The sequence below is a fragment of the Alkalispirillum mobile genome (assembly GCF_003664325.1).
Lineage (GTDB): Bacteria > Pseudomonadota > Gammaproteobacteria > Nitrococcales > Halorhodospiraceae > Alkalilimnicola > Alkalilimnicola mobilis.
In genome coordinates this window covers 509,397-567,067 of record NZ_RCDA01000001.1, presented here as the reverse complement: position 1 = coordinate 567,067, position 57,671 = coordinate 509,397, and the positions used below count along the sequence as shown (strand labels likewise).

The following is a 57,671-nucleotide window of genomic DNA, read 5'->3' as shown; positions in this document are numbered from 1 at the left end:
GGTAGGGGTTGAGATCGTGCTGCACCGGGACGGTATCCAACATGAAGTCGAAGGTGTCTGCCGCGGCCTCCATCTGCGCCTCGTCGGTGGAGACGATGACATGATCGGCCCCCTGCTTCTGCGCCTCGCGGACCTTGGCCTCGGAGCGGGTGAAGATGGTCACTTCCGCGCCCAGTGCCTTGGCGAACTTTACGCCCATGTGGCCCAGACCGCCCATACCGATGACGCCCACCTTATGGCCGGGACCGACACCGTGATGGCGTAGCGGGGAGTAGGTGGTGATGCCGGCGCAGAGCAGCGGCGCGGCCTTGGCCGGGTCCAGGGCATCCGGCACCCTGACCACGAACCGGTCGCTGACCACGATGCGGGTGGAGTACCCACCGAACGTGATGCTGCCGTCGTGGCGGTCCTGGCCGTTGTACGTCAGCGTCATACCCTCCAGGCAGTACTGCTCCAGCCCCGACTCGCAGGCCGAACAACTGCGGCAGCTGTCCACCATGCAGCCGACGCCCACGGTATCGCCCTCCTGAAAGCCCTTCACGTCAGGGCCCACGGCGGTGACGCGGCCGATGACCTCGTGGCCGGGCACTACCGGGTATTGGGTCATGCCCCAGTCATTCTCCACGAAGTGAATGTCGGTGTGGCACACCCCGCAGTAATCGATCTCGATGGCTACATCGTCCGCGCGCAGGTCGCGCCGGTCGAACGCGTAGGGGCCCAAGCCGGAATCCGGGCTGGTTGCAGCGTAAGCCTTTGTCGCGTGGTTCATGTGACGCTCCTCAATACGGACAGCGAGGTTGGATCATTGACGGGTGCCGATAGGGCAACGCCGGAGGCCCACTGTAGCACTTCAAGCCCCGCGCCCAATGTGGAGGCGGAGGCGAATGCCGGATGCCGCACGAACAGCGCTCTTGCCGATGCCCGGGCAGCAGCAGGAAGCAGGCCGTGCGGGTCAGCGCCTGCTGCGCCTCGCTCATGGGCAGTACACCGTATATCCTGAGATGATCGACGCCTGGGCAACGGCAACTGTCGGCATGTGCGGTGTGCTGGCGGGGGCCGGAAAAAGGGAGCAGTGCCAGTGAACAAGACGGCGGTTAAAAGCTTGCAGCGGATTCTTCGCGAGGCAGAGGCGTACAGCGGCGAGATAGACGGCTTGCGCGGGCCGCTGACGAATGGGGCCGTGGACAGCATGATCGAGGCCCGCGGCGACGAATTCCCCGATGGCACCGAGCGTTGGTCCGCGCGCCGGCGTGCTGTGGCCTGTCTCCAGCGTGGGGCATTGGATCGGGAAATTGATGCCGGCCCCGTGGACGGGCTTTGGGGGCCGCAAACGGAGTTTGCCGCGGACGCGCTAGCGACGCTGTTCGAGACCGGTGCACCACCGCCCGACTGGCGCGACCAGCCAGTGCTGGATGTCAATCCCAATGACTGGCCTCGGGAGTCAGTGCTCGAGGAGTCCTTCGGCAGCCCCTGCGAGGCGCGCCTGGTGCAGGTCCCCTGCCCATGGACGCTCTCCCTGGCCTGGGACCTGCGCCAGACCACTGAACACATCGGTTGCCATGAGCGGGTCGCGGAGAGCCTGCGCCGGGTACTGCAGCGGGTTTACGATCACTATGGCGAGGAGCGGCTTCGAGAGTTGCGCCTGAACCGGTATGGCGGCTGCTACAACTGCCGGCGCAAGCGCGGAGGCAGTAGCTGGTCCACGCACGCCTGGGGCGTGGCCATTGACTGGGATCCAGATCAGAACAAGCTGCGCTGGGGCCGTGACCGTGCCCGCCTGGCCCGTCCGGAGTATGAGGCGTGGTGGCAGTTCTGGGAGGAGGAGGGCTGGGTGAGCCTCGGCCGCGCCCGGAATTTCGACTGGATGCACGTGCAAGCGGCCAAGCTCTAGATTCAGCGCCACTACGAACTGGCGCAGGGGGTTCCCGGTGCGGGACCAATCGAGGGGAGCACGGGGCACAGGATGAGCAAGGGATGGCAGGCAGATTAATGCATGCTTGCGCCTAATAATTATTCTATTGGCATGGAAATTAATGGGTCAAGTCGCTTGTGCCATTACCCCTCATAACCTTTTAAATGCAATGAAATAGTGTCCGTTGACGGGGGCGGTAATTGTCCTAGACTCGAAACTACAAATCGCATTAATAAAAAGACCCCATGGGCCCGAGGGCAGTGCCGGGCGGGCGTCAGTAAAACGGCGAAAGGAGAAGGTAATATGGCTTCCTATCTACACCCTGGGGTCTATATCGAGGAAATTCCCAGCGGCTCCAGGCCTATTGATGCGGCAGGGACATCCACCGCCGCCTTCATCGGCTACGCCACCCGGGGTCCAGTGGATGAGCCGGTCTTCATCACCAGTTGGGAAGATTACGAGAACACCTTTGGCGGTATCCGCGATGTAGAGGAGTCGGTCAGCGGTGCCCAGTCCGTGAAGGGCGACACCCTCGGTCTGTCGGTATTCGCTTATTTCCAGAATGGGGGCGGTAAGGCCTATGTTATCCGCACCGCCAGCGGGGAAAAGACCGCCAAAGGGGCGCTTGAGGATTCTGGCAATGATCTGGTTGGTTTCCAGGTCGTCAATCCCGGCGCATGGGGAAACCAGCTGCGGCTCCACGTCACGGCCAAGGAGGCGCCGCCCGATACCAGTGACCCCCGTTTCACGGTGGAAATCGGGCGTGGGGATGGTGATGACTTCGTCGCAGACGAGACCTTCACCGATGTCTCTCTGGCGAAGGGAGACAGCGCTTATCTCAAGACGGTGCTGAAAGAGGGGTCCGAGCTGTTAAGGGTCAGTGATGAGAGCGGTATGGCTGACGCGGTGGCGGTTATCAACAGCGCCGGGACGGATGGCGTCACCGTGGAAATGTCTGATGGCGACGACGGGTCGCACGGCGGCTCCGACGAGTACAACGGTATCTTTTCAAAACTGCTGAAATATCGCGATATCAATATCATTCTGTTGCCCGACCAGACCTGGGGCGATTCCGGGCAGGGGATTATCGAAAGCGCCATCAGCCACTGCGAGACCATGAAAAACCGCATGGTCATATTCGATCTCCCCCCCGGAGAGGAATTAAACAAAGAAAAGGATGTGACCGATCTGGGGCTGACCACGTCGACCTATGCGGCCACCTATTATCCCTGGGCGCTGGTCAGTAACCCCCATTACAACCCGGATACCAATCCCGGTGCGGAACGGCTGGTGCTGGCACCAGCGGGCGGGTTTGTGGCGGGCCAATGGGCGCGGACGGATGGCCGCCGCGGCGTCTGGAAGGCGCCCGCTGGCGTCGAGACCAACCTGCTGGGCATCAGCAAGCTGCTTTACACCGTGGAGGACGCCGAGCAGCAGTACCTCAACCCGCTGGGGGTGAACGCCCTGCGCCAGCTGCCCAATTACGGCTCGGTGATCTGGGGTTCGCGCACCCGTGCTACCCGCGCCAACCCGGAATGGCGCTACATCCCGGTACGCCGAACGGCCATCTTTATCGAGGAGAGTATCTTCCACGGCATCCATTGGGCGGTCTTTGAGCCGAACGATCACCGCCTGTGGTCGGCGCTGCGCACGAACATCGAGTCCTTTCTGGGCGGGCTCCACCGCTCGGGCGCCTTCCAGGGTGAGAAGGCCAGCGATGCCTACTTTGTGCGCTGTGGCCTCGGGCAGACCATGCGCCAGGGCGATATCGACCGCGGCCAGGTGATTGTCGAGGTGGGCTTTGCGCCGCTCAAACCGGCGGAGTTCGTCATCGTGCGCATTCAGCAGAAAGTCGGCCAACAGTAAGGGAGCATACTCATGGCAGCCCCGCTTTTCCCGGTGAACACCCACCGCCACGATCCGTACCGCACATTCAAGTTCCAGATCCTCATTGATGGCCAGCCGGTGGCCGGGCTCAAGAAGATGAGCGCGCTGAAGAAATCCACCGAGTCCGTGGCGTGGCGCACGGCCGGCGACCCTTCGCACGAGCGACAGCTACCTGGCGGCACCAGCTACGAGGCGGTGACCCTGGAGCAGGGCCTGACCCACGACCCGGTGTTCGAGAACTGGGCGAACCTGGTCAACAACATCGAGGGTGACGGGGGCATGTCGTTGCGTAACTTCCGCAAGGACATCGTCATCAACGTGCTCAACCTGCAGGGTCAGGTGGCCCTCTCTTACAAGGTCTTCCGGGCCTGGGTCTCCGAGTTCCAGGCCCTGCCGGAGCTGGACGCCGGCACCATGAATGCCGTGGGCATCCAGACCATCACCCTGCAGCACGAGGGCTGGCAGCGCGACACTTCGGTACCGGAACCCGCGGAGACCTGATTTCGCAACCCGCTGACGGGTGGAGGCTTTGAGCTATGGAACGGCTGCCGGGGGGGCTGGTGGTGGCCGGCGAGCGGCGGAGGGATTTTCGCTTCAAGCCGGTGGACGGGGCGCTGGAGATGGCCTTGCTGGAGGCAGCCCGTACCGCAATGACCACCCCCGCCGCGGTCACAGAAGTGCTGTCGAGCGCGCTGGCGGAGCTGGCTGGCGGGCCGGCGAGCTACGAAAGGGTGCGTCGGTTGTGTGTGGCCGACCGGCAGTACCTCATTAGGGCGTTGGCGGTGCACTTCGGAGAGCGGCACGCCTGGATGTCGGCACGCTGCGCCGGCTGCGGAGAGGCGTTCGACTTCCAGTTGGATTTGGTCCGCCTCCCGACCGATCCGGCGGGGCCGACCTTTCCGGAGGTCGCCGTGGACTGGCAGGGGCAGACCTGGCGCTTCCGAGTGCCCGATGGCGGTGACCAGGAGGCGCTGGCCGGTGCGGGCGATGTGGACGCCCTGCTGCAGCGCTGCCTGCTGGCACCCGACGGCGCCGACGTCGCCACGCTCGGCGAGGCGGGGCACGAGGCCGTCGACCAGGCCATGGATGAGGTCTCCCCCGGGGTGGTCAGTGAGGCACAGGCCCGGTGCCCGCACTGCGACCATGAGAATCGGGTGGTGCTCAACCCCTACAGCCTGTTGGCGCGCACTCCGGACAGCCTGCTGGCGCAGGTGCATATTCTGGCCACGCATTATCACTGGAGTGAGCGGGAGATCCTGGACCTCCCGCGGGAACGGCGCGAGGCCTACCTGAGGCTGATCGACCGTGCCAGGGGGATGACGCAATAGGGCCGTCGAAAGGAGGCCGAATGCGCTTTTTACACGATGTCCTCAGAGACGCGCGCCGGCCCCTCCGTCCGGGGGGCGCCACGGTGTGGCGCAGCCACGCCGGAGAGGCGGAGCCGGACGAGAGCCCGGCACCGCCACCGGAGGAGGAGGACGAGGGCGCGAACACCGTGTACCGGTTTCAGAAGGCCGGGGAGGGCCCCCCTCCCCAGGTGGTGGAGCGCGGTAAGCCGGCCGGGAGAACGCCCGCCGGTGACGCCGTCCTCCCTTTGCCCGGCGCCCCTCGCAGGGCAGATGCCGGGCCCCCCGTCGCCGCAGAGCAGTATGTTGAACGTCGAACTACGGCAGATGGAAAGACTGAGTCGATGAACAAACCGGCGACTGCCGGACGTGGCCGCGATGGGATCGCAGGTGAAAGAGGGACTGTTGATCGGTCTGCAACGGTTGACGACAACGCACGGTCCGTAGACGTACACAGTGCTTCAACGACTTTGGAAAAGGAAAGACTGAGCGTGAAGGCTGAAGTCACGGAAACCGGCAATGAAAGGGAAACTCCTTCAACCGCGAGACGACTGAAGACAGCGGACTCAAACGCCAGTGTGAGCAAGCGGTCAGCGAGAGGGAATCCGGGAGCCGCCACCCCTTCTGAAACCTATCCCGCCTCCCGGCGTGGTGCCGACGACCCGGTGCCCGGGACCGGCCAGGCCGAATCGGCAGTGGCCCCGGCTGGTGAGGCGGCCCCGCCCCCGCTGGCGGCCGGCCAGCGGGTGCCCCCGCCGGACGGACCCATTTCGGATGTAGCGCCGTCTGCACCGCACGCGGAACCCGAGCCGGTCCCGGCGGTGCCCCGGACGACACCCGCCGGGGACCCGTCGGGAGACGGCAGCGCCGCCCGGCCCGGCCCGGCACCGGAGCCGGCCTCCGAGACGGCACCTGCAGCCGGTGCCCGTCCCTCGGTCCGAATCGGGCAAGTGGACGTCGTGGTGGTCAACGCCGCTGCACCGGCCCGGGAAGGGGGGCGCCGGTCGGAGTCGGGCCGTGCCGCGCTCTCCCGCAACTACCTGCGGAGGTTTTAGCCATGGCCCTGGTGGCCTCGTCCGTCGCACAGGTCTGCAAGGGGCTGGCGCAGTACCTGGGCGGTGAGTTCGACGGGTTGGATACCAAGGTCCATGTGCTCCTCGGCAGCCCGGGGGACGCGGCCACGGCCGAACAGGACGGCGAGCACAACCTCAACCTCTTCTTTTTCCGCTTCGAGCCCTCCGGCTTTGAGGGTGACACCCTGCCGGGTGAGACCCAGTACCTGCGGATGTACTGCCTGGCCACGCCCTTTGCCGTGGCCGAGGAGGCGGTGAGCAGCGGCGAGAACGATCTGCGCATCATCGGGGAGGTGCTGCGGGTCTTCCAGGAGACCCCGGTCTTCCAACTGGAGGCGGCCGGCGAGCCCTTCCACCTGCAGGTGGTCTTCCAGACCCTGGGCGTGGAGCAGATCAACCAGCTCTGGGCCACCCAGGGCGACACCATCTACCGGCCCTCGGTGCTGTTCGAGGTCTCGCTGGCGCCGGTGGTCCCCCGCCAGCCTCATGTGGAGGCGCCCCGGGTCGGCACCCTGGGTCTGGGTGTGGGGGGCATGGCCGGCGGTGCGGCTTCCACCACTTCCGGTGCAGCCGTCACCCGCATGCGGCCCGAGACCGGTCGCGAGGACTGGGCCCCGGCCGCCAGTCTGGTGCATCTGGGCGAGCTGGTGCAGTCGCTCGCCTTTGCCGTGGGCGGCGATGAGCTGGCGGGCTTCACCCCCCAGGTCTGGGTGGTGGGGGAGCCCGGCACCGAGGTCACCCTGCGCTGGGAGCTCTGGGACGATGAGCAGGGCTGGCAGCCCCACCCCGGGGGCACCGCGGTCACCCTGACGGAGGCGGCCATCAGCCCCGAGGGCCTGGTGGATGCCAGCCTGCACCCGGCGCCACTGCCTTTCGACGACCGCCCGGGCCAGCTCCTGCTCTACGCCGAGCGCAGCCACTCGAGGGCCGGTGACGGCCATACGCTGGTGCGCCGGTCCAACCCGCTGTTGATCACGCTTTACGAGGGGGGCGCATGAACGCTGCGGCTGCCGACGAGGCGCTGACTACCGCGGAGCAACTTCAGCCGGAGTGGGATCGGCTGCAGTATCTGGGCTATTGCCTGTCGCAAAGCCGGCAGGGTCGGGACCCGGACCGTCCGGCGCTGAAGGAGCTGCAACAGCTGCAACACCAGGTGGAGCGCCTGCGCGCCGCCGGTGGCGCCTGGGAGCGGGCCCTGGGGCTGCACCTTGAGCCCGTCGAGTGGGACCTGCTGGCCTGTGTCCTGGGGCCCGAGATGGAACCCCGGGTGGGCTGGATGTTCCAGAACCTGCAGCCGGGCAGCGCGCAGCCCTATCCCTCGCGGGCCCTGGTCCAGGAGCTACTGGCGCTCGCCCCGCACCAGGCCCGGTTGCTGGAACAGGCCCTGGAGGCCGGTGCCTCGCTGCGCCGCGGCGGCCTGCTGCGCGCGCGGGACGGCGATCCCTATGAGCCGCTTACCCCGGAGCCTGGCCTCGGGGCGCGCTTGCGCGGGGTCCGGCAGGCCCCGCCGGCACCGCCCGGGGCAGTGCCGGTGGACAATCCCGCCGGCTGGGACGACCTGGTGCTGCCTGCGCCGCACCGGGCGCAGTTGCGCGAGTTCCTGATGTGGCTGCAGCACCGGGAGACCGTGGTGGAACGCTGGGGCGGCCAGTCGGTGGGCGGGCCGATCGCACTGTTCAACGGGCCTTCCGGGACCGGCAAGACCCTGGCCGCCAGTGTCATCGCCAACAGCCTGGACTGGCCGCTCTACCGGGTGGATCTGGGCCGGCTGGTGAGCAAGTACATCGGTGAGACGGAGAAAAACCTAAACCAACTGTTCGACGCCGCCCACCGCCAACCCATGGTGCTGCAGTTCGACGAGGCGGATGCCCTGTTCGCCAAGCGGGGCGAGGTCAAGGAGGCGCGCGACCGGTACGCCAACATGGAGGTCAGCCACCTGCTGGCCCGCATCGAGGCCCACCGCGGCCCCTGCATCCTCACCACCAATATGCGCAAGCAGATGGACAGCGCCTTCGCCCGCCGCTTCCAGATGGTGGTGACCTTTCCCCGGCCCGGGGTGGCCGGGCGGGCCGCCCTCTGGGACCGGTTGCTGCCGCCCCGTGCGCCGCGGGCCCCCGACCTGGACCTGGAGCGGCTGGCCCGTTCGGTCAATCTCACCGGCGGCGGTATCCGCAACGCCGCGCTGCACGCCGCCTACCTGGCCGCCGGGCGCGGTGGCGCCATCGGCCTGGCCGAGGTGGCCCTGGCGGTCTGGCGCGAGCTGGGCAAGGACGGCCGGGAGCAAACCCCCCGGGAGCTGGGCGATCTGGCTCCTCACCTGCCCGACGAGGTGCTGCATGATTGATATCCAACACCTGCGCCTGCAACTGCCCGAGGGCTATGCCGGACGCGCCCCGCGCATCGTCCGCCTGCTCGCCCGGGCATTGGCCGACGCCCCGGTGGCCGGTCCGGCGGATCTGGCCCGGCTGCAGGTCGGTCCGGTGGCGCTGCCCGCCGGGGCCAGCGACCGGCAGGCCGCCGAGTCCATCGCCCGCGCCATCCGGGCGCGGCTGCCGGGGGCGGAGTGATCATGGGGCGGCATGTACGCGGCGCACTGGTGGAGTACGCGCAGAGCGCCTCCCCGCTGACCCTGGTCTTCGAGTTCAACCCGGAGACCCTCTCGCGCAGCCGCAGCGTGGAGATCACCCTGGCGGACACCCCGGCCACCCGCGGCGGCTACGACTTTCAGTCACCCGCCGAGACCCCGCGGGTCTCCCAGGGGGTGAGCGTGGAGCCGGAGGCCTTCGACGTGGAGATCCTGCTGGATGCCACCGATCGCATGGGGCAGGGCGACCCGGTGGCCAGCGCCTCCGGGGTGGAGCCGGAGCTGGACACCTTGCGCTCCATGGTCGAGCCCAAGGTCCAGGGGCCGGACGGGATGCAGACCCTGGCCAGCCTGGGCATGGGCGGGCAGCGCGCCTTTCAGCGCGACGAGAGCGCCTCGGTGCTGTTGTTCCTCTGGGGCAGCCACGTGCTGCCGGTGTTTCTCAAGGGGATCGACGTGCAGGAGACCGCGCACCTGCCCAGTCTGGTGCCCTATCGGGCGACCGTGACCCTGAGCCTGCAGGTCATCGAGGGTAACAACCCCTTCTATCGGGAGGAGAAGATCCGCCAGGCCGCCAGCGCCGCGCTGCACAGTTCGACCGCGCCCGGTCATTTCCCCGGAGGGTTGAGCTGATGCTGTTGCGCCAGTCCCGCTACCACAAACCCCGCACCGCCCGTCGCTTCAGCGATGAGGCCGGGGGCGGGCCTGCGTTCCCGGGCATCCGCCCGCGCACCATTGGGCCGGCCAGCGGGGTCATCGAGCACACCATCGCCAAAGGCGAGCGGCTCGATGCCCTGGCCCACTATTACTACCGCGACAGCCGCCTGTGGTGGCGGATTGTCGATGCCAACCCGGATCTGCTTTTCGCCGGCGTCATCCTGCTTGATGAGTACGCCGGCGAGACGCTGCTGATCCCCCGGGCGAGGGAATAGCCATGGGGCTCGACCTGCTCAGCGGTGAACAGCGCGCACCGGCCGAATGCCGGATCTACCTCCATGACCAGGAGGTACCGGAGTACTACCCCTTCCTCCGCGAGCTGGAGGTGGACACCAGCCGGGAGGAGGCCTGGAGCGCCACCCTGCGCCTGGCCACTGTGCGCGACGAGCATGGCAGTTGGAGCGTCCAGGACGAGGCGCTGCTGCGGCCCTGGGCCGAGATCACCCTGGCCATTGTTTTCGGCGACGACGAGCAGCGCCTGTTCAAGGGCTACATCCGCGAGGTCAACGCCGACTTTCCCGAGAGCGCCGGTGAGGCGGAGATCGTGGTCGAGTGCCAGGACCAGTCCCTGCGTCTGGACCGCACCCACCAGCGCACGCCCTGGGGGGAGGAGGAGGCGCCGGTCAGCGACCGGGTGATCATCGAGGAGATCCTCAGCCACTACGGCCTGGCCCTCAGCCCGGACAGCAAGGACGGCCAGCGCGGTCTGGTGGAGTTGCCCCAGGACAGCTCCGACATCCAGTTCCTGCGCAAGCGCGCCGAGGAGAACAACTACGAGCTGATCTTTTACCCGGACCAGGTCTACTTCGGGCCCTACCGGCTGGACGGCGGCGGGGCCCAGGCGACCATCCAGGTCTATGCCGGTCAGGCCACCAACTGCCTGCGGCTCAATGTCAGTGCCGACGGCCACCTGCCGGATCTGCTCGAGGTGGAGGTGCCGGCGGCGCGGGAGGGTGAGGACTCCCGCACCCTGCAGGTCTATTCCACGCTGCCGCCGATGGGCCCGGAGCGGGCCGACAGCCGGGGCAGCGGGCTGGAGCCCAACCTGGACACCCTGAGCGGGGAGGGTGGTGATGCCGGCGACCAGCTTGAGGCCCGAGCCCAGGCCCGCATCAACGAATACGACCTGCACCGGTTGCAGGCCGACGGCGAGCTGGACGGCAGCCTCTACGGCCACGTGCTGCGACCGGGCCGACCGGTGCCGGTAGACGGGCTGGGCGAACGACTGAGTGGGCTCTACTACGTGGACCGGGTGGCCCACCACTTCAGCCCCGACGGCTACTACCAGCGCTTTCAACTGCTGCGTAACGCCTACGGCGACAACGTGGATACCGCCGCCCCGGTGTCCCCGCGCCTGGCGGGGGTGCTCTGAGCAGTTCAGGCGGCGCAAGCGGCAACGCGAAGGAGGACGACGGTGGAAGATGTCATCAAGCAACTGGTGCGACAGGCCCAGGAGCGCCGCTACGGCAAGTACCGCGGGGTGGTGGTGGATAACGCCGACAGTCAGCGGCGCGGGCGGGTCCGGGTACAGGTGCCGTCGGTCTGGGGCGACCGCATCAGCCACTGGGCGCTGCCCTGCCTGCCCTTCGGTGGCAAGTCGGGCCAGGGGTTCTTCTCCGTGCCCGAGGTGGGCGCCCAGGTCTGGGTGGAGTTCGAGGGCGGCGATACCGAGTACCCCATCTGGACCGGCACCTTCTGGCGCAGCGCCGACGAGGTGCCGGAGGAGGTGGTGCGCGAGTCCGATGCCGCACCCAGCACCCGGGTCTTCCGCACACCCAAGGGTCACCGGCTGGTCTTCGAGGAGCAGGACGACGCCGAGCAGGTACGCCTGGAGCACGGCGGTGGCGCCCATGTGGACATGGGCCCGGAGGGTGGCCTGAGCCTCACCGACGCCGGTGGCGCCACCGTGGTACTGGATGCCGAGAACAACCAGCTACGGGTGGAGGATGCCAACGGCAACACCCTGGTGCTCACCGCCACCGGCACCACGGTGGAGGATGCCAATGGCAACAAGATCGAGATGGCGCCCAGCGGCGTCACGGTGAAGGGCGCCCAGATCGTGCTCGACGGCAATCAGGTGATGCTCGGCGGGGCGGGCGGCGAGCCGCTGATCAAGGGGCAGAGCTTTCTCAGCCTGTTCGCCACCCACGTGCACACCTCCTCGCCCTCCGGCGGGCCCACCTCGCCCCCGTTGCCCCAGGGCGAGATGAGCACCCTGTCGATGAAAGTGCTGACCGGTTGAGGTGATCATGGAACGACGGCTCAGTAACCCGCCTTACCTGGCCTTCCCGCTGCGCATCGGGGCCGATGGCCCGCGCCTGGCCGATCGCGCCGGGCACATCCGCGGCCAGATCGAGCAGGTGCTCTTCACCCTGGCCGGGGAGCGGGTCTTCCGGCCCGAATTCGGTGCCGGTGTAAAGGCCCTGGTGTTCGAGCCCAACGACTCCCCCCTGTGGGCGCTGACCCGACGCCGCCTGATCGCGTCGTTGGCCGATGCCCTGGCCGGCGAGGTGGACCCGAAATCCATCGAGGTCCATGTCACCGGTGAGGACGCCCGACTGCTGATCACCGTGGTCTACACCCTGGCGGCGGTCGGCCACCGTGAGCGCCACCAGTTTGCCGTGGGAGAGTCCTGATGGCCGACAGCCCCGAGATTGAACTGCACTTCGAGGCCGGCTGCGACGACTGTGGCCGGCGCCACGCCCGGCTGCCGCCGCCGCTGCCGGCGCTGGGCGATGACTTCGACTGGGACCTGCGCGACTACGACGGCTTTCGTCTGTTCATGCTCGAGGAGCTGGCCGCGCGCTTCCCGGAGCGCAAGCGCTGGACCCCGGCCGATCTGGAGGTGGTGCTGGTGGAGGCACTGGCCGCGGTGCTCGACCAGCTCTCCGACACCCTGGACCGGGTGGCCGGAGAGGCCTACCTGGAGACGGCGCGACGGCCGGAATCGGTGCGCCGGCTGCTGCTGATGATCGGCTACGACGCCCTGGGGCTGCGCCGGCGCCAGGGCCTGCCGCCCTTCGACCGCGCCCCCGACGACGAGAGCCCGGAGGCGGCCATCGAACGGCTGGAGCAGTACTGGCTGGACCATCCGGAGGCCATGGACCGCGATCGCCAGGAGGGCCCACGCCAGATCCACCGCCAGCACCGCATCGTCACCACCGGGGACTTTGTCACCCGGCTCGAGGCGCACCCGGTGGTGGAGCGCGCCCAGGCGGCCGAGGCCTGGAACGGCAGTTGGTCGCTCATCCAGGTGGCGATTATCCCCTGGACCCGGGTGGGCCTGGATGATCCGGCGGATTACGACGATGCACTCTGGGCGCGGATCGCGCAGTTCCACGCCGAGCGCGACCTCTATCTGCCCGAACCCGACACCCGCCCGCCGGTGCGCAGTCTGCTGCGCCACTACCTGGATGACTACCGCATGCTCGGCCAGGAGGTTCACCTGGTGCCCGCCGAGGAGGTGGGGTTGTTGCTCTCCCTCTCCATCCAGGTCTCTCCCCACTACTTCCAGTCGGAGGTTCGCCGGGCGGTGGGGCAGGCCCTGGGGCGGGGCCCGGGGGCGTTCTTCGAGCCGGGCCGGCTGCGTTTCGGCGAGGATGTCTGGGCCGGTGACCTGTTCCAGTACCTGATGGCGCTGGACGGCGTGGACAACCTCTGCCTTAACCGCTTCAAGCGCATCGGTACCCGCTTCCCGGACATGAGCGGGCGCGGGCGGATTGCCCTCAGCGGACTGGAGGTGGCCGTCTGCGATAACGAGCCCGATCACCCGGAGCGGGGGTACTTCTACCTGCGGTTGCATGGCGGGAGGAGGGGCTGAGATGGCCAATGACCTGACCCGCTGGAACCGTGCCGGCCTGAGCCGTTTCCGCTACCTGGATGGCAACGCCGCCACCTTTCTCGAGGCGCTGCGTGTTGACTGGCAGGCGCGTTTCCCGCGCTGGCCGGCGGTGGCCGGGGAGGTGCCCCCGGAAGAGTCCGATCGCGCCTGGCAGGCGCGGCTGGAGCGCGGCTACCAGGCCGACCAGGACGACCTGCTGTGGCAGATCGGGCGCGGTTTTGCCCGCGCCAGCCATGTGTTGGGCGAGCATCTGGATGCCTACGCCAACGAGGCCACGGTGGGTACCGCCACCGAGTGGGAGAACCTGCGCCGGCTGGTGGCCATGCTCGACTACCACCCGCGGCCGCCTGCGTCAGCGCAGACCACGCTGGCGGTGCTGGCGAAAAGGCCCGGGCCGCTGGCCGCCGGCTTTGCCGTCAAGCACAACCCCGAGGAGGGTGCGCCGGTGGTCTTCGAGACGCTGGAGGATCTGGCGCTGGACCCCCGGTTGAACACCCTGCGTCCGGCCGGCCACGACCGCAACCCGGCGTCGCTGCAGGGGCAGTACCTGGAAATATCCGGGGAGCACGACAAGCTCACCCGGGGCACCCCGCTGGTGGTGGAAGACACCCGGCGCGGCCGCAGCCACGCCCACCTGATCCAGTCGGTGGCGCTGGACGAGGGGCGCGGGGTCACCCGGGTCCGGATCACCCCGCGGCTCTCGCCCAAGTCGCGGATCGGCGATGTGCGGCTTCATGTGCTACCCAAGGAACGGTTGGCGGTCACCGGGCCGGTGCTCCAGGGGGCGGAGCTGGGGCATAGCCTGCGGCTCGCGGACGAGACCGGCGACCTCAAGCCCGGCGAGACCCTGGTGCTGACCAACCCGGGACACAAGCCGCGCTTTCTGCGGGTGAGCCGGGTCCGGCCCCGGCTGGTCAGCTTCAAGGCGCCTCTGGGCCCGACCTATCTGGCGGGCGCCCGGCTGTCCCGCCCGGTGGAGGTGCCGGTGATCCGGCGCGCCGGCGCCCCCTGGCGACGGCGCATCGGTCGTGGCGACCATGCGGGAGGAAACCTCTATGTGCTGTTCGTTGCCGGGGACTGGCGCCGCCTGCAGAACCAGTGGGTTGCCCGCCGCCCGGCCGACGTGGATGGCGCCCTGGCGGCGTTCAGGGTAGTGCGTGCCCACTACCAGCCGGTGGATGTGTCTCCGGAGGCCGGCGACACCCCGGCCTGGGAGGGACACACCGCGTTGAGCCTGGCGGGCGGTGAGCTGGACGCCAATCCCCAGTACCTGCTGGCCCCGCCCGAGTCGCCCGGCCCCTGGGTGCCGGATCCGCTGATCGAACGGGTGGCCGGCGGGCTTGCCGACCCGCTGATCAGTGAGCACAGCAAACACGCCGCACCCGGTGACTTCGCAGTGCTGGTCTGCGGCGGGTCGGTGGCGTGGTCCCGGCTGGCGGCGGTGGCCCAGGACCAGGCGGGCGAGCATACCGCTCACCACGCCGACGGCGGTACCTGGCAGGACAGGGGCGGTGGGCCGGTCCACGCAGATGCCTCAGGGACCGGCGAGGGCGGGCCCTTCTATCGGGACGCCTCGCAGCTTTACGTGCACTTTACCGAGACCCTGCGGCTGCATGATGCCCGGCGCAACCCCACGCCCCTGAGCGGGCGGACGGTGGCGCTGTCGGACCCGGACGGGCAGCTGTCCGAGCGACTGACCCGGGGCCACCGCCTGGTGCTGGATAATGGCAGCGAGGTGGTCGCCGCCCGGGTGGAGAAACTGGCGGGCGGCGACCCGTTGCAACTGACCCTGTCCGAATCGGTGCCGGGCGACAGCCGCTACGACAACCTGGTGCTCTACGGCAATGCCGTGGCGGCCGGCCATGGCAGCGGCAAGCCGGAGCAGGCCCTGGGTAGCGGCGATGCCACCGAGCGCCATGCGGGCTTCGAACTGGCCGTGCAGGAGGTCAGTTTCGTTGCTGACCCCGGGCAGGCGAGCGGGGTGCGGGCGGCGGTCGAGGTCACCGTGGACGGTCGGCGCTGGACGCAACTCGCCAATCTCCGGGACGCCGGGCAGGAGGACGCCGTCTATACCGTGCGTCTGACCGAGGACGGCACCCTGTCGGTGCGCTTCGGCGACGGCCGGCACGGGCGCCGGCTGCCGACCGGGGTCAACAACGTGCGTATCCACTACCGCCAGGGTGTGGGTACCCGGGGCAACCTGCCGCCCGGGTCGCTCACCGAGCCCCAGCGGCCCCATCCGCGGGTGGACGCGGTGCGCCAGCCGCTGCCGGCCGGTGGTGGCGCCGACCGCGAGCCCGAGACCGACCTGCGCGAGAGTGCCCCGGCCACCGTACTGACTTTGTCCCGGGCCGTCTCGCTGCGCGACTTCGCCCGTCTGGCCCGGGCCCACGCCAGCATCTGGCAGGCCAATGCCTTCGCCCGACCCACCCGGCGCGGCCGTCGCGAGAGCGTGGAGGTGGTGGTGGTGCCCGCCGAGGGCGCCCGCCTGACCAGCGCGCTGGGTGACCAGCTGACCCGCCACCTGCGCGCCCATGGGGTGCCGGGCGTCGATCTGCAGGTGGCCGGCTACGAGCCGGTGCGGATCGGGCTCGATATCACCCTGCGCATCGATCTCGACGCCTTCGACCCCGAGCCGGTGGTCGACGCGGTGCACGCGGCCCTGGCGGAGGCCTTCTCACTGCGGCACCGGCGTCTGGGGCAGCCGCTCTACCGCGGCGAGGTGTTCCAGGTGGTGGAGGGGGTGCGCGGGGTGGCCAGCTCCAGTTGCGAGGTCCGGGTGGTGTCCGTGGGCGCTGGGGGCCCATTGCCTGACGAGGACGAGGCGAACGAAGCAGGCCCGACGGGCGCGCACGACACCGGCAGGGCGGTCCTGCGCGAGGTGCGGACCTCTGGCGGGGTCGTCCGCGTGCTGCAACCCGGGCCGCGTCAGTGCCTGTACCTGGCCCCCGGCCGGCCCGACATCAGCATCGAGACGGAGGCCTACCGACCATGAGCCGCAGCAGCCTCGCGGAACAGCTCTACCAACTGCTGCCCGCCGTCTACCGTGAGCGCGACCGGCCCGGCGGGGCCAGTCGTGGCGCGCCGCCCGGGGAGGGCGATCCGCCGGAGGCGGGCACCGAACCGGGAGCGGTGGGCGACCTGGAGGCCTTGCTCCAGGTCTACGGCCGCTTCCTGGACCGCTGGCGTAACACCCTGGATCAGCGCTATTACGACAACTTCCCTGACCGCGACCCGCGCCGCGATGCCCTGGGCCGGGAGCGTAACTGTCAGCCCTGGCTGCTGCCCTATCTCGCCCGCTTGGTGGATGTGGACCTGGTCTCCCCGGACACCGAGGGGCAACGCGAGGAGGTCACTCACGCGGTGGCCTGGCGCCAGCGCAAGGGCACCCGGGCGGCCACCGAGGCCATCGCCGAGGCGGTGGGGCGCATGGAGACCGAGGTCCAGGAGGGCTGGCAGCGGGTGGCACGCACCCCGCGCATCGGCGATCCGCTGCTGCCCGAGGCCCATTATGGCGTGGCCGAACCGATCCCCGGAGCGGCCTCGCCCGCGCTGCGCGCCCGCCATCCGGGCCTGCCCACGGCCACCCCGGATCTGCGCTACGCCTCCCGGCCACTGCGCACCCGCCCCGGTGACCCGGCCGCCCGTCGCACCCACTACGCCGGCGAGCCGCAGCACTGGGTGCAGGCCAACCCCGGCGGCGTGCCCTGTTTTCCCGGCAGCCACCAGGACGTTTCCCGCCGCACCCCCGACCTGCGCACCCCCGACGAGCGGCGCGGTCACTACCACCCGCGTCGGGCATTGCTCTACCTGGCCCCGCCGGAGGGGCTGTGCCACCCGGATGCCCCGGGCCTGCACTGGGAGACGGTATGGGAACGGGTGGGCAGCCGGGACCATTACCGGGACGAGGAGATCGAGTGCCACCGCCGGCCGGTCAACTGGCGCGGCGAGACCTGGACCTGCCTGCACCTGCGCGCCCGCACCGCCCGACCGTTGAGGCTGGTGGGCCGCGAGCAGTTGGGCGCGCAACTGGACGGCGAGCGGGTGCTCTTCCGCTTCGAGCATCTGTGGTTCGACAACCGGTTGACGCTCGAGCGGGGGCGTCTGGTGCTGCAAGGCTGCGCGCTGCGTCACCTGGAAGTGGCGACCGTCGGCGACGAGGGCCCGGCGGTGGTGGCGCGCGGGTGTCTCTTCAACCGGCTGGCGGCCCCGGGGGCGTCGGCAGAGCTGGAGTACTGCACGGTGCTCGACCAGCTCCTGGCCACACGCCTGTGGATGAGCGACAGCATCAGTGTGCCGGTCCCGCGCGGGCGGCCGGGCGGAGCAGACCTGCCGGCCACCGGCTGCATCCGCTACAGCCGCCTGCCCCATGTCCCCGAGGCGCAATGGCAGTACCAGGGCGAGCCTTCGGCACTGCGCCTGGCCTACAGCACCCACCGCCAGGCGGTCTTCCTCGACCACCGCTTCGGCGAGCCCGGTGCCGGGGTGTTGCACTGGCATTGCCCCGAGGCCATCACCCGGGGGGCCGAGGATGGCGGCGAGATGGGGGCCTACCATGACGCCCGCCACCAACTGCGCTGGCAGGCAGTACGGGACAAGCTCAGCCACTACCTGCCGTTGGGCATCGAGGCGGTGCTGATCCCCGACCCCCGGTTGCAGTGTCCGCCGCCCTACCGGGCTTAACCCACCACGGAAAGCAAAAAACGAAAGGGACCACTATGAAGACGCAGACCTCGCAACCGTCCCACCGCGACCACGGCCAGTACAGCGGCGTCTATCTGCAGCAGGGCCGCATGATCACCGACGCCGACTGGAACGCGCTCGACGAGATCGGCCAGCGCCGGCTGGTGGGCGCCCTGTGGGACGCCATTGCCAGCGGCGCACCGCGCCAGGGTGGCCTGCGGCTCTCGGACGGCGCGGGTGTGCGCCTGCACCCCGGGGTGCTTTACGTGGGCGGCGTCCCCGCCCGACTGGTCGGTGACGGGCCGATGGCGCCCGATGAACAGCCCCGTTACCCCGATCCGCCGCCCTTCGAGGGTCGTGACCTGACGCTCTACGCTGATGTCTGGGAGCGCAGCGTGACCGCCCTGGAGGATCCCGCGCTGATGGACCCGGCGCTGCACGGCGCCGATACCAGCAGCCGCGGTGAGACGGTGCTGCAGGTCAAGTGGTGCCCCCGCGGGGTGGACCCGACGGATCCAGCGGTCAACCCGCCGCTGGGCGATGCCCCGCTGGCGCTGCGGCTGCGCCATATCTTTGTTGGTGACGATCCCTGCGACCCCTGCGCCAGTGAGATGAATCTGGATGAGCGCATCGGTAACTACCTGTTCCGGGTGGAGGTGCACGATCTCTTCCGGGACGAGGCGGGCGACCGCCAACTGGTGCTCAAGTGGTCCCGCGACAACGGTGCCGAGGCCCATGAGGCGGACAACGTCCCGGAGGGGTTCGACCGCGGCGACTGGGTCTGGGAGTTCTACGATGACGCCAGCGAACAGACCCTGGGCCGACACCTCCCGGAGGGCTACCGTCCCCGGCGCGGCCGCCTGAGCACCACGTTCGAGCGGCCCCCGGAGGGAGAGCCGCGGGCTTTTGTGCGCCAGTGGGACGGCTTCCTACAGCTCAACCTGGACGCGGCCATCCTGGTCACCGGTGTGGACCGGGGCGCCGAACTGGACCCGGAACTCGACCCGGACGCTCACGGCTGGGTGGATATCGACGCCGGCGTGCTGCAGGTCAACGGCGAGCGCCTGGAACTGCGGCTGGCCTTTGCCGATCGCGCCTTTCTGCCCGGCGATTACTGGCAAGCGGCCGTGCGCGAGGCGGTGCAGGGCCCCGGGGACTACGTGCTCGGTGATGAAAGTGTCGGTGAACCGCCCCGCGGGGTGCGCCACCGCTACCTGCGGCTGGGCGAGCTGGATGGCGACGGCGCGCTGGTGCCCCACAGTGACGCCGAACGGCGCCGGTTCAACTTCCCGCCGCTCACCGACCTGGCGGCCGCCGACGTTGGCTTCAACGAGCGCTGCAACGCTCTCTTTCAAGGGGCCGAGAATGTCCAGCAGGCGCTGGATGCACTCTGCGACATCGCCGCCGAGCACATTGCCTACCGGTTGCCCGACTGCAGGGGCGGCATGGAGGTGACGGTCAAGCGGCTGTTGGCCGAGGCCCTTGCCGAGCGCTGGCCCGATATCGACGGCGACGGCCGGCTGAGCGTGCGGGACATGCTCGACGGCCTGCTCTGTCACCTGGACAGCGCGGCGCTGCCGCACGACGTGCCCGAGTGCCGCGATGGCCGCCGCAGCCTGCGCGAGCGGCTGCGAATCCCCGTAGGGCGGACCACCACCGCGGAACCGCTCAACCGGTTGCTGTGCGACACGACCGCCGATCACCTCCCCCTGGGCCGCGAGACCGAACTCTGTCCGGACCTGGATCGGGAAGGGGTGGAGACGGTGCAGGACGCCCTCAATACCCTCTGCGGGCGTAGCGCCGGTGGCGGCTGTGCCCGCGTAGTGGTGCCCGGCGACCTGACCCGGACCCTGAAGGAGTTGATCGATCAGGAAGCAGAGAGTATATGGCTCTGCCTCAAGCCGGGGGAGCACGAATTGCCGCCGGGGCTGGATCTGGAGGCCGGTCGTCATATCCGCATTTCGGGTGCCGGCTACCGGGCCTGCCGCATCCTCGTTCGGGCCCCGCTCTGGCAATTGGAAGCACCGGAGATCCAGCTCACCGATCTGGGGATCTATTTCGAGGGCGACGAATCCGCCGGGCTGCGGCTCACCGGCGAGGATATCAGCGTGACCGGGGTGCATTTTCAGGACGCCCATGCGCAGGAAGACGAGCCCATGGTGCATATCCGGGGTCCGCAGCCGTCCCGCAAAGGGGTGACCGCATTACGCCTGGAAGACAGCCGATTCTTCCCTTGGGGCCGGAAGCTTGCACTGCTACTCGAGCAGGTCAGCTATGTCGGCCACGTCCGCCACAACTGGATCGAGGGTGAGGTGCATTACAACCCCATGATCGACAAGCCCGTCGATCCCGATCGGCAGGGTATCGCGAGGACGTCCATCGACGGGGACCGCGTGGTGCTTGGTCGGGTTGCAGTCGTGGTAGGCGGCGAGGACAGGGATGAGCGGGACCCCGCGCCGGAGCGAAGAGCAACGACGCGGCCGCTCCTGGGTGCCGCGCCGATCCCCGGCATACGCGGGCAACCGGGGAACGCGGGAGGGGACGCCCCCCGTCGCGGACGGGAGGGCGAGGATATTGAGGTCAGTCCCGGCGGTGGGGGGGTGTACATCGAAAACAACGTGATCGAGCGCTGGGTGAGCCTGATGGAATCCGGGCTGGTGAGGCGCAATATCCTGGAGGGGCAGGTGGCCGGGCCCGTGCTGCTGAACGTGCAGCACAACGCCTTTGCCGTTGGGTCCAGCTTTATCGGGGGCCAGCTGGTGGCGACGGGGAACCATGTGTTCAGCGACCGTAGCCACGACTCTAGCGAGGTATGGTTCATCGCGAACCAGTTGATCGCCCAGGGGAACCTGGCCGAGGACCGGGAAAGCGAGGCCCGTTATTCCGCCGAGTCCCACGCCGTTGCCAATAATCTCCTGAATTTCAGGGCGTTCTGAGGGCACCGGCGTGGTGGCCTTCGCCCAGCAACAGCGCGCGCAAACGGCACCGGCCCGGCGCCCGCAACCGGTGGCGAGGCCCCATAGCCAGCGTGCGGCCGTTGCCGCGGCGATCGGCCAGGCGGGGGCCCAGCCCCGGCTCAAGCTCGGTGCCCGCGATGACCCGCTGGAGCGGGAGGCCGAACGCACTGCCGAGCAGGTAACCCGCACCCCGGGGCCGCTTACGGACGACCCCCCGGCCTTCGGCACCCCGGCGAGCGCGGCCGCCCAACGCGCGCCGCCTGCCGCCACCGCACCCGCGACGACCAGCACGACAGAGGGTTGGGCGCCTGGCGACGCGCCGGCGGATGCGCCCGTGCCGCTGCCGGAGGAGGCGGAAGAGCCCGGCGCAGCCGGCACCCTGCCGGAGCCACTGGCCCGGCGGATCGGGCGTTTGCACCGGGGAGGGCGCCCGCTCCCGGAGGACCTGCGCGCCTTCATGGAGCCGCGCTTCGGGCAGGACTTCTCCACGGTGCGCATCCATACCGATGACGAGGCTGCCCACCTCTCCGAGACCATCCACGCCCACGCCTTCACCCTGGGCGAGCACATCGCCTTCAACCGCGGCGCCTTTCGCCCCGACAGTCGCGACGGCCGGCGGCTGATCGCCCACGAGCTGACGCATGTGGTGCAACAGCGCGAGGCCGGTGCCGATCGCCCCGATGCGGAGGCGGCCCCGGTGCGACGCTCACTTATTGGTGGCCTGCGTCGGGTCGGTAGCCGGTTGGTGGGGGCCGGGATCGACATGGCCAAGGGGGCGTATGACCGTCTCACCGGGGCCGTGGGCGAGATCTTCGACAAGGCGGGCAACTTTATCGCCTCGAAGGGCATGGCGGTGGTGGAGAAGCTCGCGCCCAACCTGGCGCCCGTGCTTCAGGAGATTATCGACAACGGGCCGGTGGGGTGGCTGAAGGACCGGGTGGCGGCCGTTTTTGACCGGCTGGTGGATGCGGTCACCCGGCTCACGCCCCAGGGGTCTGTGGAACGCCTGAGCGAGCTCTTCTCCGGCATGCTCGAGCGGGCCGGCAGCATCCTGGAGGCGCTGGCCTCGGGGGACTGCGGGCCGCTGTTCGATGCCATCCGGCGGCTGCGCACCCTGGTGACCGATGCCGCCGGGGCGGCCTGGGACCGGCTTACGGACTTTCTCAGTCCGATCGGGGACTTCTTCGCTCATCTGTGGGAGAGCACTGGCGCCCCCGCCCTCGATTTCATCACCGGGGTGGCCGGTGACCTCTGGGACGGCATCAAGGCGCTCGGCCGCCGGATCTGGAACTGGACGAGGCCCATTCGCGACACCCTGGGGGCGGCCTGGGATTGGGTCAAGCGCAGGCTTTTCGGGTCGAGTAACGACAGCAGCGGGGATAACCAGGGCGGCCTTGTGGGTTGGGTGCAGGACAAGGCCGGGGAGGCCTGGGACTGGATCAAGGCACGGACCCGACCGCTCTGGCAGCCCATACAGCAGGGCGTGGAGTGGCTGCGGGAGCTGGTGCCGCCGACCTTCGTCAAGCGCCTGGGCGAGGACATGCAGGCGCTCAGCAACGACCTGGGTACGGCCGAGCAGCAGATGGCCGGGGCCGGCGAGGAGGGCGGGCCGGGTGCCGGCGTGGCCGAGAACCGGGCGGCGCTCGCCGACGCATTGCCCACCGTCGAATCGGTGCTCGAGCGGGTACGGGGCTTTCTGGTCGAATCCGGCGACTGGATGGTGAAAACCCTCGGCGGGGTGGGAGACAAGGTGGCGGCCTTCTTCGCCGGCCTGCGCCAAATGGACATCACCCGGCCGTTGGCGCGGGCACTGGGCTGGCTGGAGCGGGGCATCGCCGGGCTCAGCCGCTGGGCGAAGCGGGGGGTGCAGGGGTTGTTCGACGTTCTGGTCGGTGCCTTCGACCGGCTGACGCCTTTCATCGAGCGGATGATCGGGGTGGTGCGCCGGCTACTCTCAGTAGTGGCCGATCTGTACCAGTTGCCCCAACTCGTGGTGTCGTCGGTATGGGGGCTGATCCCGGAGTGTATCCGCAAGCCGGTACAGGACTTCGTCGTCAACCAGATCCTGGCGCGCATCCCGGTCTTCGGTCAGCTTTTGGCCCTCCCGGACCTGTGGGAAAAGGTCAAGGCCAAGGCCCTGGAGATACTCCGCAAGCTGTTCGTGGATGGCGACCTGGCCGCCGCGGCCTGGGCCTTCTTCAAGGCGGCGCTGCGGCTGATCGGTTTGCCGCCGGAACTGGTGGTCAGCCTCCTGGCCAACGCCGCGGCGGCCATCGGGCATATCCTGCAGGATCCCATCGGCTTCCTGCTCAACCTGGTGCGGGCGGCCGGACGCGGCTTCGCCCAGTTCTTCAGCAACATCTTCGGTCACCTCAAGGCGGGCATTGCCGGCTGGCTGTTCGGCACCTTGCGCAAGGGGGGTATCGAACCGCCGGAGGATTTCTCCCTGCGCTCGATCCTCGGCGTGGTGCTGCAGATCCTGGATATCACCACCGATCGGATCTTCGACCGCATAGGCCGCCGGGTGGGCTCCGGCGTGGCGCTGCGCATGCGGCGCATGCTGGAGCACGCCACCGGTGCCTGGCAGTTCCTGCGCACGCTGATGGAGGAGGGCCCGGGCGCGCTGTGGACGGCGCTGCGCGAGCGGTTGAGCGATCTCGGCGGCCAGGTGCTCGACAGTGTCATCAACTGGGTGAGCGTCACCATCATCAAGCAGGCCAGTATCCGGCTCACACCGCTGCTTGCGCCCTCCGGGGTCTCCAACGTCATCGCCCTGCTGATGGAGATCTATCGGGTGATCACCGCGTTGGCCGCCCAGCTTCGGGCGCTTTTCGAGGTGGCCAACCGCTTCCTGGCCGGGGTGGCCGAGATCGCCTCCGGGGCACTGGGCAAGGCCGCCGACTTCCTCGAGGACGCCCTGGGCCAGGCGGTGCCGCCGGCGCTGGCATTCCTGGCCCACTATGCGGGTCTGGGCGATGTCAGCAGCCGTATCCGCGAGATGGTGGAGGGGATCCGCGAGCGCGTGGATGCCGCCCTGGACTGGCTCATCGAGCGCGCCCTGCGTCTGGGCGAGGGCTTCGTCGAGCTGGCCCGACGCGGGGGGCGGGCGGTAAGGCGCGGGGCCCGCGCCCTGGTCAACTGGTGGCAGACCGAACGTGAGCTGGAGACCGAGGGCGGGGAGCGGCACACCCTGTCTGTCGATGCTGAGAAGGAGCGCCAGGCGCTGACCATTGAGTCGCGTCCAACGCCCTACCACGCGTTTATCGCTGATCTGAAGCTGCCAGACAGCGCGGCCGACGACCGGCGTCGGGCGTTGGCCGCGGCGGAGACAGTAGAGGCCTGTATCCAGGAGTCGCGCGAGTTGGAAGGGCAGCTGGAGGCCTCGACCATCGACGAGCAGACCTACTCGGAGAGGCGCAAGGCGCTGGAGCGACAGTTGGGGGAGGCAATGGACCGCCTCTCGACCCTGACCCGTGAAATGCTGGAGCAGTCCACCGGGGACTCAGTGACCGATCTGCCGTCCACTCCGGCGATCTACGGCCCCAGAACCAGTGCCGGTTTCGGCAGCTCGGTGCGGGTGGAGCTACTGACCCGTGATCATCCCCCAGGCAGCACGCCGCGGAATGCGCCCGAGAATGCGACTTGGAATCGGTTGCGACGCCGCATGGACGGCGGGGGTACGTACTACGTTCGGGGCCATCTGCTGAACGAACATCTGGGGGGGCCGGGGGATACTTGGAATAATCTGACGCCGCTAACCCAGGGTGCTAACAACCGAGACGCGGAATCCATGCTCCACCGGTTCGAGGATCCCGTGAAGGACGCCGTGGAGGATGGCCGGGCGGTCAACTATATCGTCACCGCCAATTACGGTGTCTCTCACCCTCTGGCGGCGGAGGCCGAGGCCCATCGCACCGAAGAGGGCGACACAGACTCGGATGTGATCGCCGACATCATCCAGGCAGAATCGCGTATCCCAGGTACGCTCGATTGCCGGTCCGAGGAGCTGAAACCCGATGGCACGGCCGGCGGTACAGTGGCGGTGCATCAGGTGGATAACAGCTTCAAGGCAAACACTTTGGATGACTACAGCATCCGGGCCCGGCCCAAGACCCGGTTCTACATCGACAACGAGGCCCGGGCGGGCAACATCGGTCGGCTAGCTCAGTTGGACGGGGTGGATCGCGACCTGGCCCAGGCGATCATCGATGAGCGACCGGATGGCGGCTACCGGCGCAGTGCCACCCTCAAGCAGGCGAGCGGCATGACCGATGCCCAATGGGAATCGGCGCGGAAAACCGATGCCTTTTACGTCCATATATTTCAACGCAGTTAGGGATCCCAATGGATAACACGCACCTGGAACGCCGACTCGCCGACCCTTACGCCTTCGCCCTGCTGCAGTGGCCAGCCACCCTGGGCCTGCTGGCCCTGTCCCACCAGGGTTGGTGGCTCGCGCTCAATATCCTCCTGGGCCTGTGGCTGGCTCTGATGCTGTTGGCCGCCTACGCCGGTGACCGCCCCGGCCGCATCGCCTTCGGTAACGCCATGCTGCTCAGCAACCTGACCGTGGCCGGTGCCTACTGGGCACACCCCGGCCCCTGGGTGCTGGCCTGGCTGGCCGCCACCCTGTTGCTGCTCTACGTGGCGCAGCGGGCCCTGTTCCGCGCCCCGGAGAGCGCGCACGAGGCCTCCCAGACGGCCGGGGAGGTAGGCGAATAGGTCGCGCGCCCCGCCGGTTCAATCGTAAGCGATCCACGAAGTGCAAGGGGAGGGGAGGGTGATGTCGGATCCAGAACGCCGTGCCGTCGTGCTGATTCCAGGACTCGAGCGGGTTGAGCGCTTCGAGCGCCGTGATCTGCTGGCGGAGAATTTGGCCAATACGGTTGCGCAACCGACGTACCCCGCAGAGCCCGTAATGGCGGCTGGGGAGGCGGGGTTGCGCCTTAGGCCGCGTGCCTTGCGTGGGGACGAACGACCGGGGCGGACGCTTGACCTGTTCGAAGCCTACTGGGCGGACATGGTGCCTTCATCAGCCGAGATGAGCCCCTGGCGACGGTTTGTCAGTGGATTCGAGTTGGTAGCCTACTGGTTGTTCTCCTGGGGCAACCTTAAAGCGCTTCGCCTCTCCCGCGCGATTGCGATCGGTCTTGTGGCGGGCGGTGTCTTGCTCGTGCTTTGGTACGTGTCTATCGCGGTGATTGTGGTGGCGGCACTGCGCGCTGCGCCGGAACAAGAAATGTTGCTCGCTTCTTTGCCGGCACTGCGGTCTCTGTTCGACTGGTTATTGGATGTCACAGCGTGGGTTCAGACCAGCGCGCCCTATTTCATCTTGACGCTGCTGCTGTCCGCATTCCGCGCGGACGAATTGGCCCAGATGGCCATGTTTTCGAAGGAATACCTGGAGAATCGGCGGCGGGATATGCAGGCCGGGCTGCGTGACAGAGTGCGCCGCCGGGTGGCCGAGACCATAGACCACGTCTTGGCTTCGTCCTACGACGAGGTGTTCGTCGTCGCTCACAGCTTTGGTTCGATCATTGCTATCGATCTGCTAGCCCGATGGCCACACCCCGCCGATCGCGACCGGGTCCATTTGATTACCCTCGGCTCCCCGGAGGCGGTTCTCTCTTGTCGGTCGCAGTGGCTAGCCGGCGAGCGGGAGCGGTTGTTCCGGAATGCGCCCCATGCTTGGCTTGACTTCTACAGTCCAACCGACTGGTTGTGCAACGCGATCACCGACCATGCGCGGCATTACCCGGGAAACAGCCACCGCCTCTGGTTCGATGCGCCCCTGATCGAGCGGGCCACCGGCCGTACCCACAAGGCCTATTATTTTGACCCCGAGGTGCTGCAGACTCTGATGGGCGGCTCGATCTCGGCGAGGAGAAGCTGACGCTGGTGCCATGGCTGCTCTCTTCTCGCCAGCCACTTTGGCGAGGGCCTTGAGTTTCAGCTGACGGTCCACTGGGATAATGGCCGTCGGCTGCTAGTGACACCAGAATACGCGATCCCGCAGTTGAATCGGGGGCGATCAGGGGTTCGGTTGTGGCGGGCGCGTAGGGTGCGCGCCCGCCAAGGGGGTCAGTGGTGCGCGGCGACCGCGCCCAGGAACTCGCGGCAAAGTTCCGGGTTGGCAGCGTGGGAGATGTCACCCATGGACAGCATGCCCGTCATGCGCTTGTCACTGTTGAGGACGGGGACACGGCGCACCCGGCGCTCTTCCATCAGGTGCACGGCATCCTCGATGTCGTCGTCCTCCCAGCAATAGACGATGTCGCGGGTCATGACATCGCCCGCGGTCATGGAGGCCATGTCCCGGCCTTCCGCCAGACCCCGGCAGACGATATCCCGATCGGTCAGCATGCCGACCAGGCGATCGTTCTCACCGATGGGTATGGCGCCGATGTCCTTTTCGCGGAAGAGCCGGGCGATCTCCATGATGGGGGTGTCCGGGGCACACCACTCCACGCCACGATGCATGGCTTCGTTCACTTTCATGGCAATCACCCTCCTGTTTGCGGGGACCGCCTTCAGAGTATAGGTCAGGTTTGGTGCCATCTCAGTGTTCTGGCAACGGTGAATGGCTACTGTCGCCCTTCAGCGCCCCGGTCCGAGGTGAACACGGATGCCCGACTCCTGCACGAACAGCTCTCTGACCGATACCTCATGACGGTCGGGGAGCAGGGCGCGGGGGTCCATCCTCAGCTCGCCCTTGCCTGCGTTAATACTGACAATTCCGGGTAACCCCAGGTTCGAGTGCAGCGCGGCAAGCGCCAAGAAGGTTGGGACACCGATCCGGCCCATGCTGACATCCTCAACCCGGAAAACCAGGGTCGAGCCCTCAACGCGCCCACGCAGCAGGACATCAAGACCGACCGGTCGGCCCCGTGTGCCCCTGGCCAGCGTGGTCTGGCCCTCGCTCGTGGGCAGCACACCATATATCCTCAGTTGATCGGGATTAGTCGCCAGTTGAAGCACTACCCCCCGATCCGCGGCACCAGACGTGACCAGGCCGTGGGCCAGCAGGGTATTCAACTCCTGCGTGGTCAGGTCCACGTGCAAGTGACTGCCCCGCGCAGCCTGTTGCCAGTGGTCTTCTATCCGCCGGATAAGGGGTGACGTATCCGATGTGGAGACTGCTGGCATCTGCGGCGTGCTTGCGGGGGCCAGCAACCAAGGCAAGAGTGCCCAGAGGATCAGAACGAAGATGATTGGCAGTACAAGAAGTACGGCGCCCAGAATAGCGAGGGGACTGTGCCGCCGGAGCGCCAGGTAGGCGATCGGGTTATGCCGCTCATAAACCGGCAACCGGGACCATAAGCGTTTGAATGCCACGTAAGTATGCCCTCCTGGTTGGCGCCGTAACGCCACTAGCCTAGCAGCCCCCGGTTCCCCGTGCCGGGGGGCCTGGGTCGCCACAAGCCGCCCTGATTGGGCCCCGAAAACGGTTGCCAACGATGAAGTTGATTCGCGGATTGGTGCTGCCCCTGTTGCTTTTGTTCAGCCTGCCGACGCCCGCCAGCGGAACGTCTACCCCCGGTGACGAGCCTTCATCCGTGGGCGTGGCCTTAGGGTCCGGCGGCGCCGGCGGGCTCGCCCACATCGCTATATTGCGCGTTTTTGACGAGCAAGGGCGTCGGCCGGATGCCCTCGCCGGCAGCAGTATCGGGGCGGTGATAGGCGCGCTTTATGCTTCGGGTCTCAGCGCTGATGAGATCTACGATATTTTCGATGATTTCGCCGGGTCGGAGCTGGATGCCCTGTCGCAGTTGATGCGCCCCTCGTCGGATTTGACGCTCCGCGACCTGCTGAAGCTGGATTTCGGTGATGGGGGCTTGATCGACCCGGACGGCTTCCTGGAGTTTCTCGCCGGCAAGATGGAGGCGCGGCGTTTCGATGACCTTTCCATCCCGTTGGAGGTGGTCGCCACGGATTATTGGACCGGCGAGATGGTGGTGCTCGACGAGGGTGAGCTTTTCCCGGCCATCAAGGCCAGCATGGCGGTGCCGGGGCTGTTTCCCCCGGTCCGGCGGGGGGAGCAACTATTGATCGATGGCGGCACCTCCAATCCATTGCCCTTCGATCTGCTGACCGGGCGTTATGACATGGTGGTGGCGGTCGACGTATCGGGCGCCCGCCGGCGCGGCGAGCAGGATGAAGCCGGGTTGACCGACCTGTTGTTCAGCACTTTCGAGATCATGCAGCAGTCCTTGATCGCCGCTCAGATGCGCTACGGTCAGCCGGATATCTACCTGAAACCCGACACCAGTGACGTACGCCTGCTGCATTTCCACAAGATTGATCTGATCCTGGAGCAGGCCGCCCCTGAGGCCGAGGCCTTGCGCGAGGCCCTGTTGCAAGCACCGTAATGAAAATGTCACAAAAGGTGTTTACCTTGCGCGCTTGAAACCGTTCTGTAACCGAACGGTCATCTGAAACGCGCATGGATTGACTGCCTGCTTATGCTGAAGAACGAGTCGCCATCATCGTCGTCCTACTCGGCTGATCCTGCCTTTTCCCGCGAACAGCGCCGTGAGGTGCCGGCCTGGATGCGGGGGCTGTACGCCGGGGCCTGCCTCTATCTCTTCCTGGCCGCGTTGAACATCCTGGGCTCCGGCCTGGGCACCTTCGGCGGCGACAGCGACTTCCTCGTCCGGGCCTTCGCCTACGGCGAGAACCCCTTCATCGCGTTACTGGCCGGGGTGCTGGTGACGATGGTGGTACAAAGTTCGTCCTTTACCTCGGCGCTTATTGTCACCCTGGTGGCCAGCGGCGAGATGAGCCTGGGCACCGGGGTGTTCGCCATCATGGGCGCGAACATCGGTACCGCCGTCACCGGCGTGATCGTGGCCCTGGCCAATATCCGGATCCGCCGCAACTTCCGCCGCTCGTTCACCGCCGCGCTGTTGCACGATTTTTTCAACATCCTGACGGTGATGATCGTCTTCCCGGTGGAGTGGCTCACGGGCCTGGCCCACGAGACCGGGCGAGGGGTGTTCACCCAGGCTGCCAGTTGGCTCAGCAGCCTGATCGGACTGGAGGAGGTGGCCCGGCCGGACAGCCCGGTGAAGGTGGTCACTGCCCCGGTGGTCAATGGGGTGGACGCCGTGGGCGCCTGGCTGATGCCTACGCCCACCGGCGAAGGCCTGCTGGTGGCGGCGATGGGCCTGGGGCTGATGTTCATCGCCCTGATCTTCATGGTGCAGAACCTGCGCGGCGCCCTGCTGCGGCACATGGATGGTTTGTTTCGTACCTACTTCTTCCGCACTGACCCGCGTGCCTACGGTGTCGGTGTGGTCTCCACGGTGCTGGTGCAGTCCAGCACGATCACCAGCAGCCTGATGGTGCCGCTGGCCGGCGCCGGGGTGGTGCGCATCCGTCGGGTATTGCCCTTCATGATGGGGGCGAACCTGGGGACCACGGTGACCAGCGTGCTCGCGGCTACCGCCAACCCTATAGCCGCCGCCATGACGGTGGCGCTCTTCCACGTCATCTTCAACCTGACCGGGACCGCGATCTGGTACCCGTTGCGCCGGATCCCGCTGAAGCTGGCCCTGTGGTACGGCGACCTGGCAGGGCGCAAACCCCGCTACGCCTTCCTGTTCCTCTTTGGCGTATTCTTGGTGATACCCCTGCTGGGTATTGGCGCCACTGAACTGCTTGTGAGCCAGCGCTGAAGCGTGGCCCGATCGAGAGGTTTCTGAATCATGTTTCGACAGCTCTACAGTGCGCTGACCGCCGAGAACACGCTGGACCGCGCCTTCGAGGATCTGACCCGGATGCTGGAGCACGGCGCCTGGATGTTCGCCCGGGCCAACGAGGTGCTCTACAGCGAGGTGCCGGCGAAGGATGTGCGCAAGCCGCTCTATGACCGTGACCAGGCCATCAACGAGCTGGAACGCTCCATCCGCCGCAAGATCATGCGCCACCTGACGGTGAACCCGGGCCACGACGTGGCAGTCTGTCTCGCGCTGATGAGCGTGGCCAAGGACGCCGAGCGGATCGGCGATTACTGCAAGAACGTCTTTGAGATCGGCTGTCTATACACCCAGGGCTTCCACGTGGACAAGTATCAGCAGCCGCTGGACCAGATGGCCGAACAGATGCGCAGCCTGTTCGCCAGCGTGCGGACCGCCACCGCCAAGTCCGACGAGGGCGCGGCGGCAGCCGCACTGGAGCAGGCGGGGGAGGTTCGGGTGCGTTGCGACGAGCTGATCGCGGAACTCTTCCGCGATGAGGCGCAGATCGAGTTCCACGAGGCCATGGCCTACTCCCTGCTGTTCCGCCACTACAAGCGGGTCGTCGGGCACCTGGCAAATATCGCCACCGCCGCACTGGGGCGGCTCGAGGACCTGGACTTCTACCCGGAGAAGGAGGCATCGGAGCAGCGCCGCCGGTAGCCCATTCAGGCCTCGGCGTGGGCGCGCAGCACCTCCGCCATGCAGGCGGTGACCTTGCGGGCCATCGGCAGGTGCAGAAACTCATTGGGGCCGTGGGCGTTGGCGCCGGGGCCCAGCGCACCGGTGACCACGAATTGGGCCTTGGGGAAGGTCTCTGCCAGCAGGTCCATGAAGGGGATGGCGCCGCCTTCGCCCATGTGCACTGCCGGCTTGCCGAAGTGCTCGCGGGAGGCCTCATCCAGCGCCTGCTCCAGCCAGGGCGCGAAGTCCGGTGCATGCCACCCGTCCGAGGCCTGATCGGGCTCGAAATGCACCCGTGCCCCGTTGGGGGCGTCATCCGTGAGCAGGGCGGTTAGGGCCTCGGTGGCGGCCGTCGCGTCCACCGTCGGCGGCAGACGCAGCGAGAGCTTCAGCGTCGTGCCCGCCCGCAGGACGTTGCCGGCGTCGGCCGGGGCCGGCAGCCCGCCGGCCCCCACCACTTCCAGTGCCGGGCGCCAGGTGCGGTTCAGCACCAGCTCGGCGTTGCTGTCCACGTCGGGGCGTAGCCCGGAAACGCGGGGGAAGCGTTGGAACAGGATGTCACCCAACACGTCCGCAGCGTGGGCGGCCTGTTGCCGCCGGGTCTCCGGGATCTCCGCGTTGAAACTGTCCGGCAGAACCTGACCGGTGGCCGAGTCCTCCAGCCGCTCCAGCAACTGGCGGGCAATGCGGAAGCTGGACGGTATGACGCCCCCGGCATCGCCGGAGTGCACGCCGGCGCTCAGCACATCCACACTCAGCGTGCCGGCGGCCACGCCGCGCAGCGAGGTGGTGCACCAAAGCTGTTCGTAGTTGCCGCAGCCCGAATCCAGGCAGATGACCAGGTCGGGTTCGCCAAGGCGCTCGGCCAGCGCCTCGATGTAGTGGGGCAGGTCGTAGCTGCCGCTCTCCTCGCAGGTCTCTATCAGCAGGGTGCAGCGGGCGTGGGGCAGCCCCTGTTCGCGCAGAGCGAGCACGGCGGCCAGCGAACTGAACAGGGCGTACCCGTCGTCCACGCTGCCCCGGCCGTAGAGCTTGTCGTCCTGGATCACCGGCTGCCAGGGGCCCTTGTCCGCGTCCCAGCCGCTCACCTCCGGCTGCTTGTCCAGGTGGCCGTAGAGCAGCACGCCGCCCGGTGCCTCGCCGGGGATGTCCACCAGCAGCAGCGGGGTGCGCCCGGGCAGGCGGACGACCTCAATCGTGGCGTCGGCCGGGGCGTGGTGGCGGCACCAGTCCTCCGCCAGCGCAATGGCGGCGTCCAGGTGGCCGTTCTCCGCCCAGTTCGCGTCGAAGTGGGGCGATTTGGCCGGGATGCGGATAAAGTCGCTGAGCGCCTGGATGATGCTCTCGTCCCAGAGCCGGTCCACGGCCTGCCGAATCGCTGTGCTGCTCATGTGTGGAGCTCCTTCATCTGGATGCAGGGGTGGGCCTCGAGGGCCACTTTGGGAGAGACTATAGGGCTTTCCACCCGACAAGAGGAAGCCATGCAATTAGGTGCGCACGTATCGGCGGCCGGTGGCCCGCAGAATGCCCCGGAGCGGGGCCGCGAGATCGGCTGCGATTGCATCCAGATCTTTACCCGCAACCAGCGCCAGTGGCGGGTCAAACCCATCAGTGACGACGAGGCCACTGCCTTCCGCGCCCATCGGGAGGCCTGCGGCATCGGCTCGGTGATGAGCCACGCCTCCTACCTGCTCAACCTGGGCACCACGGACCCGGAGAAGTTTGCAAAGTCCTACGGCGGGTTCGAGCAGGAGTTGCTGCGCTGCCACAAGCTGGGTGTGGAGTTGCTCAACTTCCACCCGGGCGCGCATGTCGGCAAGGGCGTGGAGATCGGCATCAGCCAGATTGCCCAAGCGCTCAACGAGATCTGTCGGGCGCACCCGGACAAGACCGATGTCTGCCTGGTGCTGGAGAACGTGGCGGGGCAGGGCACCACCCTGGGCCGCAGCTTTGAGGAGTTGCGCGAGATCATCGACCGCGTGGAGCAGCCCGAGCGCCTCGGCGTCTGCGTGGATACCGCGCACGCCTTCGCGGCCGGGTACGCGATCCACACGGAAGAGGGTTGGGAGGCCACCTGGGAGGCCTTCGACCGCCTGCTCGGCATGGACCGGCTGGTGGCGCTCCACCTGAACGACTCCAAGGTGCCCTACGAATCCCGTAAGGACCGCCATGCCCTCATTGGCCGGGGCGAGATCGGTCCCGATGCCTTCCGGCGGGTGGTCACTGACCCGCGCACCCGCGACTTGCCGATGTTCCTCGAAACCCCGGCCGGGCCCGAGGGCTGGGCCAGGGAGATCGAATGGCTACGGGCAGCGGCCCGGGGTGAGAACCTGCCACTACCGGAGATCGAGGACGCCGGGGTCAACCTCTGACGGGCGCGCCCCACCGGACCATGCTCTATTCCCGGCGGCCCCCGTGACCGCAGGCAGCCGTTCACCACTGCGCTAAGCTTCTCGGGAGCGCGCCCCGGAAGGCGTCGGCGCGCGCCTCTGGAACGGGCGGGGTGGCCAACCGTGTCGGTTCTGACGCTGGCCCTCATGGGCGATGTGATGACCGGGCGGGGTGTGGATCAGGTGCTTCCTCACCCCGGTGCGCCCGACCTCTACGAGGCCTGGGTCCGCGATGCACGAGATTACGTGGCGCTGGCCGAGGCCCGCAACGGGCCCATCCTGTATCCGGTAGCGCCCGATTACATCTGGGGAGAGGCGCTGGATGAGTTTGCGTTGTTCCAGCCTGCTCAGCGACTCATCAACCTCGAGACCAGTATTACCCGCCATCCGGAGCCCTGGCCCGGCAAGGGGATCAACTACCGGATGCATCCAGATAATGCCGTCTGCCTGACGGCAGCCGGGATCAATGCCTGTGCGCTGGCCAACAATCACATCATGGACTGGGGCGTTGCCGGTCTGGAGGAGAGCTGCGCCACCCTGAAGCGGTTGGGAATCCCCTATGCAGGTGCCGGCGCCAACCGGGAGGCGGCCAGCAGGCCCGTAGTGAAGCCCCTTCCGGAAGGGGGGCGGCTTCTGATCTGGAGTATCGCGTTCGCGGACAGCGGGGTTCCGCTGGAATGGGCGGCGGACGCGGACCGCCCCGGGGTCTGGCTGGCGCCTCCGGATGCGGCCGTCGATTTGCCGGAACGCATTGCCCGCGAAAAACGCCCCGGTGACCTGGTCGTCGTGTCGGTGCATTGGGGCAGTAACTGGGGTTACCGGGTGCCCGCTCGACACCGGATCTTCGGTCGGCGTCTGATCGAGGCGGGTGCCAACCTCGTACACGGCCACTCGTCCCACCACCCCCGTGGTTTCGAACTGTACGGGGGGGCGGCATTGCTCTATGGCTGTGGTGACCTCATTAATGATTACGAGGGTATCCGCGGCCATGAGCAGTACCGACCCGATCTCGCCCTGCTCTACTTCTGCACCTTTGACCTGAACTCGGGGCGGATGTCTGCTTTCTGGATGACTCCCCTGGAGCGGGTCCGGCTTCGACTCCGTCGGGCGCGCGCTGAAGACACCAAGTGGTTGCAGGCCTTACTCAACGGCGAGCGCGGCGACGATAGCCCGGAGGTCCGGCTCGGGCGGGATGGGCGCCTGTACTGGATTGGCCCGGAGTCCGGCAGTCGGTCGAGCCATACGCAGCCCGGGAGGTGACCATGACTTCATTGCCTTTTCAGGATCGCCTGGAGGCGGCTCGCGCCCTGGCGCACAGGCTTTCTGCTTATCGGGGTCGGGAGGGTATGATCGTGCTCGGACTGCCCCGCGGCGGGGTGCCGGTGGCGGCCGAGGTGGCCCGCAGCCTCGGCGCTGCGCTGGATGTGCTCATCGTGCGCAAGCTGGGCGCACCCGGGCAGCCGGAGCTGGCGGTGGGGGCCATCGCGAGCGGTGGTGCCCGGGTCCTGAACGATGAGTTGGTGCGCATGCTGGGGTTGAGCAGTGCCACCATCACCGCAATTGCCGATCGAGAGTCGGAGGAATTGGCCCGCCGTGAACGCTGTTACCGGGCTGACCGCCCCCCGCCCCGATTGCAGGGGCGTTGCGTGCTGCTGGTGGATGATGGGTTGGCCACCGGTGCGACCATGTGCGCCGCGGTTCGTGCCGTGCGCCAGTCCGGTTCGGCGCGGGTGGTAGTGGCGGTGCCGGTAGCCCCTCCGGACACCGTGGAGCGGTTGAGGCAGGAGGCCGACGAGGTGGTCTGCGTGGCCACCCCAGAGCCCTTCGGGGCGGTGGGAAGTTGGTACCGGCGGTTCCCCCAGGTCAGTGATGATGGAGTGATCGCTGACCTGCAAGCGGCGTGGGCTGAACCGCCGGCTGGATAGCGATGCGCGCCGGAGCGCCGTTGCGGCGCGGGGAGGTTCTTCTGCAAGAGCGGGTGGCGTTCCTCTCGAGTCGCAGGGCTTATCCGCACCGGCCCGGGTCGGTGGACGTGCGCGAGACGCACATGGCGTGGTTGTTCTTCGCCGGGCCCTGGGTCTACAAGCTGAAGAAGCCCGCGACCGACCCGTTGCGCGACGGTCGTCAGTTGCTGGCCCGCGAGTGGCTCTGCCGCGAGGAAGTGCGGCTCAACCGGCGGTTGGCCGGCGATGTCTACCGCGGCGTGGCCCCACTGTGCCGCACACCCGCCGGCGGCTTTACTCTCCAGGGGAAGGGTGAGGCCGTGGACTGGCTGGTGGTGATGGCGCGCCTGCCTGCAGACCTGATGCTGGACCGGTGTCTCGAGCAGGATGCTGCCACCCCCGCGGCGATTGATCGGGTGGCGGACCGGCTGATCGGCTTCTACCAGCGCTTACCACCGGATCCGATCTCCCCCGAACGCTACATCCGGCAATTCAGGCGGGAGCAGGCGATAAACCGCGAGGTTTTGTGCGACTCCCGGTTCTCCCTGCCCCAAGCGCCGCGGGCCGGGGCCCTGGCCCTTGTAGACCGTGTGCTGCTTCATGGGCAGGCACTGCTGGCCGAGCGGGCAAGAACTGGCCGGATCGTGGAGGGGCACGGTGATCTGCGCCCCGAGCACGTCTGCCTGGCGTCCTGCCCGGTGGTGATTGACTGCCTGGAGTTCAATGCCGACCTGCGTCGGGTCGACCCCTTTGATGAACTGGTCTACCTGGGCCTGGAGTGCGAGCAGCAGGGTGCGGCATGGGTGGGTGAACAACTCTTGCAGCGCGCCATACGCGGGTTGCACGACCAGCCCGACCCGCGTCTGCTGGTCTTTTACCGCGCCTATCGGGCCTGTCTGCGCGCCCGCCTGGTGCTGGCGCGTCTGGATGAGCGCGGCCCGGGTGAGTGGGCGCGCTGGCACGCCCTGGCCTGCCGTTACCTGCAACTGGTCGACCCCACCGTTACGCCGGTCCGTAAAGCAGGTCCGTGAGCGAGCCGTTGGTGTGCAGCCTGCGGATGGCCTCGGCGAAAAGGGGCGCGGCGCTGAGCACCTCCACCCGTTGCCGGAGTGGGCCGGGGGGCACGCGGTCCGCCGGGACCGTGTCGGTGATAAAGACGCGGTTCAGCGCCGGGCTGCTGAGCAGAGGGGCGGGATCGCCGGTGAACAGACCGTGGGCGGCCAGGGCGTGAATGGCGCGGGCCCCCTGGCGCTGGCAGGCCTCGACGGCACGCAGCAGGGTACCACCGGTGCTTATCAGATCATCGACTATCCAGACGCTGGCGCCGGCCACATCCCCCACCAGCGCGTTGCCCCGGACCAGGCCCCCGCTGCGCCGCTTCTCCACGAAGCCCAGGCCCACCTCACGACCGGATAGGCGTTGGACCATCTCCTGAAGCCCTTGCGCCCGCTTCACGCCCCCCGGGTCCGGCGAGACGATGACGACCGGGCCGTCGCCCGCGCGGGCGACGACAGCCTCGGCGAACAGCCGGTGGGTGTTGAGAGCATGGCTTGTGCACCTGAAGGCGTTCTGAAAGGCCGCCAGGTTGTGCACCTCCAGGCTCATTACCGCATCGATGCCCATGGCCTCGAGAAGTTGCGCCAGATAGCGACTGGTCACCGGATCGCGGGGTTGGGTGCGGCGGTCCTTGCGGGCGTAGGCCAGGTAGGGCACCACCGCCGTCACCCGCGCTGCACCCGCATCGCGCACCGCACCCAGCAGAAACAGCAGCCGGCAGAGCCGTTGGTCCACCGGCTGTCCCGTGCCGCCATGGAGGCTCTGCAGCACGTAGACGTCCTGGCCGCGAACGGGCTCCAGCGGCCGCGTCTTGTGCTCGCCGTCCTCGAACTCACGCTCCTCGTGTTCGGCAGGCCGGCACTCCAGATGCTGGGCAACCCGCTCACCGAAGGCGCGGCTGGCGTTCAGGGTGAAGAGTTTCATACAGCGGAGTCTAGGCCAGCCCGGCAGGCTTTATCGCAGCCGGTCATCGGCTAGATTGGTAGATAGCCGATGCAGCGTGTGCGTCGCCGTTATGGGGCCGGGTAACCGGATGCAGCCGACCGGGTGGACATTGGAGCCGCACGATGCCGATGTGCGCGTGGTGGGGTGGGGGCCGACATTGGCGCATGCCTTCGAACAGGCGGCGGTCGCGCTCACCCATGTGGTTACCGAGTCATGCGTGGCGGGGCGGGAGTGGCTTACCGTTTCTTGTGAGGCGCCGGATCCGGAGCTGTTGCTGGTCGAGTGGCTGAACCAGGTCATCTTCGAGATGGCGGTGGGTGGGCTGCTCTTCTCCCGGTACCGGGTCGTTATCGAGGGGGAGGTGCTTCGGGCCACCCTTTGGGGCGAGCCCGTGGACCGGACCCGCCACGCTCCGGCCTGCGAGCCGAAGGGCGCCACTTACACCGCCCTGCGGGTGGAGCGGGTCGCCGGGGGCGGCTGGGTTGCCGGCTGTGTGGTAGATGTCTGATGGCCGTGCCCTGGCAGTAGGGAGGTGGCACCGTGGATACTTCAAAGCTGACGCGCATCGACGACACGACCTGGCAGATCGACCCGACCGGCGATATGCGGGTGCCAGGCATTATCTTCGCCGACGAGGCGTTGATCGAGGCAATGGACGACAAGGTCGCCGAGCAGACGGCGAATGTCGCCAGGCTGCCGGGCATCGTCCAGGCCTCTTATGCCATGCCCGATGCCCACTGGGGGTATGGTTTCCCCATTGGCGGGGTGGCCGCCTTCGACCCGGACGAGGGGGGCGTGGTGTCCGCCGGGGGCGTGGGTTTTGATGTCTCCTGCGGCGTGCGCAGCCTGCTCACCGGCCTGACCGTGGCCGATATCCGCGCCGTGCAGGAGCGGCTGGCGGATGCCCTGGCCGCGCAGATACCGGCGGGAGTCGGTAGCCGCAGCGGCATCAGCCTGAACCGTCAGGAGATGGATGCGATGCTCGTCGGCGGGGCCGCCTGGGCGGTGGAGCAGGGCTGGGGCGAGCCGGAGGATCTGGAGCGCATCGAGGAGATGGGGCGGATGGCGGGCGCCGATCCGGACTGCGTCTCCGAGCAGGCCAAGAAGCGTCAACGCCGCGAGATGGGGACTCTGGGGTCCGGTAATCACTACCTGGAGATCCAGGCCGTCGAGAAGGTATTCGACGCGGAAACGGCCGCCGCCTTCGGTCTGGTGGAGGGCGAGGTGCTGGTGACCATTCACTGCGGGTCCCGCGGACTCGGCCACCAGATCGGTACGGAGTTCCTGCGCGATATGCTGCCCGCAGCGGCGGAGGCCGGCATCCGGTTGCCGGAACGGGAGTTGGCCTGCGCGCCGATCCACTCACCCATCGGTCAGCGCTACCTGGGGGCCATGCGCGCCGCAATCAACTGTGCGCTGGCCAATCGAGAAATCCTCGGTCACTTCGCCCGCGAGGTCTTTGACCGCTTCTTCCCGGAGCACAGGCTCCCGCTGCTTTACGACGTCTCCCACAACACCTGCAAGGTGGAGACCCATACCGTGGGGGGCCGCCCACGGCAGCTCTACGTCCACCGCAAGGGCGCGACCCGCGCCTTCGGCCCGGCCCACTCGGAGTTGCCCGAGGCCCTGCGCGGGGAGGGTCAGCCGGTGCTGATCGGGGGCAGCATGGGCACTGGCTCCCACGTGCTGGTGGGGATGGGTACCGGGGGCAAGGGGTTCTATTCCGCCTGCCATGGTGCCGGGCGGGCCATGTCCCGCCACGCTGCCCTGAAGCGTTGGCACGGCCGGCAGGTGGTGGACGACCTGGCGGAACGGGGCATCCTTATCCGCAGCCCCTCCGCGCGCGGGGTGGCGGAGGAGGCGCCGGGTGCCTACAAGGACGTGGACCAGGTGGTGGAGGTCGCCGAGCGGGCCGGCCTGGCGCGACGGGTGGCCCGTCTGACCCCGCTGATCTGCGTGAAGGGGTGACACCGACGCCCGTCGCGGGTGCGGACGTTTTCTTCCATGCTGGCTGCGGGTATTCTGCGCGGCGTATCGATTCGCCAAGGAAGCCGGTGAATGCTGGCGCAGAAAAAGGAAAACCCATGACAGTCAACCTGCGATCGGCCTTACTGGCCGCCACCCTCGTCCTGGCAGTGGGCCCGACGGCCCTGGCTGGCCAGCAGCCGTCGCCCTTCGATGCGGCGCGCATTCTTCTGCAACAGCAGGGGCAGGTTGACGCCGAGACGGTCACCGACATTTTCGCCGCGGGCGTCACCGCCAACATGCAGATTCCCCCGGAGTATATAGGGGTAGCGTTCTACGACGAGCGCACGGGTGAGCCGCTGGACCCGCAGGAAATCCGGGCATTGATGGGGGCGGTGCGACAGGACGGTGCCCGCGAACTGATCGAGTTTGCGCTGGCGCTGGCGCCCGGCGGGTTGCCCCTGCCGCCGGAGCAGCTGGAGCCGCTGATCAACGCGGCCTTCATCGCCAGTATGCGCAATCCGCCCGATCACATCAGCATCGAATACTACGATGTCCGCCGCGGCCCGACGGGTGAGGGCGGCGGGCCGTCCGGACGCACGCCGAGCCGGGTGCATCAGCCGGAGGCCCCGCCCCTCGCCGAGAGCCCTGCAAGTGATGACCCGACTGACAGCGGCGAGGCGGCGCTGCACTGGCTGAGGGGTATGGCAGCGGGTGCGGCAGCGGAGCCAGCGCCCTGGTCCATGCCTGATGGCGGAGTGCCCAACGACATCGAGGACATGCGGGCTATCGCGCAGAGCCTTGAATTGTCGGGTCAGCCAAGGTCCGGACATGTGCTGTTGCCCGTGATCTTCTGGGGGGAAAGCGATGAGGAGCGCCAGGAGGTGCTGGTGGACAGCTTTCGGGAGCTTGCGGATATGGGGCTGTCAGTCGCTGAGGCGTCGCCCGCAGCCGATCTCCGGCGGGTGGATTACGCCGGGACGCCAGTCTTCTACGCCTTGATGTATGTACGCGGCGCGGAGGATGTCATGCGGGAAGTCCAGAGCCTGTTCCCGGCGCTGAATGAGGGGGCGATGCGTTAGGATGGGGCGCGGGCCGGTGGTCGGCCTGCGAATCGAGTCTTGTCGTCGCCGGGCTGTCATTCGGCCGGTGGCCCCGGGTAATGCGAGGTCTGCCGAGGGTATGTGCGAGCTTCTGGCCATGAGTGCCAACACGCCTACCGACCTGTGTTTCAGCTTCACCGGCCTGGCACGGCGGGGCGGTGCGGCCGGTCCGCACAAGGACGGTTGGGGCGTGGCCTTTTATGAGGGCCGGGGGGTGCGCGTGTTCCACGATCCGGACCCCAGCGCCGACTCGCGCATTGCCGAGGTGGTCCAGACCCAACCGATCAAGAGCCGGGCGGCGGTCTGCCATATCCGGCAGGCCAACGTGGGCGCGGTGGGGCTGGAGAATACCCACCCCTTCATCCGCGAGTTGTGGGGCCGTTACTGGAGCTTCGCCCACAACGGCCAGTTGCACGGCTTCAAGGCCCGCCCGGGGGTGTACCGGCCCGTGGGTGATACTGACAGTGAGCACATCTTCTGCGACCTGTTGAACCGCATCCGCGCGGCGTACAGCCCGGGGGTGGATGACGACACCCTGTTGCAGGTTGTGGTGAAGGCGGCTGCCGAGTACGCCCGGGAGGGGGTGTTCAACCTGCTGCTGAGCAACGGCCGATGGGTGTTCACCTTCTGCAGCACAAAGATGGTTGCCATCACGCGGCGGGCGCCCTTCGGCCCGGCGCGCCTGAAGGACGCGGACGTGACCGTGGATTTCCAGGCCGTTACCACTCCCCGGGACGTGGTGAGCGTGATCGCCACCGAGCCGCTGACCAGTGACGAGCACTGGGACCATTACCAGCCCGGGGAGTGGCGGCTCTGGGAGGATGGGGAGGTCCGGGCGAGGGGAGTCGAGACCATTCCCCGATGGTCCCACCCGGACCCGGACAAACTTTGAGGCCAGCGGCGCATGGCTTCTCCATCCTCCCGCAAGCAGTATGACGTGGTCATCATCGGTGCCGGCGCGGCTGGCCTGATGTGCGCGCTCACCGCCGGTGGGCGGGGCCGGCGGGTGCTGGTGCTGGACCACGCCAACAAGGTGGGCAAGAAGATCCTCATGTCCGGGGGCGGCCGGTGCAATTTCACCAACATCCACTCCGGCCCCGAGCACTTCCTGTCGGCGAATCCCCACTTCCCCAAGTCCGCCCTCAGCCGGTACACGCCCTGGCAGTTCATTGCGCTGGTGGAGAAACACGGCATCCCCTACCACGAGAAAAAGCTCGGGCAGCTCTTCTGCGACCGCTCCTCCAAGGACATTGTGCGCCTGCTGCTGGATGAGTGCCGGGCGGTGGGGGTGGAGGTCCGCACCCACACACCCGTGACCGACCTGCGGGTGGGGACGCCGCACACGCTCACAACGCCCCAGGGCCCGGTCGCCTGCAAGTCCCTGGTGGTCGCTACCGGTGGCTATTCCATACCCAAGATGGGGGCAACGGGCTTCGGCTTCGACCTGGCCCGCTCCCTGGGGCTGCCCGTGGAACCCACACGCGCTGCCCTGGTGCCGGTGACCCTGGATGCCCGCAAGCTGCGCCAGTTGAAGGACCTGGCCGGCGTGTCGCTGGACACGGTCACCCATGCCCAGGGTTCGAGCTTCCGCGAGAACATCCTGTTCACGCACCGCGGGCTGAGCGGACCGGCCATCCTGCAGGCCTCCTCCTACTGGCAGCCGGGTGAACCGCTGGAGATCGATCTGTTCCCCGATCGGGCGTTGGTGGAGCACATCGAGCGCATGCGCCGGGAACGCCCCCGGCTGCGGCTGAAGAACCTGCTGGGCGAGCAGCTGACCCGCCGGGTGGCGCAACGCTGGTGCGAGCTCTGGGTGCCGGACAAGCGCCTGGAGCAGTTGACCGGCGAAGATATGGACCGCGTTCGCCAGGCCTGTCAGCCCTGGACGGTCTGGCCGGACGGTACCGAGGGCTACCGCACGGCGGAGGTCACATTGGGCGGGGTTGGCACTGATGCGCTATCTTCCAAAACGATGGCGTGTCGCGATTACCCGGGGCTGTACTTTATCGGCGAGGTGGTGGATGTCACCGGCCACCTGGGTGGACACAACTTTCAGTGGGCCTGGGCTTCCGGGCACGCGGCCGGCCAGCACGTCTAGCGAGGAGAACGCATGCGCCCACTTCATCTCTGCCTGTTAAGTGGCGATCCGCGCCTGCCCTACGAGTACGGGGTGGACGGGCGCTTCGGCGAGGGCGACGTGGAGGCCGTGCGGCAGGCCCGCATCGCCCTGGAGGCCCTGGGCGGCTACCGGGTGGAGGTGCTGGACGACCATGACCGTCTGTTCGAGCGGTTGCGCAGCAACCCGCCGGACCTGGTGCTGAACTTCTGCGATACCGGGTACCGCAATCAGTTGCGCCACGAGTCGAATGTCCCCGCGTTGCTGGAGCTCTTCGATATCCCCTACACCGGGGCCAACCCGGCGTGCATGAGCATCTGCGGTGACAAGGCGCTTGTGCGTTTGCTGGCGGCCAACCACGGCATCCCGGTCCCCAATGAGACCTTTGTGGACCTGAGCGCGGATCCGCTGCCGTTGCCGGAGCTCTACCCCGCCCTTATTAAACCCAATGCCGGTTGCGGCAGTGTGGGGGTGACACCGGACTCGGTGGTGACCGATGCCCGGCAGGCGCAGGCCTGCCTGGAGGAGCTGGCGCTGGACCCGGACCGGCCGCAGGCGCTCATCCAGGACTTTCTCACCGGTCCGGAGTACACCCTCGGCCTGGTGGGCAATCCGGCCACCGGTTTCACCGTGCTGCCGCTGCTGGAAATCGATTACTCCGCACTGCCGCCGGAGCTGCCCCCGATACTCTCCTACGGTTCCAAGGCGGATCCGGACTCGGCCTACTGGCAGGCACTGCGTTTCAAGCCTGCCGAGTTGGCGCCGGAGGTACAGGCGGCCGTGGTGGAGCACAGCGTGTTCCTGTTTGAGCGGCTGGGGTTCCGTGACTATGCCCGGTTCGATTACCGCTGCGGCGCAGACGGCGTACCCCGACTGCTGGATGCCAACTTCAATCCCACCTGGAGCGCTGACGGCAAGATGGCCATCATGGCCGGCTGGGCCGGGTATGACTACGCGGATCTCCTGGCCCTGCTGCTAAACGCGGCCCGGCAGCGCTACGGGCTCTGATAACGGGCCCTCGGCGGCGCGGGGCGGGGCTTAGAGCAGTAACCGGGGGATGGCTTCGTTCCACTCGCGGCTGGCCACCCGGGCACCCCCCTCATAGGCATCGAGGATCGCCTGGATGAAAAAGTGCTCCGCGTCGGCGCTCAGCCGCACCCGGGCGTCGATGCGCACCGACCAATCCCCCCGCTGGAAGGAGGTCTCCTGTTCGATGACGGCCTCCGCGGACAGCGGGTCCTGCTCCTGGATGCGGAACACCCGGCGCATGGTGGAGCCGAGGGTCAGGTCGATGTCCTCGATACGGGCCAGCGCCGCCCCGCCCACGTCGCCGGCATCGCCGAACGCGGTGTAGGTGGTCTCGTCGTTGGTCAGGTCCACGGCGATGCTGCGTTCGGGTTCGGCGGTTTTCAATATGGTGTGCTCCGGGATGGGACAGCGCTCCGGCGGCGCGAAATCCGGTAGCTGTATATCCTCCGGCCGGGGTGGCCGCAAGGGCAACTCGAGCGTGCTGATGCCGGTGTAAAGGGTCATCTCCGCCCGCTCCGGTGCCGGCCAGATAATCGGCCAGTAAGCGCTCGATACCGCCAGCCGAATGGTGTGTCCGGGGGCGAAGCGGTAGGCCATGTCGTTCAACGGCACCGAGACCCGGTAGCGCTCTCCCGGCACGAGCGGGGCGGGGTCTTCGTGGCCCTCCCGGTGGGTCAGGTTGAGTACCCCGTAGGTGACCCGCCCGGAGGCCCCGTCGGGTGCTACGTCGTTCAGCCGGACGATGACGTAGCCCACCGGTTTGTCGCAGGCCAAGTCCAGCGTGACGACCGGCGCGCCGAGGATCTCCACCGGCTCGGCGAGGGGGTCCGAGTCGAAGACCAGCGACTTGCCGTCGTCGGTGCGTTGGTCCATGGGGGCGTCCCCCTCGGCACCGAAGCCGTAGAAATCGCCGGCCCGCAGGCCCGTGGTCTGCGGTGAGCGCAGGCGCATGCGGTCCTCCGGGTCCGGCCGGTCACCCAGCGAGAGTACGTTCAGGTGCCAGGTGCGGGGGCGAATGCGCGGCGAGGGCCACTCGCTCTCCGCCACCCAGCGGCCGGGGCGTTCGTCGTGGCGCGGCGCGGGGGCGATCCACTCCTCCATCCAGGCCCGTACTCGCGGTTCGTCCATGATCCCGTTGTCCTCGCCCTTCAGCCAGTAATCCCACCAGCGCACCGCCTCCTGGAAGAAACCGATCCGCGGCCCGGGCTCGGCGGCATGGGGGAAGGCGTGGGGCCAGGGCCCGATCAGCGCCTTGCGTGGCGCCTGAAGGCCGGCCATCAGGCGCGGGATGGCGTTGACGTAGCCGTCCGCCCAGCCGCCAACGGCATACACCGCGCAGCGGATGGCGCTGTAGTCCTCGCAGACCGAGCCGTGGCGCCAGTAGTCGTCCCGGTGGGGGTGGCGCATCCACAAAGCGGGGAACAGGCGGTTCTTCTCCAGGCGCTCGAGCCATTGGGCCCGCCAGGCCTCGCCGACGATCTCCGGGTCCGGCGGACAGGCGTTCAGGGAGAAGAAGGCGGCCCCCCAGCTGAGGTTTTCGTTGAGCAGGCAGCCCCCCTTGTAGTGGGCGTCGTCCGCGTAGCGGTCATCGGTGGAGCACATGGTGATGATGGCCTTCAGCGCGGGCGGCTGGCGGGCGGCCACCTGCAGGGCGTTAAAGCCGGCCCAGGACAGGCCGATCATGCCCACCCGGCCGTTGCACCAGGGTTGTTCGGCAATCCAGGCGATGGCCTCCTCGGCGTCGTCCTGCTCCTGGGCCAGGTACTCATCGCGCAGTATGCCCTCGGAGTCGCCGGTACCCCGCACGTCCAGGCGGATCGCGGCATAACCGTGCCCGGCGAAGTAGTGGTGCAGGGGTTCATCCCGCAAGCGGGTGAAATCGCGCTTGCGGTAGGGCATGTACTCCAGCACGGCCGGTACCGGTTGATCGCTCGCCCCCTGCGGCAGCCACACCCGCGCAGCCAGGCGCACCCCGTCGGACATCGGTATCCAGACGTTCTCGAGCACCTCGACATCATTGCCGAACGATTCGATCACGCGCATCGGCGTTCTCCCGGTCCCGATTCAGTCCGTGGCGGCTGGCGAGCGCATGGCACGCAGGCTGTCCACGTCACACTCGAGCAGGCGCTCGGTGGTGCGCACCAGGGTGCGGGCCACCTTGTAGGTGGTCTCCAGGGAGACCGATTCATTGGGCGCGTGGGCCAGGTCGATCTCGCCCGGCCCGTAGATCACGGTGGGCACCCGTGCCAGGCGCACCCAGCCGGACATGTCGCAGCCGTAGGGGGCCGCGCTGATGACGGGGGTCCGGCGGTATTCCTCTTCGGCGGACTCGGCCAGCGCCTGCACCAGGGGGTGATCCTCCGGCGTGGCGGCGGAGCCGAAGCCGGAAGCCAGCCGACTGATGCGCGGCGGGTTACGGCTCAGCCAGGGGTCGTCGCGGATGGCCTCGTCGATGGCGCGCCGGAAACGCGCCTCCGCCTGTTCAATCGTCTCGCCCAGTGGCACGCCCACCCGCACCTGTGCCTCCAGGGAGTCCATGACGCTGGAGGACCAGAGCCCCCCGCGGATGGTGCCCACGTTGGTGGCGTAGGGCAGGGGGTGGACCCTCATCAGTGGATGGGATTCGGCCTCGTTGACCGCCTTTTCGTCGGCGCGCATGGCCTCGTAGAGGGTGATGAAGTGGTCCAGGGCGCTCTCACCCTGCAGACGCTTACTGGCGTGGGCGGACTTGCCCGGCACCTGGATGCGCAGCGACATGGCGCCGGCATGGGCGATTAGCAGTTCCGGGGTGCCATCCTGGACGGTGGGTTCGGGGATGATAGCCACGTCCGCGTCCCAACCGCCGCGGATAGCGGCGAGGGTGCCCAGGCCGCTGTCCTCTTCGGCGGGAACGGCGGCGAAGACGATGCGGCCGGGGAAGTTGCGGCCGCTTTCCGCAAAGGCCTCGAAGGCGGCCATTGCCGCAATCAGGCCGGACTTCATGTCCGAGGCGCCGCAGCCGTAGATGCGGTCACCGCGGGTTACGCCGGAGAAGGGCTCGTCCTGCCAGTGGCTGTAATCCCCCGGGGGGACCACGTCCACGTGACCGGTGAGCAGCACCGAGGGGCCGGGCTGTTCACCCCGGAGCACCCCCACCACCACCGGGGCCCAAGCGCGCTCCACCTCGTGTCCGGGGTAGCGGTGGTCCCGTTGCAGGGCGGCGATGCCGTCGTTCCAGTAGTCGATTTCCACATCCTGCTGCTGCAGCCAGTTGGCGATCTGCGCGACGGCGGCATCCTCCTCGCCGGTGATGGAGGGGATGCGGATTAGGGAGACCAGGCGGTCGCGGATCCGGTCGATATCGACGAAGGAAGTGCGTCTGACCATACGGCCGATCCTCTGTGACGGCGGGGCCGGGTGAACGTGATGCTATGCTCGCCAGATGAGTGTAGATGAGCCGCCGCGCAATATGGCCCCCGGGGGTGAATCCGTGCCACCGCCGCGGTTGCGGCGCGGGCGCCTGGCCCTGCGACCGACCCAGCCGGAGGATTGCGCGTTCGTACTCGCCGTGGAGCGCGACCCGGACAACGCTCGTTACGTGGGGCAGTGGACCGCCGCCCGGCACCGCGCCTGCATGGACGGCGCGGGTTGGGTGCATGCGGTGATCGAGGAGGCGGGGGAGCCGGTGGGCTACGTGGTTCTGCAAGATGCCGATGACCCGGACGGAAATCTGCTGCTGCGCCGGATCGCCCTGGCGCGCAAGGGGGGCGGGCGTGGTCGCGCCGCCCTCATCCTGATCATGCGCTACTGCTTCGAGGTGCTGGGCTTCCACCGGCTGTGGCTGTACGTGGCCGAGCACAACAAGCGGGCCCTGCGCCTGTACCTGGGCCTGGGCTTTGTCATGGAGGGCACGGCGCGGGAGTGTGCCGTGGAGGGTGGTCAGCGGTATTCCATGCACGTCCTCTCCCTGCTGGAGGGCGAGTACCGCCTGCGCCTGGCCACGGCCCGCCACCGCCGCGTTCAGCTGTAGTTGGTGGGCACCACGTCGGCGAACTGGAAGTCCAGCGCCTGCATGACGTCGCGGAACTTCTGGTGCAACTCCGCCTCTTCGGCCGCCCCCAGAAAAATGTCGCCAATCTCGAAACTGTAGCTGTCCTGGGCGGGCAGTTCTGACAGGCGCATGCCTTCCTGCACCGACAGGTGCACGATGAGTTCTGGATAAACCCGCTTGAGTGCGTCGATCTCCTCCTCGGACGGGACTCGGGTAACCACCGTGTCGCCGAACACCCGCGGCATGAACTTGCCCGCCATGGGGAACCGCCCCTCCGGCCGGGGGAAGTCCGGACGCCGGCCCAACGCGATGTCGATGGCCACTTCGTGATGGGAGGCCCCGGTGGCGATCTGGAAGATGGGGCAGTGGGATTTGGAGATGCGAGGGTTGATCTCCAGCAGCCAGATCTTGTCGTCAGATTCGTCCCAGAAGAACTCCATGTTGAACGGGGTGTGGTCCAGGCCGATGTGGTTGAGCAGCTTCTCGGCATGGCCGATCATTCGGTTCCTCACCCCTGCGGGCAGTTGCGAGGGGTACTGGTAGCTGAAAAAGCTCACGTTGTTGGCCGCCCGCAGGGAGTCCACTACCGCATACACCACGACCTCACCGTTATACACGTACCCTTCCAGGGTGCAGAGCCGACCGCTGATCAGCCCTTCGGCGATGCAGGTGGCGCCACTGCCGCGGTCGGGCAGGGCGGCGCGGTTCTCGCACTGCTCCACGATGTAGTCGAACGGTTCGGCGAACACGTGGATGTGCTCGCGGATGGTGGCCATGGCCTCCAGGTACTGTTGTTCGTTCTCTATTCGGAATCCCAAGTAGGAGGAGAAGGCCACCGTGGGCTTGAGCCAGAAGGGGTAGGCCACGTCCAGGTCGGCCAGCGGATCGTCGCTGAACGGGTCCAGACCCTGGAAGTCGGGCGTGCACTCGGGCACGGCCTGCTCGCAGGCCAGCCGGTTCCAGTATTTGCTCTCGCAATAGAGCACGCTCTCCAGGCTCGGGGTGGGCAGGCCGTGCTCCCGACGCAGGATGGGCAGCATGGAAGTGGTGGGGAAGTCCCAGTGGCCGATGATGCCGTCCAGCGCGGGGGCGTCCGCGAGGGTGCGGCGGGCCTCGGCCATGATCTCCGGCATGGGGTAGGACTTGGGCAACACCATGGTGTCGTAGTCCACCAGGCCGTGGAAGGTGTAGTCGCCCGCGTTGCGCACGGTCTGCAGTTCGGCCAGATTGAAATCGTCCAAACCGATTACAAAGATGTGTCGGGTCATCGGTAATGCTCTCTCCGCTTCGCCAATGCGGGCCCGCGCTCATGGCCGGCCACAACCCCTCAATTTAGTAGAAGAACCCGAGGATGCCGGCTGCCGTGGGGTAAAGGGACAGCTTGGGGGCCATGGCGCGCAGGAATTGCCATACTGGGGACACGACCGAGCAGTGATCGCGGGAGGCGCGCCGATGGATGTATGTGACGGTTTCGCCGGGGCAGTGGGTAACACCCCCCTGATCCGCCTCAAACGGCTTTCCGAGCAGACCGGCTGCGAGATTCTGGGCAAGGCCGAGTTCATGAACCCGGGTGGCTCGGTGAAGGACCGTGCGGCCCTCTACATCATCCTTGATGCCGAACGGCGGGGCCTGCTGCGCCCGGGCGGCACGGTGGTGGAGGGCACCGCGGGCAACACCGGTATCGGCCTGGCGCACCTCTGCAATGCGCGGGGCTATCGCTGTGTCATCGTTATCCCCGAAACCCAGACCCGGGAGAAGATCGACCTGCTGCGCACGCTGGGCGCGGAGGTGCATACCGTGCCGGCACGCCCCTACAAGGACCCGAACAACTACCAGAAGGTGGCGGGGCGCATGGCGGACGAGATGGACAACGCCATCTGGGCCAACCAGTTCGATAACATCGCCAATCGCCAGGCGCATTACGAGACCACCGGCCCGGAGATCTGGGCGCAGACCGGGGGGCGGCTGGACGGTTTCGTGGCGGCCACCGGCACCGGTGGCACCCTGGCCGGGGTGGCCCGCTACCTCAAGGAGCAGTCGGCCCAGGTGCGGTGCGTGCTGGCCGATCCCCACGGCAGTGCGCTCTACCGGTACGTGAAGAAAGGCACCCCGGAGGTGGTGGGCAGCGGGTCCATTACCGAGGGTATCGGCAGTACCCGGGTCACCGCCAACCTGGAGGGGACCCCCATCGACGATGCCTACAGCATCGCCGACCCGGAGGCCGTGCAGCAGGTCTACCAGGCCCTCCACCAGGAGGGTCTGTTTCTGGGCAGTTCCTGCGGGATCAACCTGGGGGCGGCGGTGCGCCTGGCGCAGGCACTCGGGCCGGGCCATACCGTGGCCACCATCCTCTGCGACGGGGGCGCGCGCTACTACTCCCGCCTGTTCAATCCTGAATGGTTGCGCGAGAAGGGGCTGGCGCCGGAGACTACCGGGGACATCCCGCAGGGCTGACCCGGAGGTCCTTTTTGACCAGCAAGGCAGAGATCGCGGCGTTTCTGGCCGCCGAGTTCCCCCAGACCCGCTGCACGGTGGAGGCGGTGGGGCACCGCAGCGCCAGCGTGCGCCACCCCATCGGCGAAGATGAGCTGCGCCCCGGTGGTACCGTATCCGGCCCGGTGATGATGGCGGTGGCCGACGTGGCGCTCTACGTGGCGCTGCTCGGTGCCATCGGGATCGTGCCGCTCGCGGTGACCACCAATCTGAATATCAACTTCCTGCGCAAGCCGTCGGCGGACCGGGACATCATCGCCCGTTGCACCCTGCTCAAGGTGGGCCGGTCGTTGGCGGTGGGGGAGGTTTCGCTTTACTCCGAGGGCTGGGAGGACCCGGTGGCCCACGCGGTGGGAACCTATTCGATCCCGCCGGATGCCGGCCGTTAATCCACGGTGACCCATCGGCCACCGGTGTATACCTCGTGCGGCCGGAAGTCCGACTTGTAGCGCATGGATTCGCACCCGGCCACCCAGTACCCCAGGTAGACGTAACTCAACCCCAGGCGCTGGGCCTCGTTGATCTGCCAGAGGATGCCGAGTGTGCCCAGGCTGCGCCGGGGCAGGTCCGGGCGGAAGAACGTGTAGACGGCGGACAGGCCGTCGGCCACCAGATCCGTCACCGCCACGCCGAGCAGCTCGTCGCGCTCGTCGCGGAACTCGTAGAAGAGGGTCTCGCACCAATCGGCGCGCAGGAACTCCAGGTACTCGCCGATCGACGGATCGGCCATCTCGCTGCCCGGATGGCGGGCCTGCAGGTAGTCGCAGTACAACCGGTAGTGCTCGTCCCGGTACTCCGGCGGCAGCGGTTGCACCAGGGCACCGGAATTGGCCTTGAGGCAGCGCCGGTGGCGCCGTCGGGGGCGGAAGGCCGCCACCGGGATGCGCAGGGACTGGCAGGCGTGACAGTCCTCGCAGCCGGGCCGGTAGATATAGCTGCCGCTGCGCCGGTAGCCCTGGCGTATCAGGTTACTGTAAAGGCCGGGCGAGAGAGAGGCCTCCGGGTCCACGAACCAGGTGCAGGCGGTCTCGCCATCCAGGTAGGGGCAGGCGTGGTCGCCGGTGGCGTACACCGGCAGTCGGCGGAGCAGGTCGCTACGCCCCATGGAGCACCTCCGGTGCGGTGGCACGGGTCTGGAACTGACGATGCACGGCCACCGGGTCCAGGTCCGGGTCAAACTGCCAGGGGCCGCGCCGGTGTGGCCTTGCAAGGGCCGCTTCCAACTCCCGCAAAAAGCGTGACCGGCTGACGTCCACGGCGCCCATGCGTTGCAGGTGCGGCGAACTCACCTGGCAGTCGAACAACCTGAAGCCCCACCGGTGGAGCTGTGCACTGAGCCAGGCCATGCAGGCCTTGGAGGCATCGGTGCGGTGGCTGAACATGCTCTCGCCGAAGAAGGCCCCGTGCAGGGCGACGCCGTATAACCCACCGACCAGTTCGCCCCGGTCGTCCCAGCACTCCACCGAGTGGGCGACGCCCAGATGGAATAATTCCTCGTAGGCCGCCATCATTTCGGGCACGATCCAGGTGCCCGGCTGGTCCGCGCGGGGGGCGGCGCACCCGCATATGACGCCGCGAAAGTCGGTGTCCAGTGTGACCGTGAAGGTGTCGCTCCGGAGCCGGCGCGCCAGGCGGCGGCTCACATGGAGCCAGCCGGGGTGGAACATGCAGCGTGGGTCCGGGCTCCACCAGAGGATGGGCTGGCCGGGGCCGTACCAGGGGAATATCCCCTGGCGGTAGGCCTGTTCCAGGCGCACGGGCGACAGGTCGCCGCCCACCGCCAGCAGGCCGTTGGGCTCGTCCATGGCCTGCTCTGCGGCGGGGAAGGGACTGCGCGGGTTATGTTCGTCCAGCCAGTAAAGCCGTTGCATGGGTTCTGCCGGGTCGCGCCAGATTCATGACCGATCATATCACCACCACCGGGCGGGTGTCCGGCTGGGTGCCCGCATGGACTCTTGGGTGACAGCCTGAGGAAATCGCTGTATCCTTCTGACTGAATTGATACTTCTCCTTCTGCCGGAAAGCCCGGCCCAGCAGCTGATGACCGAATGACCGTGGCCCGATCGCAAACCAAAAAGCCCGCGCCCTCCGCCTTGGGGCACCACGTGACCCGTCGCCTGCGGGAGGCACTCCTGCTGGTGCTGGCTGCGGTGGCCGTGTTCATGCTGTTGGCGTTGGTCACCTACCATCCGCAGGATCCGGGCTGGAGTTACAGCGCCCATACCGAACAAGTGCACAACGCGGGCGGCGTGGTGGGCGCCTGGTTTGCCGATTTCACCCTGTACCTGTTTGGCTACCTGGCGTACCTGTTCCCACTCATGATGGGTTACGCGGCGTGGCTGGCCTGGTGTTGGCGGCGCGACGGCGGGAAGCTGGATGGTGGCATTCTCGCCGTGCGGGGTGTGGGGTTCGTCGTCACCCTGGCGTCCGGTGCCGGGTTGGCGGCGCTGCACTTCAGTACGATACCCGAAACGGTGCCCCTGTCCGCCGGCGGGGTGCTGGGCGACCTGGTCGGCAGCGGGCTCGGCGGGTTGTTGAATTTCGAGGGGGCAACGCTGTTCGCGCTGGCGCTGTTCCTCGGTGGCATTACCTTGTGCACGGGTCTGTCGTGGCTGGGGCTCATGGACCGCACCGGCAGGCTGGCGTTCCGGGCGACTGGGTGGAGTGGTAAACAGCTGGCGCGCCTGCGCGAGGGGCTGGCGGCGTACCGCGAGCGCCAGGCCGAGCGCGCGCGGGCAGCGCGTGAGGCGCGGGCGCGGCAGCCGGAGGTCCGGGCGCCATCGAAGCCGAAAAGTGTTGCCCGGAAGGCGCCCAAGATCACACCCGCCCTGCCCAGCATGCCCAAGCCCAAGGCACCGGCGCCGGATACCTCGCGCGGCGGGGCCAAGGGCCAGCAGATCGAGCTCTTCCACGACAAACCGGCGCCCGGGGCGCACCCGCCCGCAAGCCTGCTGGACTCGCCACCCGAGCATCAGCCGGGCTACTCCGAGCAGGAACTGGAGGAGATGTCGCGGCTGGTGGAAGCCAAGCTGGCGGATTTCGGTATCGAGGTGGAGGTCACCACTGTCCAGCCCGGGCCGGTCATCACCCGCTTCGAGCTCAAGCCGGCCAAGGGCGTGAAGGCCAGCCAGATCACCAACCTGTCGCGTGACCTGGCCCGCTCCCTGGCGGTCATATCGGTGCGGGTTATCGAGGTGATTCCGGGCAAGTCGGTGATGGGGCTGGAAATCCCCAACGAGCACCGGCAGCTCATCGCCTTTTCCGAGATCATCCGCTCTGCGGAGTACGAAAAGGCCCAGGCGCCGCTCACCATGGCGCTGGGGCAGGATATCGGCGGCCACCCGGTGGTGGCGGACCTGGCCAAGATGCCCCACCTGCTGGTGGCAGGCACCACCGGCTCGGGCAAGTCGGTCGGGGTCAACTCCATGATTCTCAGCCTGCTCTACCGCAACGGCCCCGAGCAGGTGCGCCTGATCATGATCGACCCCAAGATGCTCGAACTGTCGGTCTACGACGACATCCCGCATCTGCTCTCGCCGGTGGTCACCGACATGAAGGAGGCGGCCAACGCCCTGCGCTGGTGCGTGGCCGAGATGGAGCGCCGCTACAAGCTGATGGCCTCGGTGGGGGTGCGGAACCTGGCCGGGTACAACAAGAAGGTGCGTCAGGCCCGGGAGCAGGGCGAGCCACTGCGCGACCCGTTGTGGAAGCCGGACGAGCAGATGGGCTACGACGTGGAGCCCGAGGCGCCGGAGCTGGAGCCGCTGCCCTTCATCGTCGTGGTGGTGGACGAGTTCGCCGACATGATGATGATCGTGGGCAAGAAGGTCGAAGAGTTGATCGCCCGGCTGGCGCAGAAGGCCCGGGCGGCGGGCATCCACCTGATCCTGGCCACCCAGCGCCCGTCGGTGGACGTGATCACCGGCCTGATCAAGGCCAACATCCCCACGCGGATCGCCTTCCAGGTTTCCTCGCGGGTGGACTCGCGCACCATCCTCGACCAGCAGGGCGCCGAAGCGCTGCTGGGGCACGGCGACATGCTTTACCTCGCTCCCGGTTCCGGCATGCCCAACCGCGTTCACGGCGCCTTCGTCTCCGACCAGGAGGTACACCGGGTGGCGGACTTTATCCGCCAGACCGGGGAACCCGACTACGTGGACGAGGTCCTTCAGGATACGACCGACACCGCGCCCATTCCCGGCATTCCGGGCGAGGGCGGCGGCGACGGCGAGCAGGATCCGCTGTACGACCAGGCGGTCGCGGTGGTCACCGAGACCCGCCGGGCCTCCATATCCGGGGTGCAGCGGCGCCTGAAGATCGGATACAACCGTGCCGCCCGTATCGTCGAAGAGATGGAGGCCGCGGGGGTGGTCAGCGCGCTGCAGCCCAATGGCAGCCGCGAGGTACTGGCCCCGCCGCCCCCCAAAGACTGACGGCCAGGGCGCGAGTCGAGGAGTATTGAGCCTATGCGCATCACCCCGCTGTTCCCGCTGCTGTTGCTCCTGCTGCTGGGGCTGAGTGCCCCGCCGGCGCTAGCCGAAGAGCAGACCCGTGCCGACCTGGCGCGCTACTACGACGATGTGACCAGCCTGCAGGGCCGCTTCACCCAGCAGACCCGCGATGAGTCCGGCCAGGTGCTGGAGGAGTCCAGCGGCGAGTTCTGGATCGAACGCCCGGACCGGTTCCGCTGGAACTACGGCGAGCCGTGGCCGCAGGAGATCGTCTCCGACGGCGAGAAGCTCTGGGTCTACGACGAGGACCTGGAGCAGGTGAGTGTGCGGACGCTGGCCGACAGCCTGGGTAGTGGGCCGGCGGTGCTACTGGGTGGCACCCTGGAGGAGCTGGAGGCGGCCTTCGAACTCAGCTTCCCGGAGCCGGGCCGGGTGGCCTTGCAGCCACGTGAGGCCAGCCTGGACTACGAGTACGTCCTGTTGCGGTTGGACGACGGGGTGCCGGTGGAGGTGGAGCTGGAGGACGGCCTGGGCCAGATCACCCTGCTCAAGCTCGAGGAGCTGGAGCGGGATGCCAGCATCGATTCGGCGCTGTTCGACTTCCAGCCCCCGGAAGGCGCTGACGTGATCGAGACCGGCGGAGGGCAAACGTTTTGAGCCACCAGGAGGGGCTGCCGGGGCTGGAGCCCGGGCCGGCCGGCGACCGACCAGAGGCAGGGCCTGCCGCCGGGGGCGGTGTGGCGGACCTGGCCGGGCGCCCTCTGGCTGACCGCATGCGCCCGCGGCGGCTGCAGGAGTTTATCGGCCAGGACCACATCCTCGGCGAGGGTCGGTCGTTGCGCGAGAGCATCCGCGCCGGTCGCCCCCACAGCATGATCCTCTGGGGGCCGCCCGGCACAGGCAAGACCACCCTGGCCCGGCTGGTGGCGGCGGCCGCCGATGCCCGCTTTCTGACCCTGTCGGCGGTCATGGCCGGGGTAAAGGATATCCGCGCCGCGATGGAGGAGGCCACCCAGATCCGTGCCGCCGGTGGGCGCACGATCCTCTTCGTCGACGAGGTGCACCGCTTCAACAAGGCGCAGCAGGATGCCTTCCTGCCCTGGGTGGAGGACGGCACCGTGGTGTTCATCGGTGCCACCACCGAAAACCCCTCCTTTGAACTGAACAATGCGCTGCTCTCCCGCGCCCGGGTCTATGTGCTCCGTGCCCTGGACGAGGCCGCCATCGCCGACGTAGTGCGCCAGGCGGTCGCCGACCCTGAGCGCGGCTACGGTGGCCGGGTCCGGCTGGCTGACCCGGCGCTCGCCCTGCTGGTGCGGGCCGCCGATGGCGATGCCCGCCGCGCCCTGACGACCCTCGAGATCGCCGCCGACCTGGCGGAGTCCGATACCGTGGACGAGCCGGCCATCCGCGAGGCGGTGGCTGGCGGGACGCGGCGCTTCGACAAGGGTGGTGATGCGTTCTACGAGCAGATATCGGCCCTGCACAAGTCGGTGCGCGGCTCTGATCCGGACGCTTCCCTGTACTGGTTCTGCCGGATGGTGGATGGCGGCTGCGACCCGCTCTACATCGGCCGCCGGGTGATCCGCATGGCCTCGGAGGACATCGGTAACGCCGACCCCCGGGCCCTGCAGATTGCCCTGGACGCGGTGGCCGCCTACGAGCGGCTGGGCAGTCCCGAGGGCGAACTGGCGCTGGGGCAGGCCGTGGTCTACATGGCCAGCGTGCCCAAGAGTAACGCCGTCTACGCGGCCTACAACGCCGCCATGCGGGACGCCCGCGAGCAGGGCAGCCAGGAGATCCCGGTCCATCTGCGCAACGCGCCCACCAAGCTCATGAAGGAACTGGGCTACGGCCGGGCCTACCGCTATGCCCACGATGAACCCGGTGGCTACGCGGCGGGGGAGACCTACTTCCCCGAGGCGATGGGGGTGCGCCGCTACTACCGGCCGCTGGACCGCGGTTTGGAGAGTCGCATCGCCGAGCGCCTGGAACGCCTGCATGAAATGGATCGAAAGGCTGGCCTGAATCGGCCGGATTAGCTCAAGGAGTTGCCCATGCCTGCGCGCTTGCGCATAGCGCTTATTGCTGCAATTGCACCACTCGTACTCGCGGCCTGCACGGTCGCCTCGGAGCGTTCAGACTCACCGGACGGGGAAGCCGCGCCCGAGCCCGGCCAGGACCAGGCGTACCAGTGCGGTGATGTGCGTTTGCACGCGGAGTTCGAGGCCGACGCGGTCATCGTCCACCTCGGGATGGGCACACTCGGGCTGTCGCTAGACGAGGCCGCGTCCGGTGCGCGTTACACCAACCGACACGGCGACGAATTCCACACCAAGGGGATAGACCAGGCCGTGCTGACGCTGGCCGGAGAGGAGGCGTTGCAGTGCCGGGCCACTGACCAGCTCCCGCCATGGCGTGAGGCAGAGCTGCGGGGTGCCGGCTTTTGGGCAGTGGGCCAGGAGCCGGGGTGGATGGTCGAGGTGAACAACAGCCAGACGCCCGCCCTGGAGATCACGCTCGATTACGGTGAGCGGGAACTGGCCTTTGATCGGATCAGTCCCTTTATCAGTCCCGATGGTGGCACCGCGTTCCGGGCGGAGTCGGATGATCACCGGGTGGAGCTGCACATCCAGCGCGCCACCTGTCGCGACAGCATGAGCGGCGAGCGTTTCAACGCCACCGTGGAGCTACGGGTGGACGATAGCCACTACCAGGGCTGCGGCCGG

49 protein-coding genes (2 of these 49 cut by a window edge) are annotated in these 57,671 nt (G+C 67.9%); 39 read left to right on the top strand and 10 right to left on the bottom strand.

From position 1 onward, the window contains the following. On the bottom strand, positions 1–769 hold the 5' portion of the coding sequence (locus DFR31_RS02655; protein WP_121441107.1) for an NAD(P)-dependent alcohol dehydrogenase. Its footprint begins 284 nt before the window's first position; only the first 769 of its 1,053 coding nucleotides appear in the window; it begins with the start codon at positions 767–769; the stop codon falls past the left edge of the window. Positions 770–1,078: 309 nt separating this feature from the next. On the opposite strand from DFR31_RS02655, the gene DFR31_RS02645 reads away from it, so the two are divergent. The 19 genes from DFR31_RS02645 (at position 1,079) to DFR31_RS13705 (ending at position 26,893) form a co-directional block, all read left to right on the top strand. Continuing rightward, the gene (locus DFR31_RS02645; protein WP_121441105.1) at positions 1,079–1,891 is read left to right on the top strand and encodes a M15 family metallopeptidase domain-containing protein; all 813 of its coding nucleotides are present in this window, start codon (positions 1,079–1,081) and stop codon (positions 1,889–1,891) included. A gap of 324 nt (positions 1,892–2,215) precedes the next feature. Beyond that, positions 2,216–3,778 (top strand): phage tail sheath C-terminal domain-containing protein, encoded by a 1,563-nt coding sequence (locus DFR31_RS02640; protein ID WP_121441104.1) that lies wholly within the window; start codon positions 2,216–2,218, stop codon positions 3,776–3,778. A gap of 12 nt (positions 3,779–3,790) precedes the next feature. Further along, positions 3,791–4,300 (top strand): phage tail protein, encoded by a 510-nt coding sequence (locus tag DFR31_RS02635; protein WP_121441103.1) that lies wholly within the window; start codon positions 3,791–3,793, stop codon positions 4,298–4,300. Between the two features lie 35 nt (positions 4,301–4,335). Continuing rightward, entirely contained in the window at positions 4,336–5,127 is a 792-nt protein-coding gene (locus DFR31_RS02630; RefSeq protein ID WP_121441102.1) for a hypothetical protein, read from the top strand. Between the two features lie 1,075 nt (positions 5,128–6,202). Further along, positions 6,203–7,216 carry a Pvc16 family protein gene (locus DFR31_RS02625; protein WP_121441101.1) on the top strand — a complete coding sequence of 338 codons (1,014 nt, stop codon included), beginning with the start codon at positions 6,203–6,205 and terminating at the stop codon, positions 7,214–7,216. Continuing rightward, on the top strand, positions 7,213–8,562 hold the full coding sequence (locus DFR31_RS02620) for an ATP-binding protein (protein WP_121441100.1): 1,350 nt from the start codon (positions 7,213–7,215) through the stop codon (positions 8,560–8,562). The genes DFR31_RS02625 and DFR31_RS02620 overlap by 4 nt, the downstream gene beginning before the upstream one ends. Further along, positions 8,555–8,785 carry a hypothetical protein gene (locus DFR31_RS02615; RefSeq protein WP_121441099.1) on the top strand — a complete coding sequence of 77 codons (231 nt, stop codon included), beginning with the start codon at positions 8,555–8,557 and terminating at the stop codon, positions 8,783–8,785. Before DFR31_RS02620 ends, DFR31_RS02615 begins: the two co-directional genes overlap by 8 nt. Before the next feature lie 2 nt (positions 8,786–8,787). After that, entirely contained in the window at positions 8,788–9,435 is a 648-nt protein-coding gene (locus DFR31_RS02610; RefSeq protein WP_121441098.1) for a CIS tube protein, read from the top strand. Continuing rightward, positions 9,435–9,734, top strand: a complete 300-nt coding sequence (locus DFR31_RS02605; RefSeq protein ID WP_121441097.1) for a hypothetical protein — start codon at positions 9,435–9,437, stop codon at positions 9,732–9,734. Before DFR31_RS02610 ends, DFR31_RS02605 begins: the two co-directional genes overlap by 1 nt. 2 nt (positions 9,735–9,736) lie before the next feature. Further along, positions 9,737–10,891, top strand: a complete 1,155-nt coding sequence (locus DFR31_RS02600) for a phage late control D family protein (RefSeq protein ID WP_121441096.1) — start codon at positions 9,737–9,739, stop codon at positions 10,889–10,891. A gap of 42 nt (positions 10,892–10,933) precedes the next feature. Beyond that, positions 10,934–11,761, top strand: a complete 828-nt coding sequence (locus tag DFR31_RS02595; RefSeq protein WP_121441095.1) for a phage baseplate assembly protein V — start codon at positions 10,934–10,936, stop codon at positions 11,759–11,761. A gap of 7 nt (positions 11,762–11,768) precedes the next feature. Continuing rightward, positions 11,769–12,155, top strand: coding sequence for a GPW/gp25 family protein (locus DFR31_RS02590; protein WP_121442138.1), 387 nt, complete (start codon positions 11,769–11,771; stop codon positions 12,153–12,155). Further along, positions 12,155–13,339 carry a baseplate J/gp47 family protein gene (locus DFR31_RS02585; RefSeq protein WP_121441094.1) on the top strand — a complete coding sequence of 395 codons (1,185 nt, stop codon included), beginning with the start codon at positions 12,155–12,157 and terminating at the stop codon, positions 13,337–13,339. Before DFR31_RS02590 ends, DFR31_RS02585 begins: the two co-directional genes overlap by 1 nt. Before the next feature lies 1 nt (position 13,340). After that, the gene (locus DFR31_RS02580; protein ID WP_170153578.1) at positions 13,341–16,355 is read left to right on the top strand and encodes a baseplate J/gp47 family protein; all 3,015 of its coding nucleotides are present in this window, start codon (positions 13,341–13,343) and stop codon (positions 16,353–16,355) included. Beyond that, positions 16,352–18,043, top strand: a complete 1,692-nt coding sequence (locus tag DFR31_RS02575; protein WP_121441092.1) for a phage tail protein — start codon at positions 16,352–16,354, stop codon at positions 18,041–18,043. Before DFR31_RS02580 ends, DFR31_RS02575 begins: the two co-directional genes overlap by 4 nt. A gap of 35 nt (positions 18,044–18,078) precedes the next feature. Next, on the top strand, positions 18,079–20,979 hold the full coding sequence (locus tag DFR31_RS02570) for a DUF6519 domain-containing protein (protein WP_121441091.1): 2,901 nt from the start codon (positions 18,079–18,081) through the stop codon (positions 20,977–20,979). A 10-nt stretch (positions 20,980–20,989) separates the two neighbouring features. Next, positions 20,990–25,336, top strand: a complete 4,347-nt coding sequence (locus DFR31_RS14035; RefSeq protein ID WP_121441090.1) for an eCIS core domain-containing protein — start codon at positions 20,990–20,992, stop codon at positions 25,334–25,336. Positions 25,337–25,344: 8 nt separating this feature from the next. Beyond that, positions 25,345–25,722, top strand: coding sequence for a hypothetical protein (locus DFR31_RS02560; RefSeq protein ID WP_121441089.1), 378 nt, complete (start codon positions 25,345–25,347; stop codon positions 25,720–25,722). 61 nt (positions 25,723–25,783) lie between these two features. Then, entirely contained in the window at positions 25,784–26,893 is a 1,110-nt protein-coding gene (locus DFR31_RS13705; protein ID WP_147436921.1) for an alpha/beta fold hydrolase, read from the top strand. A gap of 188 nt (positions 26,894–27,081) precedes the next feature. On the opposite strand, the gene DFR31_RS02550 is transcribed toward DFR31_RS13705, so the two are convergent. Together DFR31_RS02550 and DFR31_RS02545 are read right to left on the bottom strand one after the other, a co-directional pair. After that, positions 27,082–27,498 (bottom strand): CBS domain-containing protein, encoded by a 417-nt coding sequence (locus DFR31_RS02550; RefSeq protein WP_170153577.1) that lies wholly within the window; start codon positions 27,496–27,498, stop codon positions 27,082–27,084. A gap of 99 nt (positions 27,499–27,597) precedes the next feature. Then, a complete protein-coding gene (locus DFR31_RS02545) occupies positions 27,598–28,335 on the bottom strand; it encodes a hypothetical protein (protein ID WP_121441088.1) in 738 nt (245 codons plus the stop codon). 122 nt (positions 28,336–28,457) lie between these two features. On the opposite strand from DFR31_RS02545, the gene DFR31_RS02540 reads away from it, so the two are divergent. The 3 genes from DFR31_RS02540 to DFR31_RS02530 all read left to right on the top strand — a co-directional run bounded on the left by DFR31_RS02540 (position 28,458) and on the right by DFR31_RS02530 (position 31,400). After that, complete coding sequence (locus DFR31_RS02540; RefSeq protein WP_121441087.1) at positions 28,458–29,369, top strand: patatin-like phospholipase family protein; 912 nt, start codon at positions 28,458–28,460, stop codon at positions 29,367–29,369. A gap of 93 nt (positions 29,370–29,462) precedes the next feature. Next, on the top strand, positions 29,463–30,677 hold the full coding sequence (locus DFR31_RS02535) for a Na/Pi symporter (RefSeq protein ID WP_121441086.1): 1,215 nt from the start codon (positions 29,463–29,465) through the stop codon (positions 30,675–30,677). 30 nt (positions 30,678–30,707) lie between these two features. Further along, complete coding sequence (locus DFR31_RS02530) at positions 30,708–31,400, top strand: PhoU domain-containing protein (RefSeq protein WP_121441085.1); 693 nt, start codon at positions 30,708–30,710, stop codon at positions 31,398–31,400. A 5-nt stretch (positions 31,401–31,405) separates the two neighbouring features. Here DFR31_RS02530 and DFR31_RS02525 read toward each other — a convergent pair whose 3' ends face one another. Beyond that, on the bottom strand, positions 31,406–32,812 hold the full coding sequence (locus DFR31_RS02525; protein WP_121441084.1) for a M20/M25/M40 family metallo-hydrolase: 1,407 nt from the start codon (positions 32,810–32,812) through the stop codon (positions 31,406–31,408). Between the two features lie 90 nt (positions 32,813–32,902). Between DFR31_RS02525 and DFR31_RS02520 the strand changes: the two genes are divergently transcribed. From DFR31_RS02520 to DFR31_RS02505, 4 genes are all read left to right on the top strand, one after another. Further along, positions 32,903–33,793: a deoxyribonuclease IV gene (locus tag DFR31_RS02520; RefSeq protein ID WP_121441083.1), complete on the top strand. Its 891-nt coding sequence runs from the start codon at positions 32,903–32,905 to the stop codon at positions 33,791–33,793. Between the two features lie 141 nt (positions 33,794–33,934). Beyond that, positions 33,935–35,071, top strand: coding sequence for a CapA family protein (locus DFR31_RS02515; protein WP_245971064.1), 1,137 nt, complete (start codon positions 33,935–33,937; stop codon positions 35,069–35,071). Positions 35,072–35,073: 2 nt separating this feature from the next. After that, entirely contained in the window at positions 35,074–35,736 is a 663-nt protein-coding gene (locus tag DFR31_RS02510) for a phosphoribosyltransferase (RefSeq protein WP_121441082.1), read from the top strand. A 122-nt stretch (positions 35,737–35,858) separates the two neighbouring features. Beyond that, a complete protein-coding gene (locus DFR31_RS02505; RefSeq protein ID WP_147436920.1) occupies positions 35,859–36,785 on the top strand; it encodes a hypothetical protein in 927 nt (308 codons plus the stop codon). Here DFR31_RS02505 and DFR31_RS02500 read toward each other — a convergent pair. Beyond that, complete coding sequence (locus DFR31_RS02500) at positions 36,757–37,734, bottom strand: ribose-phosphate diphosphokinase (protein WP_121441080.1); 978 nt, start codon at positions 37,732–37,734, stop codon at positions 36,757–36,759. The genes DFR31_RS02505 and DFR31_RS02500 overlap by 29 nt on opposite strands. A gap of 109 nt (positions 37,735–37,843) precedes the next feature. Between DFR31_RS02500 and DFR31_RS02495 the strand changes: the two genes are divergently transcribed. The 6 genes from DFR31_RS02495 (at position 37,844) to DFR31_RS02470 (ending at position 43,947) form a co-directional block, all read left to right on the top strand. Further along, the gene (locus DFR31_RS02495) at positions 37,844–38,263 is read left to right on the top strand and encodes an archease (RefSeq protein WP_121441079.1); all 420 of its coding nucleotides are present in this window, start codon (positions 37,844–37,846) and stop codon (positions 38,261–38,263) included. A 32-nt stretch (positions 38,264–38,295) separates the two neighbouring features. After that, entirely contained in the window at positions 38,296–39,723 is a 1,428-nt protein-coding gene (locus DFR31_RS02490) for an RtcB family protein (protein ID WP_121441078.1), read from the top strand. A 116-nt stretch (positions 39,724–39,839) separates the two neighbouring features. Continuing rightward, entirely contained in the window at positions 39,840–40,802 is a 963-nt protein-coding gene (locus DFR31_RS02485; RefSeq protein ID WP_121441077.1) for a hypothetical protein, read from the top strand. Positions 40,803–40,902: 100 nt separating this feature from the next. Continuing rightward, positions 40,903–41,715 carry a class II glutamine amidotransferase gene (locus tag DFR31_RS02480; RefSeq protein WP_121441076.1) on the top strand — a complete coding sequence of 271 codons (813 nt, stop codon included), beginning with the start codon at positions 40,903–40,905 and terminating at the stop codon, positions 41,713–41,715. 12 nt (positions 41,716–41,727) lie between these two features. Then, the gene (locus DFR31_RS02475; RefSeq protein WP_121441075.1) at positions 41,728–42,921 is read left to right on the top strand and encodes a BaiN/RdsA family NAD(P)/FAD-dependent oxidoreductase; all 1,194 of its coding nucleotides are present in this window, start codon (positions 41,728–41,730) and stop codon (positions 42,919–42,921) included. 12 nt (positions 42,922–42,933) lie between these two features. Continuing rightward, entirely contained in the window at positions 42,934–43,947 is a 1,014-nt protein-coding gene (locus DFR31_RS02470) for a D-alanine--D-alanine ligase family protein (protein WP_121441074.1), read from the top strand. 30 nt (positions 43,948–43,977) lie between these two features. Here DFR31_RS02470 and DFR31_RS02465 read toward each other — a convergent pair whose 3' ends face one another. Together DFR31_RS02465 and DFR31_RS02460 are read right to left on the bottom strand one after the other, a co-directional pair. Further along, entirely contained in the window at positions 43,978–46,011 is a 2,034-nt protein-coding gene (locus DFR31_RS02465; protein ID WP_121441073.1) for a CocE/NonD family hydrolase, read from the bottom strand. 21 nt (positions 46,012–46,032) lie between these two features. After that, on the bottom strand, positions 46,033–47,334 hold the full coding sequence (locus tag DFR31_RS02460) for an ArgE/DapE family deacylase (RefSeq protein ID WP_121441072.1): 1,302 nt from the start codon (positions 47,332–47,334) through the stop codon (positions 46,033–46,035). Between the two features lie 55 nt (positions 47,335–47,389). Here DFR31_RS02460 and DFR31_RS02455 point away from each other — a divergent pair, with 55 nt between their 5' ends. Continuing rightward, the gene (locus DFR31_RS02455; protein WP_121441071.1) at positions 47,390–47,977 is read left to right on the top strand and encodes a GNAT family N-acetyltransferase; all 588 of its coding nucleotides are present in this window, start codon (positions 47,390–47,392) and stop codon (positions 47,975–47,977) included. Here the strand turns inward: DFR31_RS02455 and DFR31_RS02450 are convergent. Further along, a complete protein-coding gene (locus DFR31_RS02450) occupies positions 47,968–49,266 on the bottom strand; it encodes an ATP-grasp domain-containing protein (protein ID WP_121441070.1) in 1,299 nt (432 codons plus the stop codon). The two genes, DFR31_RS02455 and DFR31_RS02450, sit on opposite strands and share 10 nt — an antisense overlap. Positions 49,267–49,450: 184 nt before the next feature. Between DFR31_RS02450 and DFR31_RS02445 the strand changes: the two genes are divergently transcribed. Next, a complete protein-coding gene (locus tag DFR31_RS02445; protein ID WP_121441069.1) occupies positions 49,451–50,452 on the top strand; it encodes a cysteine synthase A in 1,002 nt (333 codons plus the stop codon). Positions 50,453–50,466: 14 nt separating this feature from the next. Next, positions 50,467–50,880, top strand: coding sequence for a PaaI family thioesterase (locus DFR31_RS02440; RefSeq protein WP_245971062.1), 414 nt, complete (start codon positions 50,467–50,469; stop codon positions 50,878–50,880). On the opposite strand, the gene DFR31_RS02435 is transcribed toward DFR31_RS02440, so the two are convergent. After that, entirely contained in the window at positions 50,877–51,596 is a 720-nt protein-coding gene (locus DFR31_RS02435) for an arginyltransferase (protein WP_121441067.1), read from the bottom strand. The genes DFR31_RS02440 and DFR31_RS02435 overlap by 4 nt on opposite strands. Continuing rightward, positions 51,586–52,362, bottom strand: a complete 777-nt coding sequence (gene aat, locus DFR31_RS02430) for a leucyl/phenylalanyl-tRNA--protein transferase (protein WP_121441066.1) — start codon at positions 52,360–52,362, stop codon at positions 51,586–51,588. The genes DFR31_RS02435 and aat overlap by 11 nt, the downstream gene beginning before the upstream one ends. A 177-nt stretch (positions 52,363–52,539) precedes the next feature. On the opposite strand from aat, the gene DFR31_RS02425 reads away from it, so the two are divergent. The 4 genes in view from DFR31_RS02425 to DFR31_RS02410 are tightly spaced (at most 33 nt apart) and all read left to right on the top strand, a layout consistent with a single transcriptional unit that may run on beyond the window. Continuing rightward, positions 52,540–54,924, top strand: a complete 2,385-nt coding sequence (locus tag DFR31_RS02425) for a DNA translocase FtsK (RefSeq protein ID WP_121441065.1) — start codon at positions 52,540–52,542, stop codon at positions 54,922–54,924. A 33-nt stretch (positions 54,925–54,957) separates the two neighbouring features. Beyond that, the gene (gene lolA / locus DFR31_RS02420; protein WP_121441064.1) at positions 54,958–55,599 is read left to right on the top strand and encodes an outer membrane lipoprotein periplasmic chaperone LolA; all 642 of its coding nucleotides are present in this window, start codon (positions 54,958–54,960) and stop codon (positions 55,597–55,599) included. After that, positions 55,596–56,984: a replication-associated recombination protein A gene (locus DFR31_RS02415; protein WP_121441063.1), complete on the top strand. Its 1,389-nt coding sequence runs from the start codon at positions 55,596–55,598 to the stop codon at positions 56,982–56,984. The genes lolA and DFR31_RS02415 overlap by 4 nt, the downstream gene beginning before the upstream one ends. 15 nt (positions 56,985–56,999) lie before the next feature. Continuing rightward, positions 57,000–57,671, top strand: the 5' portion of a protein-coding gene (locus tag DFR31_RS02410) for a COG3650 family protein (protein ID WP_121441062.1). Its footprint extends 15 nt past the window's final position; only the first 672 of its 687 coding nucleotides appear in the window; its start codon is at positions 57,000–57,002; the stop codon falls past the right edge of the window.

Bases quoted from the DNA above. Each gene is read 5' to 3' on its own strand.
- DFR31_RS02505 (WP_147436920.1), top strand. From the start codon at position 35,859: ATGGCGTGGTTGTTCTTCGCCGGGCCCTGGGTCTACAAGCTGAAGAAG.
- DFR31_RS02590 (WP_121442138.1), top strand. From the start codon at position 11,769: ATGGAACGACGGCTCAGTAACCCGCCTTACCTGGCCTTCCCGCTGCGC.
- DFR31_RS02575 (WP_121441092.1), top strand. From the start codon at position 16,352: ATGAGCCGCAGCAGCCTCGCGGAACAGCTCTACCAACTGCTGCCCGCC.
- DFR31_RS02610 (WP_121441098.1), top strand. From the start codon at position 8,788: ATGGGGCGGCATGTACGCGGCGCACTGGTGGAGTACGCGCAGAGCGCC.
- DFR31_RS02455 (WP_121441071.1), top strand. From the start codon at position 47,390: ATGAGTGTAGATGAGCCGCCGCGCAATATGGCCCCCGGGGGTGAATCC.
- DFR31_RS02485 (WP_121441077.1), top strand. From the start codon at position 39,840: ATGACAGTCAACCTGCGATCGGCCTTACTGGCCGCCACCCTCGTCCTG.
- lolA (WP_121441064.1), top strand. From the start codon at position 54,958: ATGCGCATCACCCCGCTGTTCCCGCTGCTGTTGCTCCTGCTGCTGGGG.
- DFR31_RS02445 (WP_121441069.1), top strand. From the start codon at position 49,451: ATGGATGTATGTGACGGTTTCGCCGGGGCAGTGGGTAACACCCCCCTG.
- DFR31_RS02475 (WP_121441075.1), top strand. From the start codon at position 41,728: ATGGCTTCTCCATCCTCCCGCAAGCAGTATGACGTGGTCATCATCGGT.
- DFR31_RS02450 (WP_121441070.1), bottom strand. From the start codon at position 49,266: ATGACCCGACACATCTTTGTAATCGGTTTGGACGATTTCAATCTGGCC.
- aat (WP_121441066.1), bottom strand. From the start codon at position 52,362: ATGCAACGGCTTTACTGGCTGGACGAACATAACCCGCGCAGTCCCTTC.
- DFR31_RS02635 (WP_121441103.1), top strand. From the start codon at position 3,791: ATGGCAGCCCCGCTTTTCCCGGTGAACACCCACCGCCACGATCCGTAC.
- DFR31_RS02495 (WP_121441079.1), top strand. From the start codon at position 37,844: ATGCAGCCGACCGGGTGGACATTGGAGCCGCACGATGCCGATGTGCGC.
- DFR31_RS02435 (WP_121441067.1), bottom strand. From the start codon at position 51,596: ATGGGGCGTAGCGACCTGCTCCGCCGACTGCCGGTGTACGCCACCGGC.
- DFR31_RS02630 (WP_121441102.1), top strand. From the start codon at position 4,336: ATGGAACGGCTGCCGGGGGGGCTGGTGGTGGCCGGCGAGCGGCGGAGG.
- DFR31_RS02535 (WP_121441086.1), top strand. From the start codon at position 29,463: ATGCTGAAGAACGAGTCGCCATCATCGTCGTCCTACTCGGCTGATCCT.
- DFR31_RS02465 (WP_121441073.1), bottom strand. From the start codon at position 46,011: ATGCGCGTGATCGAATCGTTCGGCAATGATGTCGAGGTGCTCGAGAAC.
- DFR31_RS02530 (WP_121441085.1), top strand. From the start codon at position 30,708: ATGTTTCGACAGCTCTACAGTGCGCTGACCGCCGAGAACACGCTGGAC.
- DFR31_RS13705 (WP_147436921.1), top strand. From the start codon at position 25,784: ATGTCGGATCCAGAACGCCGTGCCGTCGTGCTGATTCCAGGACTCGAG.
- DFR31_RS02500 (WP_121441080.1), bottom strand. From the start codon at position 37,734: ATGAAACTCTTCACCCTGAACGCCAGCCGCGCCTTCGGTGAGCGGGTT.
- DFR31_RS02585 (WP_121441094.1), top strand. From the start codon at position 12,155: ATGGCCGACAGCCCCGAGATTGAACTGCACTTCGAGGCCGGCTGCGAC.
- DFR31_RS02520 (WP_121441083.1), top strand. From the start codon at position 32,903: ATGCAATTAGGTGCGCACGTATCGGCGGCCGGTGGCCCGCAGAATGCC.
- DFR31_RS02470 (WP_121441074.1), top strand. From the start codon at position 42,934: ATGCGCCCACTTCATCTCTGCCTGTTAAGTGGCGATCCGCGCCTGCCC.
- DFR31_RS02625 (WP_121441101.1), top strand. From the start codon at position 6,203: ATGGCCCTGGTGGCCTCGTCCGTCGCACAGGTCTGCAAGGGGCTGGCG.
- DFR31_RS02580 (WP_170153578.1), top strand. From the start codon at position 13,341: ATGGCCAATGACCTGACCCGCTGGAACCGTGCCGGCCTGAGCCGTTTC.
- DFR31_RS02605 (WP_121441097.1), top strand. From the start codon at position 9,435: ATGCTGTTGCGCCAGTCCCGCTACCACAAACCCCGCACCGCCCGTCGC.
- DFR31_RS02425 (WP_121441065.1), top strand. From the start codon at position 52,540: ATGACCGTGGCCCGATCGCAAACCAAAAAGCCCGCGCCCTCCGCCTTG.
- DFR31_RS02525 (WP_121441084.1), bottom strand. From the start codon at position 32,812: ATGAGCAGCACAGCGATTCGGCAGGCCGTGGACCGGCTCTGGGACGAG.
- DFR31_RS02600 (WP_121441096.1), top strand. From the start codon at position 9,737: ATGGGGCTCGACCTGCTCAGCGGTGAACAGCGCGCACCGGCCGAATGC.
- DFR31_RS02460 (WP_121441072.1), bottom strand. From the start codon at position 47,334: ATGGTCAGACGCACTTCCTTCGTCGATATCGACCGGATCCGCGACCGC.
- DFR31_RS02550 (WP_170153577.1), bottom strand. From the start codon at position 27,498: ATGAAAGTGAACGAAGCCATGCATCGTGGCGTGGAGTGGTGTGCCCCG.
- DFR31_RS02560 (WP_121441089.1), top strand. From the start codon at position 25,345: ATGGATAACACGCACCTGGAACGCCGACTCGCCGACCCTTACGCCTTC.
- DFR31_RS02570 (WP_121441091.1), top strand. From the start codon at position 18,079: ATGAAGACGCAGACCTCGCAACCGTCCCACCGCGACCACGGCCAGTAC.
- DFR31_RS02540 (WP_121441087.1), top strand. From the start codon at position 28,458: ATGAAGTTGATTCGCGGATTGGTGCTGCCCCTGTTGCTTTTGTTCAGC.
- DFR31_RS02510 (WP_121441082.1), top strand. From the start codon at position 35,074: ATGACTTCATTGCCTTTTCAGGATCGCCTGGAGGCGGCTCGCGCCCTG.
- DFR31_RS02620 (WP_121441100.1), top strand. From the start codon at position 7,213: ATGAACGCTGCGGCTGCCGACGAGGCGCTGACTACCGCGGAGCAACTT.
- DFR31_RS02615 (WP_121441099.1), top strand. From the start codon at position 8,555: ATGATTGATATCCAACACCTGCGCCTGCAACTGCCCGAGGGCTATGCC.
- DFR31_RS02640 (WP_121441104.1), top strand. From the start codon at position 2,216: ATGGCTTCCTATCTACACCCTGGGGTCTATATCGAGGAAATTCCCAGC.
- DFR31_RS02480 (WP_121441076.1), top strand. From the start codon at position 40,903: ATGTGCGAGCTTCTGGCCATGAGTGCCAACACGCCTACCGACCTGTGT.